Here is a 54882-nt window from a genome sequence, read left to right on the forward strand (position 1 = left end):
TCTCACCCAGGCGGTTGGAGAGATTGTTGAGAGCCATGGCGAGGTCGGGCAGGTGGGCGTCGGGGTTGGCCTCGGCCAGGGTGCGGTAGTGACCGGCGGACTCCTGGATGGCAGCCAGGCTCTCCTCGTGCCGCCCCATCTCACCCAGGCGGTTGGAGAGATTGTTGAGAGCCATGGCGAGGTCGGGCAGGTGGGCGTCGGGGTTGGCCTCGGCCAGGGTGCGGTAGTGACCGACGGACTCCTGGATGGCAGCCAGACCCTCCTCGTGCCGCCCCACCGCGCCCAGGTCGACGGAGAGATTGTTGAGTGTCATGGTGAGGGCGGGCAGGTGGGCGTCGGGGTTCGCCTCGGCCAGGGCGCGGCGGATTGTGACGGACTCTTGGACGGTAGCCAGGCCCTCCTCGCGTCGCCCCACCTCACCCAGGCGGATGGAGAGGGCGTTGAGGGCGCTGGCGAGATGGGGCAGGTGGGCGTCGGGGTTCGCCTCGGCCAGGGCGCGGTAGCGACGGCTGATGGCGGTGGCGAGGCGGGCGGCGGTGGTGGCGAGGCGGTGGCTGGTGCTGGGGAATCGGCTGTACAACGCGTCGAGGTCGTCGAGGGTGGTTGCCGGATCGGTGGTGATGGTGTCGAGGGCGGTGGTGAGGGGGGTGGGGTGGTCGGTGCGGGTGGCGATGGTGACGATGTGCGGGCTGAGTCGCCGGTGGTGACGGATGCAGAGGCCGGTGAGGTGGGTGTCGAGCCTGCCTCGGAAGGCGGGGTGGGCGGCGGCGCGGCTGTAGACGGTGAGGAGTTGTTCGGATTGGGATTCGTCGGCTCCGTCGAGGAGGTGGTCGGCGAGGTGCGGGTCGGCGTCGAGGGTGCGGCCGGTGTGGCGTTCTGCGAGGCGGTCGGGTTGCAGGGCGCCCCACGGTGGACCGTTCCGTGACGTGGTGACGGGGTAGAGGGTGGCGAGCCAGGCGGTGACCTGGTTGCGGCGGTCGCGGGGCTGGTCCGCGAGCGCGGGCAGACGCCGCCACAGGATGTCGGCGTGTTCACGGTCGGTGGCACCGGTGAGGTGGGCCGCTGCGAGCGCGGTCCGCAGCGTGTCCGTACCCAGGCCGGGGGTGAGGCCGCGGGCCGTGGCGCTGCCCTGCCAGTACCGGGCTTCGTGGCCGAGCAGCCGGTCCTCGACGTCCCGTACGTCCTCTTCTCCTCCGGTGCTGTCCGCAGGTTCGGCCCGTGCGGTGTCGAGGAGGTCGGCGAGGACGGTCATGTGGAGGGTGAGCGCGTTGCCGTAGGCGTCGTCTTCGCCGAGGTGCTGCGGCGGCCGCAGGGCTGTGGCGGCCGCGGTCCAGTCGTGGCCGGCGAGGCCCGGGACAGCCGGGAGTGCGGTGGCCATGGCGCGGGCGGCGGTGAGGTAGTGGCCGACGCGCCGGTCGGGCTCGTCCTCCAGGGGGGTGAGGAGGCTGGTGCGGGCGGTGGTGAGGTGGTCCTCGGCCTGGCGGGTGGCGGTGGCAGCCTGCTGCCACCAGTCGCCCGCGGTGCGGGCCAGGAGCAGGAGCTTGAACGCGCTGGTGCCGGGGTGTTCGGCGGCGGCTTCGACGAGGGCGGTGAGCTGGTCGGGCCGGGTCTCGGCGTAGTCGAGGACGACCAGCAGCGGCTTGGCCGCCCGCCGGACCTCCAGCAGCTGCTCGGGGCGGGCTCCGGCGCGCGGCCACAGCACCGTCCAGCCCTGGGCCGTGAGCAGGTGGGCGAGGTGGTGGGCGAGGCGGGTCTTGCCCTGCCCGCCCGGGCCGTGCAGCAGCCACGCCCCGAATCCGCTCTGGCCGCACCACGCCTCCAACTGGGCGAGGAGGTCCTTGCGGCCGTGGAAGGGGACCGTCTGGCGTCCGGCCTCCAGCAGGGCCGCCGGTGTCACCGGCGCCGGCCGAGCGGCGGGCCGGGTGCTGGGGTCGGCGAGGTCCTGGAACTCCACCGCCTCCAGCCCAGCCTGCCGGCCGCCGCCATGATCGGCCAGGGCCGTACGGAAGGCGGGATCGTGGTGGAGGACGTAGGAGGGGACGACGTTGAGCCGGCTGTGGTCGGAGTGCCGGCGGTCGGAGGCGACGACGCCGGTCAGGTAGCGGTCGCAGAACACCCCCGCCCCCGACAGCCCCGACCACGGCGAGGTTCCGTCGCCCGGCCACCCGGCACCGGGGGTGCGCAGGTCCATGACGTATTGGTTGCCGACGAAGCCGCTGCCGGGGTTCACCTCCCCGTGCAGGTGCCCGGTTTCGGCCGGCCGGCCTCGGCGCTGGGCCTCGTCCGGAACACCCCACGTCTCGCACGGCGCACCGGGACGGGCGGTGGCCGGGCGTCCCCACAGGATCGGCACTGCTGGCGGCCTCCAGTGCGGGGAGCCGTCGACGAGCACGAGCGCCGCATCGTCACGCCCGCCCGGCGTGCCAGCCCACACCACCGTTCCGCCCGCGGTGCCGCTGCCAGCCGGGTGGAACACCTGCACCCGAGTGCCGGTCGGGCCGGTGACGTGCGCGGAGGCCAGAACCAGCCGGCCCCCGACCGCGTACCCCGACCCCGAGCCGTTTGGCCCGCTCACTGCGGCAACCCTGAGCTGTTCCACTTCCGTCCCTCCCCGGTCCCTGCCGCCCTGGCTGGGTCCCGGGTACGGCCGCGCGAGAGGCCGGCCTCGGACTCCGCACGCACCCCGTTTCCAGAACCTGACTCGTGATCAGAGCGATGCGGAAACCGTAGACGCCGGGCCCGGCCTGTCGCAGCAGATCCAGGCGATCCCGGCGCCCGCTTCCAGAGCCGGTTGCGGGACCGATGGCGGGGGGGCTGGCCGACGACTCGTCGTCCTGGCCGGTGTCGGCGTCGGCGTCACCGGCATTGGCGAACGAGCCCGCCGGGAGGCCCGGGAGGACTGCGCCGGATACCTGTCTTCGCCGATGGCTGGTTCCGTCGTGTGGTCCGCGAGTGACCATGGCCGGCCGCGGGTAATCGAGGGGCCTGAGAACGTGCGGGGTCAAGGGCCGCGGTGGCGGCCGGACACCAGCGGAGGCCGGTGTGATCTTTGTCGTGTTGCTCGTCTTCATCGTCATCGCCGTGGCGATCCGCGCGGCCGCCGGCGTCGGAGGCTTCGCTGTTCGCAAGATCGGCGACGCGGCGTCGTCGTATCAGGCCCGGCCACGGCCACGGCCCCAGCCGCGTCCCGTCAGCAGGCCCGCCCCCGCCAGGCGTCCGCACACCCCGCCGAGCGGCGGGGGGCGTGGCTCGGCCGCCACCGGGTCCGGCGGGCAGCGGGCGGGCCGGTCGGCGCAGCCGTCGGGGCCGGACCCGGCACCGCCGCCGGTGGAGTTCACGCGTCCGAGGTCTGAGGACCCCTGGCCGCCCCCGTCGACCGACTATGCGGATGCGGGGAACGCGAATGGTGGCGGCCAGGGATACGACTGGTCGGGCGGTCACCACCACGGCCATCACCATCACCATCACCATCACCACGACAGTGGCAGCGGTTACGACGGCGGTGGCGGGGGCTACGACAGCGGCGGCAGTGGTAGTGGCAGCAGTAGTGGTTACGACAGCAGCGGCAGCGGTGGGCACCACCATCACCACGACAGTGGCAGCAGCGGCAACTCCGGAAGCAGCGGCTATGACTCCGGGAGCAGCGGTTACGACAGTGGCAGCAGCAATGACAGTTCCGGCTACTGACTGACGTCACGGAACCCCGTCGCCCGTCGGCGCGTCAGAGGATGGCCACCGGGGCCACCGGGGTGCCCGTGGCGCCCGTGAAGGGTTCCGGCATGGCCGAGAGCAGGAAGCTGTAGCGGCCTTCTTGTCCACAGGCTGTGGACAGAGTTTCGAGGTTCCAGTTCTGGCCCTGGAGCATGCCCATCTCGACCAGGTCCAGCGCGTGCACCGGCAGCCACAGGTTCTCGTGCTCCGGCGGGAAGATCTCGAACGTCAGGGTGTCGTTCGCGACGGCCGCCACGTCCCGCGCGTGGAACCACTCCGGCGTACGGACGGACAGGCCCGGTGACGGGAAGCCGTACCCGTGCTTGTCGCCCGCCAGGTAGACCTGGATCTGGCCCGTGCGGACCAGCACGATGTCGCCGGCCTGCACCGTCACCCGTCCGAACTCCTCCGCCTCCGCCAGGTCCTCCGGCGTCACCGCGTGGTCGCCCGGCAGCCGGTCCACGCCCTTGGCAGCCGCCACGTCCAGCAGCACCCCGCGCGAGACGACCGGACCGGTCTTGTCGATGCCGCTGAACTGGGCTCCCGTGTGCGCGGCGATCGACGTCGCCGGGCGGCCGTTGTAGATCCTGCCCGAGTGCGAGACGTGCGTCAGGGCGTCCCAGTGGGTCGCGCACTGCAGGCCCATGGTCACCGCGTCGTCGCTGCACGCCACCGTGCCCGGCCCGAAGATCTCCTGGTTGATCTGCACCATCGTGTGCAGCGGGTTGATCCGTCCCGGGATCAGCCCGGCCTGGACGCCGTCCTCCTTCAGTGGCAGGGCCAGCGCGACCCGCCGGCCGGTGCGGATCTCGGCCGCGGCCGCCCGTACCACCTCGTCGGTGATCAGGTTCAGGGTGCCGATCTCGTCGTCGGCCCCCCAGCGGCCCCAGTTGTTGACGCGCTTGGCTATGTCGTGGAACTCGGCGGGCAGGGACATGGGTCGCATCAGCTCCTCGCTGGGGCTTGTGCTCGCGTATCTGACTGCCCATAGAATCTAACGGTCCGTCAGAAAACGCGGGAAGGGGCCGGACGTGGGGAACTTCTTGGCAGGCAAGGTCGTCGCCGTCACCGGCGCGGGCCGCGGCATCGGCCGGGCCGTCGCGCTCGCCGCCGCCGCCGAGGGCGCCAGGGTCGTCGTCAACGACTACGGGGTCGGCATCGAGGGCGGCGAGCCCACCAGCGAGGTCGCCGAGGCCGTCGTGAAGGAGATCACCGCGGCCGGCGGGACGGCCGTCGCCGTCGCCGACGACATCTCGACCATGGCGGGCGGCCAGCGGATCGTCGACACCGCGCTCGCCGAGTACGGCCGGATCGACGGCGTCGTGTGCGTGGCGGGCATCCTGCGCGAACGGATGCTCTTCAACATGTCCGAGGAGGAGTGGGACCCCGTCGTCGCCACCCACCTCAAGGGGACCTTCACCGTCTTCCGCGCCGCCTCCGCCGTCATGCGCCGCCAGGGCTCCGGCACCCTCATCGGCTTCACCAGCGGCAACCACCAGGGCAGCGTCGCCCAGGCCAACTACTCCGCCGCCAAGGGCGGGATCATCTCGCTCGTCCGCAGCGCCGCGCTCGGCCTGCACAAGTACGGGGTGACCGCCAACGCCGTCGCGCCGGTCGCCCGTACCCGGATGTCGGCGAACGTACCCATGGAGCTCAAGGAGATCGGCGAGCCCGAGGACGTGGCGGCGCTGGTGACGTACCTGCTCAGCGACCGGGCCCGGGGCGAGGGCATCACCGGGCAGGTCTACACGATCGCCGGACCCAAGATCGCGGTGTGGGCGCAGCCGCGCGAACTGCGCGCCGGGTACGCCGAGGGCGCCTGGACCCCCGAGAAGATCGCCGACTTCCTGCCCGGCACGGTGGGGACCGATCCGATGCCCATGCTGGCCCAGCTGGAGGCCATGGCGAAGGCGGCGGCCGCCAAGGACCGCCCGAACGCGTAGGGGCGGCCGGCCGTGGACTTCGGTTTCGGGGCCGAGGACGAGGAGTTCCGGGCGCGGGCCCGGGAGTGGCTCACCGGCCACCTCGTCGGGCCGTACGCGCAGGCGGCGGGGCTCGGCGGGCCCGGCGGCGAGCACGAGGCGGTGGCCGAGCGCCGGGAGTGGGAGCGCGAGCTGGGGCGGGGCGGCTGGATCGGCCTCGGGTGGCCGGATCCCGCGAGCGCCGACCGGGGGGCGTACGGGCAGCGGCCGGCCACGCTCACGCAGCAGGTGGTGTGGGCCGAGGAGTACGCGCGCGTGCGCGCCCCCGGCCGGGTCGGGCACATCGGCGAGAACCTGCTGGCCCCGACCCTGATCGCGTACGGCAGCCAGGAGCAGCGCGACCGCTTCCTGCCCGGGATCGCGCGCGGCGAGGAGCTGTGGTGCCAGGGGTACAGCGAACCCGGCGCCGGTTCGGACCTGGCCGGGGTGCGGACGGCGGCCGTGCGGGAGGGGTCGGGCTACCGGGTGTCCGGGCAGAAGATCTGGACCTCGCTGGCCCAGGAGGCCGACTGGTGCTTCGTCCTGGCCCGGACGGAGGCCGGCTCGCGGCGGCACGCGGGCCTGTCGTTCCTGCTGGTGCCCATGGACCAGCCGGGCCGGATCGAGGTCCGGCCGATCCGCCAGATGTCGGGGACGAGCGAGTTCAACGAGGTGTTCCTCGACGGAGCCGTGGCCGAGGAGGTCGTCGGCGGGGAGGGCAACGGCTGGCAGGTGGCCATGGGGCTGCTCGCGCTGGAGCGGGGGGTGTCGACCCTGGTCCAGCAGATCGGCTTCGCGGCGGAACTGGAGCGCGTACTGGAGACGTACGTGGCGGGCGCGGGCGGGGGCTCCGGCGATCCCGTGCTGCGGGACCGGCTCGTGCGGCAGTGGGCGGAGCTGCGGACCATGCGGTGGAACGCGCTGCGCACGCTGGGGAGTCCGGCGGACGGCCCCGGTGGCGATCCGGGCGCTCCCAGCGTGGCCAAGCTGCTGTGGGGCGGCTGGCACCGGCGGCTGGGGGAGCTGGCGGTGGCGGTACGCGGGGCCGCGGCCTCGGCGGGGCCGGAGCCGTGGCGCGCCGGGGCGCCGTACGTCCTGGACGAGGCGCAGCGGCTGTTCCTGTTCACCCGGGCCGACACCATCTACGGCGGCTCGGACGAGATCCAGCGGAACATCATCGCCGAGCGGGTGCTCGGCCTACCCAGAGAGCCAAGGTGAGCGGTGATGAGGGGCGTCGTCTTCGACGGCAAGCGGGCCCAGGTGGTCGACGACCTGGAGATCCGCGACCCGGGGCCGGGTGAGGTGCTGGTGGCGGTCGCGGCGGCCGGGCTGTGCCACAGCGACCTGTCGGTGATCGACGGGACGATCCCGTTCCCGCCGCCTGTGGTGCTGGGGCACGAGGGCGCCGGGGTCGTGGAGGCCATCGGGTCGGGAGTGACCCATGTGGCGCCCGGAGATCACGTGGCGCTGTCGACGCTGGCGAACTGCGGGGCGTGCGCCGACTGCGACCGGGGGCGGCCGACGATGTGCCGCAAGGCGATCGGGATGCCGGGGCAGCCGTTCTCGCGGGGCGGGAAGCCGCTGTTCCAGTTCGCGTCCAACTCCGCCTTCGCGGAACGGACCATCGTCAAGGCCGTGCAGGCGGTGCGGATACCGGCGGACATCCCGCTGACCTCGGCCGCGCTGATCGGGTGCGGGGTGCTGACCGGCGTGGGCGCGGTCCTCAACCGGGCCAGGGTCGACCGCGGCGAGTCGGTCGTGGTCATCGGCACCGGCGGGATCGGGCTGAACGTGCTCCAGGGGGCGCGGATCGCGGGCGCGACGACCATCGTCGCGGTGGACGCGAACCCGGCGAAGGAGGCGGTGGCCCGGCAGTTCGGGGCGACGCACTTCGTGGACGCCTCGGCGGTCGCGGACGCGCCGGCGGCGGTGAAGGAGATCCTGCCGACGGGCGCGGACCACGCCTTCGAGTGCGTGGGCAACGTCGGGCTGATCCGGCAGGCGATCGACCTGCTCGACCGGCACGGGCAGGCGGTGCTGCTGGGCGTGCCCGGGTTCACCGAGGAGGCGTCCTTCCTCGTCTCGTCGATGTACCTGGACAAGTCGATCATGGGCTGCCGGTACGGCTCCTCGCGCCCGCAGCGTGACATCGCCCTGTACGCCGAGCTGTACCGGCAGGGACGGCTGCTCCTGGACGAGCTGGTGACGGAGGTCTACCCGGTCGAGGACTTCGCGAAGGCGGCCGACGACGCCCACCACGGGAGGGTGGCGCGGGGCGTGCTGACCTTCTGAGGTGCTGGCGTGCTGACGCTGCTGATGTGCTGAGGCTCCGGGTGCGCGCGCAAGGGCCCCGGGTGGCGGCGGTGCGGCCACCCGGGGCCCTTGCCGTCCTCCGCCTCCGCCTCCGCCGCCTCCTCCGCCGTACGGGCTCAGTCGGCGAAGCGGCCGAACCTGCCCTTGTGGAAGAGCAGCGGCTCGCCCTCGCCGGCCGCGCCCATCGCCTCGACGCGGCCGACCACGATCAGGTGGTCGCCGCCGGTGTGGACGGCGTGGATCCGGCAGTCGATCCAGGCCGGTACGGCGTCCAGCCGCGGCGAGCCGGTCACGGGCGCCGGCGTGTGGTCCACCCCCGCGAACTTGTCGGCGCCGCTGACCGCGAACGAGCGGCACAGCTCGCCCTGCGCGGCGCCCAGGATGTTGACGCAGAACACCCCGGCGCGCGCGATGCGCGGCCAGGTGGTGGACGTACGGGCGACCATGAACGTCACCAGGGGCGGGTCGAGGGAGAGCGAGGCGAAGGACTGGCAGGCGAAGCCGGCCGGTCCTCCCTCGCCGTCGGCGGCGGGCGCGGTGACGACCGTGACCCCGCTGGCGAAGTTGCCGAGCACGGCCCGGAACTCGGCCGGGCTGACGGGCGCGCGCTCGTCCTCGCCGACGGCCCGCAGGTCGGGGCGCGGGAGGGTTTCGACGGGCTCCGCCGCGGTGGGGGAGCCGACTGACCGGAGATATCGGACGACGGTGGCCGCCATCCCTGCGTGTCCCATCACGAGACCGATTGAAGCTGACGGTGCGTCAGATGGGAAGGGGTGCGGCTTCCCCGCCCGGCCGCGGTTGCCCGCGCCGCGGTTGCCCGCGCTCCGGCTGTCCGGGTGAATCCCGGCTTCCCTGCGGGCGCGGGGCGGTGGCGGTACGGTCACGGGGCCGGACGGGTGGGCATCGTGGCCCCGGACTCCGTAGAGCCGCACCGCAGCCGTACCGCATCCGCAGGAGGAACGCATGCTCGGCACAGACTTCCGCACCGGTTCGCCCAACTGGATCGACCTCGGCAGCCCGGACACGGACGCGTCCGCTGCCTTCTACGGCGCCGTCTTCGGGTGGGACTTCGTCTCCGCCGGGCCCGAGGCCGGCGGCTACGGGTTCTTCCGGAAGGGCGGCAGGACGGTGGGGGCGCTCGGTCCGCTGATGGAGGAGGGGGCGCAGTCGGCCTGGACGACGTACTTCGCGTCGGACGACATCCAGGAGACCGCCCGCAAGGTGGCCGCGGGCGGCGGCTCCGTACGCGTCGAGCCCATGGACGTGATGGGCGAGGGCTGGATGGGGCAGTTCACCGACCCGCAGGGCGCCCAGTTCGCCGTGTGGCAGCCGGGGAAGACCAAGGGGCTGGAGACGGCGTCCGAGGACGACACACTGGTGTGGGTGGAACTGCACGTCGAGGACCCGGTGAAGGCGATCGGCTTCTACGGCGGGGTGTTCGGCTGGCGCTCGCAGGAGATGGAGGCGCCCGGCATGACCTACAGGGTGCTCAGCATCGCGGAGGGCGATCTGGAGGACGGCTCCTTCGGCGGGGTGGCGCCGCTGCAGGAGGGGCACCGGGACGCCCGCTGGGTGCCGTACTTCGCGGTCGCCGACACCGACGTGGTGGAGGCGTCCGTGACGAACGGCGGCGGCAGCGTGCTCATGCCGTCGGCGGACGTGCCGGACGTCGGGCGGATCGCCTGGCTGGCGGACCCGGCGGGCGCGGTGTTCGCCGTACTCAAGCCGAGCCCCCCGCAGGGGTGAAGGCGGGGGACCCGCGGCCTCGGCCGCGGGTCCCGCTACGCCCCTCGTCCGGCCGGGGCCGAGGAGTCGGTGGTCGAACCCCTCTTGACCTCAATCGCACTTGAGGGAACACCGTGGTTCACATGAACACGGAATCCACGGCCCACGCGGCCGATCTCGAAGCGATCCACCAGGTCGTAGCCACCGTCGAGCACTCCCAGCAGCACAAGGACCCCGACGAGTTCCTCGCTCTCTTCCACCCCGACGCGGTCTGGACGACGGGCGGCGGCAAGGTCCTCATCGGCCTCGACGCGATCTCCGAGTTCACCCGCAAGGTCCTTCCCGCGGACGACTGGGACGGCAAGGTCACCTACGAGGTGATCCACGTGTTCTTCATGCGCCCCGACGTCGCGGCGGTCAAGGTCCGCCAGCTCTACCTGAGCCCGGGCGCCGGGAGCGAGGGCGCCCCGCTGTACGTGATGACCAAGCAGGATGACGGCCGCTGGTTGCTGACCGCCTGCCAGAACACCGGGGTCGTTGCCGACTGACCGATTCCAAGGGTTCGGCTGCGCGCATGGGACGAGGGCGTCCAACGTCAGTGTGTGAAGACAGAGTTGGACACCGTCGCGATCGCACTCTATGCAACAAGCGGCCGCGCAAGAACGACCACACTGGACAGCCCGTTCTACGATTACTCACCGCCTACGATCACTGACCCGCGCGGCTGATCGTCTGCTCGGCGGCGGGCGCCGACGCACGGCGAGGGCGGGCGACGAGTTCACCGCCGCAGTTGGGGCATGTGTCCCGCATGGCGTCGCTGCAGGACACGCAGAACGTGCACTCGTACGAGCATATGCGGGCTGACGAGACCTGCGGCAGCACCGTTTCGCATCGTTCGCAGCGGTCGCGCATCTCCAGTGCCATGACTCTCCTGTCAGGTTCAAGTATCCGTTGCCCCGGTGTCAGCACCGGACGAAGTCAAGTGCCCATTCTCGGAACAAGGATCTTGACCTGACAGTGTCGACAGGGACAGCCTTGCGTAAGATCCGGCCGCTGCCGGAGCGCCCGAGCAAGCTGCAGACGACACCTCTTCGCAACCCCTTGGAATCGGTCATCTAGAAGCCGCGGTACTTGGGCGTGCGCCGCTCCACGAAGCTGGCCACGCCCTCGTTCGCGTCCGCCGTCGTCATGTTGATCTCCTGGGCGGCGGCCTCGGCCGCCAGCGCGGACGCGCGGTCGCTGTCCAGGGAGGCGTTGACCAGTTGCTTGGTCAGCGCCAGGGCGCGGGTGGGGCCCTGGGCGAGGCGTTCGGCCCACTCCTTGGCCGTGGCGTGCAGCTCGCCGGCCGGGACGACCTTGTTGACCAGGCCGATCCGGGCGGCCTCGGCGGCCGGCAGCGCGTCGCCGAAGAACATCAGCTCCTTCGCCTTCTGCGGGCCGATCAGCCGGGGCAGCAGATAGGCGCCGGCGCCGTCCGGGACCAGGCCGCGGCGCGCGAAGACCTCGATGAACTTCGCGCTGTCGGCGGCCAGGACCAGGTCGCAGGCGAAGGCCAGGTGCGCGCCGATACCGGCCGCCGTGCCGTTGACGGCGGCGATGACCGGCTTTTCGCAGTCCATGACGGACGTGATGAAGCGCTGGGCTCCGAGGCGGATCATGCGGGCCACGTCGCCGGCGATCCGTTCGGAGGGGGCTGAGGGGGCTGCGGGGGCGGCGTGCGCGGACGGGGATCCGCGCAGGTTGGCGCCCGCGCAGAAGCCCTTGCCGGTGGCGGTGAGGACGACCGCGCGCACGGCGGGGTCGGCGGAGGCGGCGGCCAGCAGCGAAATGACGCGCTCACGCTGGTCCCAGGTGAGGGCGTTCATGGCCTCGGGGCGGTTGAGGGTGATCCACGAGACCCCGTTGTCAGTGGTGTGCCGTATCAAGGATGCGAGGGAATCATCCGGTGTGCCGGTCCTGTCCGGTGTACCGGTCGTGTCCGCTGTGCCCGTCGTGTGTGTTGTGTGCGTCGTATCCGTGGTGTCCGTCTTGGGGGAGTCGGTCATGGAAGAGCTCCAGTCAAAGGTGTCCCGGGCCGCGTCAGCGGCAGATCGCCAGCGCGTCCAGTGCCACCGCGCCCTGGCCGCGCGGGAGGACCATCAGCGGGTTGATGTCGAGCTCCGCGAGTTCGTCGCCGAGTTCCAGCGCCATGCGCTGGATCCGCAGCACGACCTCGACCAGCGCGTCGACGTCCGCCGGGGGCGCCCCCCGGACCCCCTCCAGGAGGGCGTGGCCGCGCAGTTCGGTGAGCATCGCGCGGGCCTGGTCCTCGCCGAAGGGCGGGACGCGGACGGCGGCGTCGCGCAGGACCTCCACCAGGACACCGCCGAGGCCGACGGTGACGGTCGGGCCGAAGAGGTCGTCGTGGGTGACGCCGACGACCATCTCGACGCCCCGCTCGACCATCTGGCAGACCAGGATGCCGTCCAGCGGGATGTTCTCGTAGCGGGCGATGTCGGTCAGCTCGCGGTAGGCGTCGCGGATCTGGCTGGCCGAGGTCAGGCCGATCTTCACCAGGCCCAGTTCGGTCTTGTGGCCCAGCTGCGGGCCGGAGGCCTTCATCACCACGGGGTAGCCGACCAGGCCGGCCGCGCGGACGGCCGCCGCCGCGCTCGTCACCAGCTGCTCGCGCGGCACCCGGATGCCGTAGGCGCGCAGCAGCTGCTTCGCCGCGTGCTCGCTGAGCTGCTGGCCCGGGCGCATGAGCGCCTGCGCCTTGCGGTACGAGGGGGACGGCGTGCGGGGCGCGTCGTCGAAGGGGGACCGGTAGCCGGCGGTGAAGCGGTGGTGGCCGAGGTAGGCGCGTACGGCGGTGATGCAGTTGCCGAAGGTGCGGAAGGTCGCGACGCGGGAGGAGCCGAGGAGGGTGGAGCGGTAGGCGTCCTCGGTGCCGACGGGGGAGCCCCAGATCACGCAGATCAGCTTGTCCGTCCGCTCCGCCGCGTCCACCAGGTCCTGCGCGAGCTTGTCGCTCATGGGCGGGAAGGGCCCGGTGATCGGGCAGATCAGCACGCCCACGGCGGGGTCGGCGAGGATCGCGTCGATGATCTTGCGGCCGCGCCAGTCGCCGACCGGGTGGCCGCCGTTGTCGACGGGGTTGGAGACGCCCAGGTAGTCGGGGATCCACTGGTGGAGCTCGTCCTGCTTGGCCTGGGAGAGGGTGGGCAGGTGCAGGCCCGCCTCGGTGGCCAGGTCGGAGAAGTGGGCGCCGGTGCCGCCCGAGATGGAATAGACGACGACGCCGTCGGCCTGCGGGGTGCGGGCACGGGCCAGCAGGGCCGCGGTGTCCTGGAGCTCGTCGAGGCCGTCCACGCGTATGACGCCGAACTGGCGCATGGCCGCGTCCACGACGGTGTCGGCGCCGGTCAGCTTGCCGGTGTGGGAGGCGGCCATCCGGGCGCCGGTCTCGGTGCGGCCGACCTTGACGGCCACGACCGGGACGCCGTTGCGGGCGGCGCGGTCGGCGGCCAGCAGGAAGGACCGGCCGTCCTTGAGGCCCTCCACGTAGGCCGCGATGGCCCCGACCTCGGGGCGCCCGGCGAAGTAGGAGATGAAGTCGGCGGTCTCCAGGTCGGCCTCGTTGCCGGTGGGTGCCCAGTGCGAGAGCCGGATGCCCAGTTCCTGGAGGGCGTAGACGGGGCGGCCCTGGTGGCCGGACTGGGTGATCAGGGCGATGGCCGGGCCGTCGAGGTCCTCGCGGAACTCCTCGAAGGCGTTGAGGTTGGTGTTCGGGCCCAGCAGGCGCAGGCCCGAGCGTTTGACGGCGGCGGCCAGGCGGGCCTGGGCGGCCGCCCCCGCCTCTCCGGTCTCGGCGAAGCCCGACGCGAAGGCGACGGCGAACCTCACCTTGGCCTCGGCCAGTTCCTCGACGACCGGCAGCGGGTCGCCGACCAGCAGGACGGCCAGGTCCACCTGCTCGGGCAGGTCGGCCACGGAGGGCACGCAGGGCCGGCCGAAGACCGTGGTGCGGGTCGGGTGCACGGGATGGAGCCGCGCGCCGACACGTTCGGCCCAGGCGATGAGCTGGCGCGTGATGCCGGTGTTCGGTCTGCCCTCGGCGTCGGAGGCGCCGACGACGGCCACGGACTCGGGCCGGAAGAACCGGTCCAGGTCGGGCACGTCGGCGTGCAGGGGCCGTCCGCTGACGTCCAGGTCGCCCGCGCCCGTGGGGGTGGCGGCCGCCGTGGAATGGACCGCCGTCCTGGGGGTCTCCCCGCAGGCCTCGACCCGTGCGCGGAAGTCGGTGGTGAGGGTGCCGTGAGTAGATCCAAGCATCGTTCCGCCCGCTCCTGCTCGATGACTCGCGTACAGACGCGCGTACAGCTGACGCGTAGTCAGATTACTGAACTGACGCGCCGTCAGGAACAGGGCTGCGCAGGAAAAGGTGACGGGCCGCCCCGCCGGGCGGTGCGGGGCGCTCGCTGGGCGGGGCGTGGTGCTTGCGCGGCGGTGCGGGGCGCTTACTGGGCGGGACGGGTCGCGCGGCGGGAGGCCCGGGTGGGGCGGGGCTCCCGGGTGGAGCGGGGGCCCCGGGTCCGGGTCCGCCCGGCCTCCTCCTTGGAGAGTGCCCGCGAAAGCCCCCGCGCTATCTTCTCGGCGTCCCGCGCCAGTTCGCGGAGCATCCCGCTGATGGGACTGCTGAAGCCGGTGAAGTGCAGACCCGGCGCCTGCGCGCAGGCGCGGGCGCCGTGCGCGAGGGGGCGGCCCTGCTCGTCCAGTACGCCGAGATGGCCGACCAGGCCCTCCAGCGCGCGGTGGTAGCCGGTGGCCGCGACCACCGCGTCCGGGGTGATCCGGGAACCGTCGGCGAGCACCACCTCGGCGCCGTCGAAGCCCTCGACGGCGGCGACCGGCTCGACCCGGCCGGCCCGGACGGCAGCGATCAGGCCGACGTCCTGCACGGGGATCGCACCCTGCCCGACCCGGGTGTAGAGGCCCGTGTCGGGACGCGGGAGGCCGTGCGCCGACAGGTCGGGGACGGAGATCCGGGCGACGACCCGCGCGAGCCGGTCCACCAGGCGCACGGGCAGCCGCCGTACCAGGATCCCGGTGCGCTGGGCGGGCCAGCCGGCCGTCGAGCGGCGCAGGATGTGCGGGACGGTGCGCACCGCCAGGCGTACCCGCGCGGCGCCGCCCTCGACGAGGTCGACGGCGATCTCGGCGCCGGTGTTGCCGACGCCGACGACCAGGACGTCCTGGCCGGCGTACGGCCGGGCGTTGCGGTAGTCGCTCGCGTGCGTGAGCGTGCCCGTGTAGGTGTCACGGCCGGTCCAGTCGGGCAGCCGCGGGGTGTGGTTGAAGCCGGTGGCGACCACGACGGCGCGGGCGTCGAGCTCACGCCCGCCGGTGGCGAACAGGGTCCAGCCCGCCCCGTCCGGGGCCCGCTCGATCCGGGTGACCTCGACGCCGGTGACCAGCTCCAGCTCGTGGTGCTCGGCGTACTGCTCCAGGTAGCGCACCACGTTGTCGCGCGCGACCCACCGGCCGAAGCGGCGCGGGATGGCCAGCCCGGGCAGACCGGACAGGCGGCGGGTGGTGTGCAGGTGCAGCCGGTCGTAGTGGCGGCGCCAGGAGGCGCCGACGGAGTCGGACTTCTCCACGACCACCGCTCGCACCCCCCGGGCGCGCAGGGCGGCGGCCGCGGCGAGCCCCCCGGGCCCGCCGCCGATCACGTACACGGGACGCGGCTGCGTGACGCGGAGGTCGTCGGTCTGTGTGCGGGGTCCGGGCATGAGCAGTGAGCGTATCGCCACGCAGCGTTGTTGGGTCTCGGGAGGGCGGGGATCCGGTTGCGGATCGATCACGGCGGATCGATCACGGCGGGGCGGGCCGGGCCGGGGTGGGCCGGAGGGGGTCGGAGTGGTTCGGCCGGGCTCTTGCGGGATCGGCGGCGATCCGCTGAACTGACGTACCGTCAGATCATGCGCAGGGTGGAGGGTGGCCGATGCAGACCGTCTGGCTCAGTGGGGCCGAATGGCTCGCCGTGCTCCGCATAGGTCTCGGCCTGTGGTGGCTGGAGAGCTGGCGGCACAAGGACAAGAAGGGCTGGTTCGAGCGCGGGACCGGCATCGCGTGGGCGGCCGACGTCGCGAACAAGCACCGCTGGGCGTTCGTGAAGGGCGGCTTCCAGAAGGTCGTCCAGCCCCGGCCGCGCCTGATGGCATACGTCGTCGTCTACGCCGAGCTGGCCCTGGGCCTCGGCCTGATCAGCGGCTTCCTGACCCCGATCGCCCTGGTCGGCGGCCTGCTGCTGAACCTGCTCTACCTCGTGCTGATGATCCACGACTGGGCCGAGCAGGGACAGAACGCCATGATGGCGCTGATCTCCCTGGTCGCGCTGTTCGCCATGAGCTGGCAGGTCTGGTCACTGGACGCGGCGATCGGGCTGTTCCTGTGAGCGGGGGCGGGGGCGGGAGCGGGGGCGGTGGCGCGAGCAGCGGCGGGGGGCCGGTAGGTGCGGGGCCGCGTTTCGATCTGCCGGAGGCGGACGAGTTCACACGCCCCTACTGGGACGCCGCCGCCGAGGGCGCGCTGCTGCTGCGCCACTGCGCGGCCTGCGGGCGCGCGCACCACTACCCGCGCGAGTTCTGCCCGTACTGCTGGGCGGAGCCGGACCAGGTCGGCTGGCGCCCGGCGACCGGCCGCGCCACGCTCTACACCTGGTCCGTCGTCCACCGCAACGACCTGCCGCCCTTCGGCACCCGCGTCCCGTACGTCGCCGCCGTCGTCGACCTCGCCGAGGGGCCCCGGATGATGACCGAGGTCGTCGACTGTCCCGAGGCCCGGCTGGCCGTCGGCATGCCGCTCCAGGTCACGTTCCGCGAGGTGGCCGAGGGCATCACGGTCCCGGTGTTCCGCCCGGCGGCGGCCGCCTGAGCGCGTCGGGCCGGGGGTCCTACGGCCAGAGGAGTTCGCGGGTCCAGCCGCCCTCGGGGGTGCGCCGGTAGCGCAGCCGTACGTGGCGGCGCATCGCGTCGCCCTGGAAGAATTCGACCTCGTCGGCGTCCAGGACGTACGCCGTCCAGGTCGGTGCGGGCGCGTCCGGTTCCGCCCCGGCCCGCTCCCACGCGGCCGCCGACGCCTCGGCCAGTTCCTCGACCGAGCCGAGCACCTCGCTCTGGTGCCCGGTCAGCGCGGCGGCCAGCGCTCCGCGCGAGCGTACGGCCAGATCCGCCCGGCTCTCCTCGGGGCTGCCGGTGGTGACCCGTCCCCGGACGCGGACCTGGCGTGCCACGGCCGGCCAGTAGAACCCGAGCGCCGCCCGCGGGTGGGCGGCCAGCTGCCGGCCCTTGGCGCTGGTGGCGTGCGTGGCGAAGTGCCAGCCGCGCCCGTCGGCGTCGTGCAGCATCAGCGTCCGTACGTCGGGCCGCCCCCCGTCGTCGACGGTCGCCAGCGACATGGTGTGCGGCTCGGCCTGGCCGGCCGCGGCGGCGTGCACGAACCACTCCCGGAACAGCGCCACCGGATCGGCGGGCGCGGCGCCCGCGTCGAAGCCGGGCAGCTCGGTGTCCCACACCCGCAGGGACCGCAGGACGGCGTGGAACTCGTCGGCGTCGGGGGTCTCGTCACGGCTCATGGTGGTCATCGAACACCATGGTGGGGTGACCTTGTCCGCTGTCCGTTGGGCGTTGTGGGGGTTCCGGGGTCATCCCGTCAGTCCTCACTGTCCTTCCGTGCCGGGCCGGCCTGTCAAGAGCGCTCCTTCGTCGCGTCGCTGCGCGATTCCGCTTCGCTCCACTCCTGACAGGCCGTCCCGTCCCGGAAAGACAAGGACTGTCGGGACGCCCCCGAAAGAACGGGAGGTCGGCACTCCACCAAGGCGAGGGGTTCCAAGGGCCCGCCCAGGGGCCCGGCCAGTCCATTCCCCCGCACGCCAGGTGCGGGAGCCACCGAAGGCAAGGGGCGCGCCGGATCGCTACGCGCTTCGGCCGGCATAGCGGCCCCGGCCCGCCTGTGGCAGGACATAGGCCGCCTCGGATTGCCGCTGGCTGCTCTCTCAGGCGTCTGATCCCCGTCTGGTGATATGCGGCGGGCAGTCAGCGGGAGTGCGGGCCGGGGGGGGGCTCCTGGACGGCTCGGGGACTCGCGCAATGGCCCTCCCGGCCCCAAGCCGGGCCGCAGGCGCGTGATCGCAGGAGCGCGTAGCGATCGATGGCGGCCTATGTTCGGCCACGGCCGGGCCGGGGCCGCTGTGCCGGCAGGAGCGCGTAGCGATCTGGTGCGCCTGCTCGCCAGGGGCCGGCTTGCGCACCTGGCGTGCGGGGAAACGGACTGGCCGGGCCACTGGGCGGGCCCTTGGAACCCCCAGGCATGGAAAGGCTGCGACCTTCCGTTCTTTCGGGGGTGTCCCGACAGTCCTTGTCTTTCCGGGACGGGGCGGGCTGTCAGGGGTGGAGCGAAGCGGAATCGCGTAGCGACGCGACGAAGGAGCGCTCTTGACAGGCCGGCCCGGCACGGAAGGACAGTTAAGGACTGACGGGATGACCCCGGAACCCTTACGAAGCCCAACGGACAGCGGACGAACACCCGAAGCCGAACGTCCTCACCCCCGCCCCCGCCCCGCCTCAGGCCGGGTGCGCCGCCCTCGTGTGGCGCGGCTCGTACAGAGCGATCTCGCCGCCTCCCGGGAGGCGGAACCGCGTCAGGCGGCCCCAGCCCGCGTCGGTGATGCCCGTCGTGAACTCGACGCCGGCCGCCATGAGTTCGGCCACGGTGGTCTCGACGTCGTCGCACATGAGGTAGAGCTCGTGCCCGCCCGGGCCCGGGCTCGGGTCCACCGGCTCCGCCGGGTGGACCGCGACCTCCGCCGGGGGCAGCGCGAAGATCAGCCAGCCTCCGCCCGCGTCGACGTGGCGGAACCCGAGGACGTCGCGGAGGAAGGCCCGGTCGGCCTCGGCGTCGCGGCTGTAGATGATGACGTGGGCGCCATTGATCATGCGGCCGACAGTACGGGCACCGGCCCTACTCCCGGCCCAGGATCACCGTGCCCGAGGAGCAGAACCACCCGCCCGTACCCGAGGCGACCGCCACCTCGGGCAGCCGGCCGCCGCGCTTGCGCACCTGCCCCTCGCCCGCCTCGCCCCGCAGCTGCCGCACCGCCTCGACCAGCAGGAACAGCCCCCGCATCCCTGGGTGGCAGGCCGACAGGCCGCCGCCGTCGGTGTTGACGGGGAGCTCGCCGTCGCGCAGCAGCCGGCCCTTCTCCACGAAGGCCCCGCCCTCGCCCTTGGCGCAGAACCCCAGGTCCTCCAGGGTCACCAGCGTCATGTACGTGAACGCGTCGTAGAGCTCGGCGACGTCGACGTCCGAGGGCCGCAGCCCGGCCCGCTCGAAGGCGATCCGCCCCGAGACCGCCGCCGGGGAGACCGTGAAGTCCTCCCACTCCGACATCGTGGTGTGGGAGACGGACGTGCCCGTGCCCAGGACCCACACCGGGGCCTTGGCCGTGTCCGCGACGTACTCCTCGGCGGCCAGCAGCACCGCGCACCCGCCGTCCGAGCGGATGCAGCAGTGCAGCTTGGTGAACGGGTCCGCGATCATGTCCGAGGACAGGACCTCGTCGATGGTCAGGGGCTCGCGGAACATCGCGTCCGGGTTCGTCGCCGCGTTCGCGCGGGCCTGGACCGCCACCGAGGCGAGCTGTTCCAGGGTCGTGCCGTACGCGTGCATGTGCCGGCGGGCGGCCATCGCGTACTTCGCGATCAGGGTGTGGCCGTAGGGGACCTCGAACTGCAGCGGTCCCCGCGCGCCGAAGGACAGGTTCGACGTACGCCGCCGCGCCTTGATGTCGGCGCGCGCCGTCGAGCCGTAGACGAGCAGGACGGCGTTGGCGGCACCGGAGGCGATCGCGTCCGCCGCGTGCGCCGCCATGACCTCCCAGGTGGAGCCGCCGACCGAGGTCGAGTCCACCCACGTGGGCCGCAGGCCCAGGTACTCGGCGACCTCGACGGGGGCGAGGGTGCCGAGACCGGCCGAGGCGAGCCCGTCGACGACCGAGCGGTCCAGCCCGGAGTCGGCCAGGGCGCGCCGGGCGGCCTGGGCGTGCAGGGCGTACGGGGTGGGGCCGTCGACCTTGCCGCAGTCCGAGAGGGCGACGCCGACGACCGCGACCCGGCGGCGGCCGTGCGGGGAGGGCGGGGCGGCGGGGCGTCCAGGGCGTCCAGGGAGTCCAGGCATGCGTGAACGGTATATCTGACGGATCGTCAGGCGCTAGTGCGGGCGCGGGGGCGCCTTCTCGGGCGGGCCGCTTCCGCCCTCTGTGCATCTGGCCGCCCCCGCCCTAACATGACGCCCCGTCAGATATCTCCCCCGGGAGGAGCCCGACGATGGACGCCGCCTTCACCGCGGAGCAGGACGAGATGCGCCGCACCCTGCGCGAGATCCTGGGCAAACGCTGCGGTCCGGACGAGGTCAAGGCCGCCGTCCGGACCGACGCCGGATACGACCACGAGCTGTGGCAGCAGCTCGCCCAGCAGCTCGGGCTGCCCGGGATCGCCGTCGCCGAGGAGTACGGCGGCGTCGGCTGCACCCCCACCGAGCTCGCGCTGGCCTGCGAGGAGACCGGGCGCGCCCTGCTCCCCTCGCCCCTGCTGGCCACCGCGGCGCTGGCGGTGCCGCTGATCACCGCCCTCGGGACGGGCGCGCAGCGCTCCGCACTGCTGCCGCCGCTGGCCGCCGGGAACCTGACCGCCACGCTCGCCGTGCCCGGCACCGCGCTGTCCACCGCGCTGGCGCTGACCGGCGAGAACACCGGCGGGGCATGGGCGGGCGGCGGCCGGGCCGGCGGGGTGCAGGCCCGCCGGGACGAGGGCGGCTGGCGGCTGTACGGGGAGGCGGCGCAGGTCCTCGACGGCCACAGCGCCGGCCTGCTGCTGGTCGCCGCGCACGCCGGGGGCTTCGCGCGCAGCCGCACGCTGCTGTTCCTCGTACGGGCGGACGCGGCCGGCCTGGTGCGGACCCGGCAGACCGTCCTGGACGAGACCCGGCCGCAGGCGCGGGTGCAGTTCCGCGACACCGCCGCCGAACTGCTGGGTCAGGGCCAGGAGCCGGGCCACGGCGACGGGCCGGGCCACGGCGAAGGGCCGGGCCGCGAGGACGTCGCGGGCGGGGGGCCCGGCGTGCTCGCGGCCCTCGCCGACGCCGGGCGGGCCGCCGCCGCCGTGCTGGCCGCCGAGGCCGTCGGCGCGGCCGGCCAGGCGCTCGCCCGCACGGTCGAGTACGTCGGTCAGCGCGAGCAGTTCGGGCGGCCGATCGGGTCCTTCCAGGCCGTCAAGCACCGCCTCGCCGACGTGTACGTACAGGTGCAGGCGGCGCGCTCGGCGGCGTACTACGCCGCCTGGGACCCCGAGCAGGGGCCGCTCGCCCTCGCCCAGGCCCTGGAGGCGCTGCGCCTCGCGGCGGGCGAGGCGATCCAGCTGCACGGCGGGATCGGCTTCACCTGGGAGCACGACGCGCACCTGTACTTCAAGCGGGCGGCCGCCGACGAGTTGCTGTTCGGGCCGGTCCACCGGCTGCGCGCGCACGCCGCGCACCGCGCGGGCCTGTTCACCCCCACACAGGAGAAGGTGGCCGTCTGATGGCTCCCGGCGTCAAGCTCATGCAGAAGGTGTCCTCGACCCTGCTGTTCGCGAAGATCGCACCGCACTTCATCCCCGCGATGGACAAGGCGGTGCACCGGCTGACCCGCGGCCGCGTCATCCTCAGCGCCCAGATGCTGCCCGGGGTGATCCTGACCGCCCGGGGCGCGAAGACGGGCGAGCCGCGCACCACACCGCTCGCCTGCATGCCGGAGGAGGGCGGGGCGAGCTGGATCCTGATCGGGTCCAACTTCGGCCGGCCCGGGCATCCGGCGTGGACCGGGAACCTGCTCAAGCACCCGGACGCGGACGTGAGTTGGAAGGGCCGGGACATCGCCGTACGGGCCCGGCTGCTCCAGGGCGAGGAGCGGGCGGCCGCGTGGCAGGCGGTGCTGAAGTTCTGGCCGCCGTACGCGACGTACCAGGCACGCATCGAGCGCGAGATCCGGCTGTTCCGGCTGGAGCGGCGCTGACCGCGACCGGAGGCCCGGCGGCCGCCCGGACCCGGACGCCGTGACGCCGGACGATGTGACACCGGACACCGTGACGCCGCGATGCCGGACGACGTGGCGCCGGACGACGTGACGCCGGGGCGGCGGACCCTCTCCGGGCCCGCCGTTACTTGGTCGGCTTCTTGCCCGTGATGCCGAGGTGGACGAGCAGCGCCAGGTTCGGCTTGAGCTCGGCCTGCTTGACCCCCCAGGTCTGGAAGCCCTTCTGGTGGGAGGCGACCGCGGCCAGCATCGCGACCAGGGAGCCGGCGACGGCGGCGGGGCTGACGTCCTTGTCGACCTTGCCCTTGGCCTGGAGCTCCTTCATCGACTCCGTCAGGGAGTTGGTGACGGAGTTCAGGATCTTCATCCGGATCTTGTAGAAGCGCTTGTCGCCCTCGGCCGCGCCGAGGTCGACGACCCGCAGGATCGCGTCGTTGCGCCGCCAGAAGTCCAGGAATCCCTCGACGAGTTCCTCGGCCGCCTGCCAGCCGGACTTGCCGACCCAGCTACGGCCCTCGACCAGCGCCGTCAACTGCGCGCCCTCGGCGGCCATGTGCTCGGCGATCTCCAGGACGGCGCCCTCGACGTCCGGGAAGTACTGGTAGAAGGTCGCGGGGGAGGTGCCGGCCTTGCGGGCGACATCGATCACCTTCACGTCGCGGTACGGCGAGGAGCTGAGCATCTCGCCGAGGCAGTCGAGCAGCTTCTGCCGCGTCGCCTGACCGCGCCGGCCGGCAACGCGGCCGTCGACGGTGCGTACTTGTCCTGTCATGCCGTCAGCTTACCGAGGGGTGATCCGCGCGCGATTCGGCCGCCTGCAAATGGGGTGACGCGGGGTCCGGCCAGGCGGCGGGCCCTTTCGGCGGCGATTTCCGGCCGGAAGCGCGGCGGGCTGCGCGGCCGGCGTGCAGGCGAGGTGCAGCCGGGGTGCGGCCGATGCGAATCCGTCGGCGGGCCCCGGCGCGTCCCCCTTCCCTCGGAGGATCCCCCGAATAGTCTTATCAACAGGCTGTGGACAAGGTGGCGGCAGATCATGTGCTGGGGGCGCATACCGCAGGAGAAGGCAGTACATGGCACCACACCCCCGCACAACGGAAGGAACCGGGCCCATGGCCGCATTCACAGAAGGCACGCCCTGCTGGGTGGATGCCTCGCTTCCGGACGTCGAGGCGGGCAAGCGTTTCTATGGTGAGCTCTTCGGCTGGACCTTCGGGGAGAGTGCCGGTGGCTACGGCGGCTACACGCAGGCGTACAGCCGGGGCCGCAACGTCGCCGCCCTCGCCCCCAAGCCCGACGGGCGCATGCCCACCGTGTGGGGCGTCTACCTGTACACCTCCGACGCGTACGCCTGCGCCCAGCGCATCCGCGCCGCCGGCGGGCAGATGGTGATGGAGCCCATGCCCGTCGGCCCGTACGGCACCGCGGCGATGGCCGCCGACCCCGGCGGCGCGGTCTTCGGGCTGTGGCAGCCCGGCACGCACCACGGCTTCGAGGCCAGCATGGAGCCGAACACGTACTGCTGGACCGAGCTCTACACCCGCGCTCGAGACGCGGTGGACGCCTTCTACGCCAAGGTGTTCGGCTACGTACCCGAGGACCAGACCGACGCGGGCACCGACTACCGCACGTGGTCCCCGCCCGGCAGCGCGCCCGGCACGGACACGGCCGTGATGGGCCGCACGCTCATCACGGACGCGTTCCCCGAGATGATGCCCTCGCACTATCTGGCGTACTTCGCGGTCGCCGACTGCGACACGGCGGTGGCCACCGTGCGCAGGCTCGGCGGACGCGTGACGGCGGACCCGTTCGACACGCCGTACGGGCGGATCGCGGTCGTCACCGACAATCAGGGGGCGGCCTTCGCGCTGCTCTCGGAACCCGACGACGAGAAGGCCTGACAGAATCGGGGTTGCGCGACCCCGGGCGGCGCCCGGGAGTGAGACGCTGCACGGGCTGGTGGTGGGCGGGCCCGGCATGGGCCCGTACGGGGAGGTGTGAGGCGAGTGGTGGAGCAGCTGACGCAGCACGACCCGAGACGGATCGGCCCCTTCGAGGTGCTGGGACGGCTCGGGGCCGGCGGCATGGGGCTGGTCTATCTCGCACGGTCGGCGTCCGGCCGGCGGGTCGCGATCAAGACGGTACGGACCGAGCTCGCCGAGGACCAGCTGTTCCGCGTGCGCTTCACCCGCGAGGTGGAGGCGGCGCGCGCCGTCTCCGGCTTCTACACCGCCGCGGTGGTGGACGCCGACCCGCGGGCCGCCGTGCCGTGGCTGGCCACCGCGTACGTGCCGGCGCCCTCCCTGGAGGAGATCGTCAACGAGTGCGGGCCGATGCCCGCGCAGGCCGTGCGCTGGCTCGCCGCCGGTATCGCGGAGGCGCTGCAGTCGATCCACGGCGCGGGACTGGTGCACCGGGACCTGAAGCCGTCCAACGTGCTCGTGGTCGAGGACGGCCCGCGCGTGATCGACTTCGGTATCGCCAGCGGTGTCTCCAACACCCGGCTGACCATGACGAACGTGGCCGTCGGCACGCCCGCGTACATGTCGCCCGAGCAGGCGAAGGACTCGCGCAGCGTCAAGGGCGCCAGCGACGTCTTCTCGCTCGGCTCGACGCTGGTCTTCGCGGCGACCGGCCACCCGCCGTACCACGGGGCCAACCCGGTGGAGACGGTCTTCATGCTGCTGCGCGAGGGCCCGAACCTGGAGGGCCTGCCGGAGGAGCTGCGGCCCCTGATCGAGTCGTGCATGCAGATGGACGCCGCGGCCCGGCCGACCCCGGCCGACCTCCAGGCGCAGCTGGCCCCGCACCTCTTCGCGGCCGGGGACGACAGCGGGACGGCGTCCGCGTGGCTGCCGGCGCGCGCGGTCGCGATGATCGAGGCGCGGCGGGCGGGCCAGCGGACGAGCGCGATCGGCACGCCGGGTGCGGGCGCGGGCGGTGGCCCGGGGGCGGGCGGCGGCCCGGCTCCGCGGGCCGCGGCCGGGGCGGCCGAGGCCCGTACGCACCGGCAGCCGCCGCGGCCCTCGAACCCGCCGCGCGGCGCCGACCCGTGGGTCGACCCGCGCACCGGCCAGCAGGCCCCGCCCCGCCCGCACCACCCGCCCGCCCCGTCCGGTGAGCCGGTGCGCCTGGGCGGCTCACCGGTGCCGATCGGGCCGGGCCCGCGGGTCGCGCCCGCGGCCGCGGTGGCGCCGGCCGCGGAGGCGGCCACCGGCTGGGTGCGCCCGCCCGGCGGGGTCGCGGCCCCGGCGGCGCCGGCGGTGGCCACCGTGCCGCGGCCCGGCCCCTCGCCGGACAGCGGCCGCTGGCGGCCGTGGCGGTTCCGGATGTCCAACGAGGTCTGGGGCACCCCGACCGTCGCCGGCGACCTGCTGTACGTCACCTCCTTCGAGGTGCACGCCCTGGACGTGGGCAGCGGCCGCCGCCAGTTCAAGACGCGGGACGTCGCCTGGTCGATGGCCGTCGCCGACGGCCGTATCCACGCCTCGGACGGCCCGTCGCTGTACGCCCTGGACGCCTCCGACGGCTCCGAGCGGTGGCGGCTGGCCACGGACGCGTGGGTGTACGCGCTGCGCGCCGACCGGGGCACGGTGGTCACCGCCACGCGCGGCGGCGGCGTACAGGCCTGGGAGGCGGCCGGCGGGCAGAAGCTGTGGGAGCTGTCCGGGGCCCAGACGGACTTCGAGACGGCCGAGGCGGCGCCGGTCCTGGCGGACGGCACCGTGTACGTCTGGCAGGACGCCCGGCTGCGGGCGCTGGACGCGCGCAGCGGGCGCGAGGCGTGGTCGTACCCGGTGGGCGACGCGGCGTCCTGCGGCAACGTGCCGGTACGGGTGACGCCGGCCGCCGACGGCAACGTGTACGTGGCCGCGGGCACCCGGGTGCTGTCGATCGAGCGGGCGTCGGGCCGGGTGCGGTGGCACTTCGAGGCGCCGGCGGTGTTCATGGCCCCGCCGACCTTCGCGCCGGGGCCGGCGGTGACCGGCGGCGGCGTGTACCTGGCCGACTACCTGGGCACGGTGTACGCGCTGGACGCGTCGACCGGCGCGGACCGGTGGCGGATCGCGACGGAACCGCGGCCTTCGGCCGAACCGGTGATCGTCGCGAACGGCAGCGTCCACCTGGGGGCGGGCAGCGCGCTGTACACCCTGGACGCGGTCACGGGCACCCCGAAGTGGCGCTTCGCGGCGGGCGGCGAGATCACGGGCTCCCCGGCGGTCGCCGACGGCCGGGTGCACTTCGGCTCGGCCGACTCCTGCCTGTACACGCTGGACGCGGCGGGCGGGCAGCTGCGGTGGAAGCTGGCCACGGGCGGCGAGATCACCGGGTCGCCGGTGGCGGAGGCGGGCGTGGTGTACGCGTGCAGCAAGGACCGCTGCGTGTACGCGCTGGACGCGGCGAAGGGCACGGGGACGAGGACGACGTCCTGACCCCGGGGCCCCGCCCCCTGCCCCCCGGCGCCTCGGGCGCCGGCGGGGCCGGGGATGGCCAGGGTTGCCGGGTCGTGGGAGGGGCGCGGCGAGAAAAGTGTCAGGATGGGCGGCATGAGTAACGACAACGTCTACTTCGACATCACCATCGGCGGCGAGGCCGCCGGCCGTATCGTCTTCAAGCTCTTCGACGACGTCGTCCCGAAGACCGCCCAGAACTTCCGCGAGCTCGCCACCGGCGAGCACGGCTACGGCTACGCCGGGTCGCCCTTCCACCGCGTCATCCCCGCCTTCATGCTCCAGGGCGGCGACTTCACCCGCCGCAACGGTACGGGCGGCAAGAGCATCTGGGGCGGCGAGTTCGACGACGAGAACTTCGACCTGAAGCACGACCGTCCGTTCCTGCTGTCGATGGCGAACGCCGGCCGCAACACCAACGGCTCGCAGTTCTTCGTCACCACCGTCGTCACCCCCTGGCTCGACGGCAAGCACGTCGTCTTCGGCGAGGTCGTCGAGGGCTCGGAGCTCGTCAAGAAGATCGAGGCCCTGGGCTCGCAGTCCGGCGCCACCCGTGCCGACATCGAGGTCTCGGCCTCCGGCGTCGTCGGCGAGTGACGCACCGCGTTCCGTAGGACCGCGCAGGACCCCGGCGACCCCGCCGGGGTCCTGCGCGTCTTACGCGTAGTACGCGTCGATCTCGTCCTGGTCGCCCCGCATCAGGCTCGACAGGGCCTGCGCCTCGTCGCCGCCCAGGAAGTACGGGCCGGTGTGGTGCAGGTAGAAGAACCGGCCGCGGTCGTCCAGCAGCACCAGACCGGCCTCGACGGTCTCGTAGCCCACGGGGAAGAGCCGCCGGTCCAGGTCCGCCGCCAGCGCGGCGATGTCCTCCGCGTCGCCCTCGTACCCGAGGGCCGGATGCGGCAGGAAGACCCGCTCGGGCGCCAGGGGCATCGGGAAGCGCAGGCCGGCGTACCGGCCGACGAAGTCCGTGACGGCCTCCCACGGCTCCAGCGGGAAGCCCTGCCGTACGGAGTCCCGCACCCGTACCGCGATCAGGCGCTCGGCCTCGGCCCGGTCGGCGTGCCCCGGGTGCCAGTCGTGCCTACGCAGCCAGGCCTCGACCTCCGCCCGGGGCGCGGGTGGCCTCACGAGCGGGCCGCCCAGGCGCCGAGGTCCCGCTCGTAGGCGCCGATCAGCTCGGCCGCCCGGCCGATGGACGCGGCCATTCCGGCCGACAGGGTGACGGTGGGCCGGCCGGCGGGGCCGCCCACGCTCACCGTGCACTCCAGGGTCGCCAGTGCCCCGGTCGTGCCGGGCGGGGCGGGGACGGACAGCGCGAGCTCGCAGCCCTGCGGGCGCAGGCCGAGTGCGGTCAGCACGGCCTCCATGGCGTCGGTCAGCGGCCCGGCGCCCGCCTCCAGCGGGCCGGGCGGCAGCGGGAAGTCCTGGTCCAGGGCCAGGACGCCCACCCCGCGCAGGGTGGTCGCGCGCAGCCGCAGCGAGCGGGCGCTGAAGACGCCGGTGTGGTGCAGCAGGTAGACGGCGACCAGGACGGCCCGGACGGCGGCGGCGAGGTCGCCCGGGTGCGCGGCCAGCGGCCAGTACCGCTCGCGCGCCCGCAGCCGCACGGGCATCCGGCCCTCGGCCAGCGTGGTCAGCCCCTCGGCGACGTTCGCACCCAGCAGCCAGGCGCCGCCGACGCCGAGCGTGAAGAGGCGGCCCTCCTCGTCGACGGCCATGGGGGCGTCGGCGTCCGTGCGGCCGAAGGGGAAGAGCCGGGTGCCGAGGGTGCGGCCCAGCTGGTACAGCGGCGGACCGGCGTACCGGGCTTCCTGGGGGTCCACGAGGCAGCCGGTCGCGGCGACCTCCAGACCGCCGTCGGCGCTCGGCGCTATCCGCAGGCCGTGGAATTCGCGCAGGGCCTGCTCGGCGGCGGGGAAGGGCTCCCACATACCGACGGCCACGGTCTTGAGGATGGCGAACATGGCGTTGTCGGCTGCGTCCCGCCCGGGCCGCCACCCGGCGGCGACGAGCACGTCCCGGTGCGCCGCCGGGTCCACCTGAGTCAGAACGTCACTGGTCATGGATGACGTCGATGCCCAGCCGTTCGAGGAGCGCCGCGCAGGAGCGGCAGACCTCGGCCTCGGTCCCGTGCTCCGGGTCGCCGTGGGGGCGGATCTTGCGGGCGACGACGGCCGCGCCGCTGAAGTACGGCAGGGCCTCCTCGAGTGACGTCGTGCGCCCGTCGGCGCGCTCGCCGTCGAGGGCGTAGAGACGGTCGGAGACCAGAGCGGACTCGGCGCAGTACCCCATGAACGGTTCGCGCTGGGCGGGCGGGAGCGCGTCGAAGAACTCCTGGACGGCAGCGTGGAGACGGGGCTCGCCATCGCCGCTCAGGTTCGTCAGGCTCGTGATGGTTCCTCCGACGAGGAGGGAGGCGGCCGTGCCTGTGGTGCCGTCAGACAAAGTACTCGCTCGCTTCCTGCTGAGGGCCGCGCAAAAGGCAGCTGATGGCCTCGTACGCATTCATTCCGATGAAATATGAGCCGGTGTGGTGCATGAGGAAGAAGCGGCCGGTCTCGTCGATGAGGATCATGGCCCCGTCGAATTCTTCGTAGCCCACGGGGAAAAGGTGCTTGCCCAAGTTGGTGGCGAGCTCCGCGACGTCTTCGCCGCTCTCCTCGTAGATCCAGTGCGGTGTGAAACCAGCAGCATCCGGCGGTGTCCCGGGAATCACCAGACGCAAGCCGCCGAATTCCCGTACGAAATTCTGGGCTGCCTGGAACGGCTCGACGGGATGCCCCTCGTCGGCGAAGCGCTCCGTGACTACCTGTAGCAGGTTCGGCAGCTCCGCTCCGATATCGCGCCCGGGGGACCACCCTGCCTCGGTCAGGGCGGCCTCGACCTGTTCCGGTGTCATTCTTGCCATAGCGTGTTTCCCTCTCAGCGATGCGCGATGACGCCGGCGAGCGGCAGCATTCTCTCACAGGACCGGCATGGAGGCTTGTAGTCCCCATGAAACAACTGGCCTTCGCCGGGCCGCAGGTCGCCCACCTGGACGGAATACACCTGTGATCCCTTCATTGCTTTCTGGACGTCCTCAGCAGTCACGATTTTCGTGCCGGTCGGATCGAGCTGGTGCAGTCGGTCGGATATCAGCGCTACTTCCGCGCATTTCCCGTGGCCGTTTCCTGTGTTCAGGTTGGCGGCCTTCATGTCGTTCTCCACCGTTTTCAGGATGCTTCCGAGAGCCGGGTGGGTGTTCATCTTGGACTCGCCGATGCTGCTGTTGCTGGTGTGAGAGGTGAGGATGCCGTCGTGCAGGAGGCTGCCCGAGCACGCGGTCTTGAGGCGGCTCTTGCCCTCCGGGTACGGGTTGCTGACGGGCTGGTTCTTGGCGTCGTTGGCCAGCTTCCGGGCTTCCTCCTCCATCAGCTTGCGCTGCTCCCCGTCGTTGAGGTGCTTGACGTCCACGGCGTCCCGACGGTGGTACTTCATCCCCTTGGCCGACTGGCCGTGCCAGCCCGGCTGCGGACTGATCGGCCGACCCTGGGGGCCGCTGCCCGTGTTTCCGCCGCCGCTCCCGCCGGTGGGGGGCTTGCCGCCGCCCGTACTGCCGCTGGTGGGGGGTTTGGCGCCCGCGCCGCCGGCCGGGGGCTGCCCACCGCCCCCGCCGCCGTTGCCGCCGCCGCCCTTGCCGCCCTGGGCCGCCTTGGCCTTGGCCTTCGCCAGGCGGGCGGCGAGGGCGTCGTCGTTGTTCTTGTGGTCGGTGGAGATCTGCTTGACGGCCTTGGGCAGGGTCTTGCCGACGTGGTCGCCGACCTGCTTCGTGGCCTTCATCAGCGCGGCCATCGCCTTGTCGGCGACCGGGTCGATGGCCGAGGCGATGCCGTCACGGCCCCGGGTACGGCCGTGGGCGGTCTTGGCCTTGGTCAGCTTGGACGTGGTCTTGCCGTGGATGTTCGTGCTGACCCCGGACAGCTTGCCGTGCGCACGGTCGTGCTCGTCGTGGTCGATGAACAGGTCGGCCAGGCCCGTGCCGCCGCGGGCGCCGCCGGAACCGCCGCCCGCCGAGGCGAGGTTCAGGGACTCCTTGCCGGACTGGACTCCCTCCTTGAAGCCGTCCTTGCCGGCCTCCTTGGTCTGGTCGAGGTCGACGCCGTCCTGGAGGCCCAGCGCCATCGAGCCGAGCTGCACGACGAGGTCGGCGGTCATGCCTTCCAGGGCGGCGACGGCGGGCTCGGTCATCGCCGCGACGATGTAGCCGACCGCCTCCTCCACGCACTCCTTGATCAGCCGCTTGACGACCTCCTGCGTGGCCCGCATCGCGCCGGCGCCGATGAGGGCCGAGAGGCCACCGGTGATCGGGATCGCGGCGATGGCGATGCCCGCCTCGGCGGCGAGGTAGCCGAGCTGGACGATCGCGGCGAGCTTCATCGCCTCGACCGCTCCGGCGGCCTTGTCCATCGCACCCGCGATCGTGCGCGCGGCGCTGATGATGTCCTTGAGGTGCTTGCCCTTGACCTTGTTCCAGTGCTCGTCGAGCGCCTTGATCGACTCGCCCTCGCCCGAGGACAGCAACCGCTCGAAGTGGTTGTTCGCCAGCTGCCCGTCGTCCGCCAGGTCGTCGGCGAACTCCCGCAGCGCGTCCGCCATCTCGCGGTAGGCGTCCTCATCGACGTTCGGCCAGGCCACGCCGATCAGGTCCAGCAGCGTGTCGGCCCAGTCGGGCAGCGTGACCGCCATGCCCCCACTTCCCCCCGGTGTGAAGATTTGTTCGCTGAATGCTTGTGCGAACTCAGCTTGCCATGCGTGCGGTCCGGAGGACGGCATCGTACGTATGGGTGATTTTCGCGTCGTCCGGGCGGGCGGCCGCGGTCGTACGCCGTGCCGATCCGGCCGGGGACCGTGGCGCGGGAGGCTCGGGGGTGAGCCCGGGCGGCCCGCACCGGTCCGGGCGCCACCCGCCGCGTCGAGAGGAACCCGTCATGCCGTCCACCGAGTTCGCCCCGGAACGCCGCCGCATGCTCTCCGTGCTGGGCACCGTCGGCGCCGCCGCCGGAATCGGCACCCTGGCCGCGGCCACGCCCGCCGCCGCCGCGCCGGAGGAGCTGACCGCCGCGCGCTGGGGCGTGAACGGCCCGGTGGACGACGAGGTCGCCATCCAGCGCCTGATCGACGGCTACCTCTTCGCCGTCGACACCAAGGACAAGACCTTCTTCCGCACGCTGTGGACCGAGGACGCCACCCTGACGGTCATGGCCCACCCCGACGGCACCGCCGGCATCGTCAAGAGCGGGATCGAGGCCATCGTCGCCAACCTCGACGGCGCCCAGGCCTGGGGTCAGTCCACCCACGTCAAGGCCAACGTCAGCATCCGCGTCAGCGGCCGGACCGCGACCGCCGACAGCTTCGCCACGGCCCAGCTGGTCTACCCGGCCACCGCCACCGCGCCCGAGACCGTCGTCGTGCGCGGCCTGCGCTACCGCGACGAGGCGGTGAAGACCGTCGCCGGCTGGAAGCTGCGCAAGCGCGTCATGTCGCCGCTGTGGCAGTTCAACGGCGCCAGCGTGCCGATCGTCTACCCCAACTGAGCCGGCAGCGCCGCTTGCGGTGCGTCCAGCTGGATCAGGCCGCGGTCGACGGCGGCGCGCACGGCCGCCGTACGGTTCTCCACCCCGAGTTTGTCGTAGACGTGCGCGAGATGGGTCTTGACCGTCGTCCCGCTGATGAACAGCGCCGAGCCGATCTGCCGGTTGGAGCGGCCCGTCGCGATCAGCTCCAGGATCTCGATCTCGCGCGCCGTGAGCGCCGTCCGCGGCGCCCGGCAGCGGTTCATCAGCCGCGAGGCCACCGCCGGCGAGAGCGCCGACTCGCCCGCCGCGACCGTACGCAGCGACTGCAGGAGCAGGTCGGGCGGGGACTCCTTCAGGAGGTACCCCGCCGCGCCCGCCTCCACGGCCCGCACGATGTACGCGTCGGACGCGTAGCCGGTCAGGACCACCACCCGGGGCGGGGCGGGCAGCCGTACGACGTGGCGGGTGGCCTCGACCCCGCACATGCCCGTACCCATGCGGAGGTCCATCAGGACCAGGTCCGGGGCCAGTTCGCGGGCCAGCCGCACGGCGGTGGCGCCGTCGGGGGCCTCGCCGCACACGTCGAAGTCCGGGCAGCCGCCGAGCAGGGCGCGCAGGCCCGCGCGGACGACGGGGTGGTCGTCGACGAGCAGGACGCGGACGGCCCCGGTCACCGGGGCACCGCCGGGGAGGTCCGCGTCGGCAGGGTCACCGACACCACCGTGCCGCCGCCGGGTGTGCTCTCCACCGTGGCCGTGCCACCGAGGTCCGCGATCCGGCGGCGCAGCAGCCGCAGTCCGTGGCCGCCGTGCTCGTCCGGGCTGCGGACGGCCGCCGGGTCGAAGCCGACGCCGTCGTCCCACACGTCGAGGCCGAGCGCGTACGGCAGGTAGGTGAGCGTGACCACGGCCGACCGCGCGTGCGCGTGCCGTGCGACGTTGGCCAGCGCGCCCTGGGCGGCGTGCAGGGCCGCCGCCTCCACCGCCGCCGCCAGCGGCCGCGGATCACCCTCCAAACGGAACCGGACGCTTTCCGTCCGCAAGCCAGCGGTCCGCGAGCCTTCCGCCCGTACGCACAGGGCGTGGACCGCGTCCGCCAGCGTGCCGTGTTCCAGCGCGGGCGGCGCGAGGTCGTGGATGAGCCGGCGCGCCTCGGCGAGGTGCTCGCGCGCCGCCAGCGCGGCCTGCCGGACCAGCAGCCGGGCCTGCCCCGGCGCCTGCGTCCACTGCCGGTCCGCCGCGTCCAGCAGCAGGTGCAGGCCGGTCAGGCCCTGCGCCACGGTGTCGTGGAGTTCGGCGGCCAGCCGGGTGCGCTCCTGGAGCACCCCGGCCGCCACCGCTCGCGTCTGTCCCCCCGGTCGCGCCATCCGCCGCCTCCCCCTGCTCCTTGCTCCCAGCTCCCTGCCCCCTGCACGGGCCCGGGGGCCGTGGGCCCGCCGGACGGGGCCGAGCTTAGGGCGGTGCCTCAGCGCACGCGACAGCCGTCGCCGGGCCGCCGGCCCTCGAAGAGCTCCGCCTGCCGCCCCGGATCGAGGTTGCCGAGGGAGATCAGGTGGGGCGCGTGCGCCAGCGCCTGCGTGCGCGCGGCCTCCTTCGCCGCCCACAGCGCGCGGACGGTGCCCTGGACGGCGGCCGTCGGCTGGCTCGCGAGGATCTCCGCGCAGGCCACCGCCGCGGGGAGCGTTTGCGCAGGTGGCGCCAGTTCCGAGACCAGCCCGATCTGGTGGGCGCGGTGGGCGGAGAGCCGCTCGGCGGTGCCCATCAGGGACATCCGCGCGACCTCGCCGAAGGGCATGCGCATCGCCATGTGGATCGCCTCGTACGCGCTCACCATGCCGTAGGTGGTGTGCGGGTCGAAGAAAGTGGCGGTCTCGGAGGCGATCAGGAACTCTGATTCGGCGAGCAGGTAGAACGCGCCCCCGCACGCCATCCCGTTCACGGCGGCGACCACCGGCTTCCACAGGTCGTTCGCCTTGGGCCCGATCGCGATCAGCGGATCGTCGACGGAGTAGGGGGAGGCCGGCTGCGGCACCTGCGCGGCGCGGTCGATGCCGGTGCAGAACGCCCGCTCGCCCGCCCCCGTGATCACCACCGCCCGTACGCCGTCGTCGAAGCGGAACTCCCGCCAGGCGGCGGTGAGGGCGGCCGCCATCTCCAGGGTGATCGCGTTGTGCCTGGCCGCCCGGTCCAGGGTCACCACGGCCACCCCGGTCGCCTTGTCGCGGTCGACCCGGACGCCGTCCCCTTCCGGCATGCCGGTCATGCCTTCTCCAGCAGCCAGCGCGGCACGGTGACCCCGCCCACCGCGGTGAAGGCCACCTGCACGCGCGCCCCGATCCGCAGGCGCGCCGGGTCCACCGAGTCCAGGGGCGCGCCGGGGGCCGCCACCAGGTTGCCCGCCAGCCGGATGTGGGGGGCGTCGGCGAGCTCGACGAGGATCGCGTTGTACGGGGCCATGGCCGCGTACGCCGGCAGCAGCGGCGGGTGGGGCACGACGTACGACCAGATCCGGCCGCGGCCGCTCATCGGCCGCCAGGCGGAGGCGAAGGAGTGGCAGTGCGGGCAGCAGGGGCGCGGCGGGAAGCGCAGCCGGCCGCAATCCGCGCAGGCCTGGATGCGCAGTTCGCCGCGGGCGGCGTACTCCCAGAAGGGGGCGCCGTCCTCGTCGGGGACGGGGAGCAGGAGGCCGTCGTCGGTGGCAGCTGTGGACATGTGGGTCGACTCCTCAGGCTCGCAGCAGGATCGCGGACGTGGGGACCCCCTCGCCCGCCGTCACCAGGCAGGTCGCGGCGTCCGGCACCTGGGCGGTGGAGATCCCGCGCAGCTGCTTGACGCCCTCGTTGATCAGGTTGAAGCCGTGCACGTACGCCTCGGAGAGGCCGCCGCCCCCGGTGTTGAGCGGCAGCCGGCCGCCGATCTCCAGCGCGCCGCCCTCGGTGAAGGCCGCGCCCTCGCCGCGCCCGCAGAAGCCGTAGCCCTCCAGGGAGAGCGGGATCAGCGGGGTGAAGGCGTCGTAGATCTGGGCCACGTCCACGTCGGCGGGGCCGAAGTCGGCCTGCTTCCACAGGTGCCGGGCGGCCGTCCAGGCGGGACCGGAGAGCGGGTCGTCGTTCCAGTAGTTGACCATGCCGTGGTGCTGGGCGGGCAGGCCCTGGGCGACGGAGTGGACGTAGACGGGCTTGTGGCGGCAGTCGCGGGCCCGCTCGGCGCTGACGATCACGCAGGCCAGCGCGCCGTCGGTCTCCAGGCAGTTGTCGAACAGGCAGAGCGGCTCGCTGATCCACCGGGCGGTCATGTACATCTCGCGGGTCAGCGGGCGCTCGTACATCATCGCGGCCGGGTTCTGGTTGGCGCGGTTGCGGCAGGCCAGGGCCACGTTGAAGAGGTGGTCGCGGGTGGCGCCGTACTCGTGCATGTAGCGGCGGGCGAGCATGCCGATCTCGTCGGCGGGGCGGAGCAGGCCGAAGGGGCGGGTCCACTGGCCGGGGGTGGGCAGCTGCACGGCGGTGTTCTTCCAGGGCCGGGGCCCGCTGCCGCGCTTGCGCGAGCGCCAGGCGACGCCGACGGAGGCCTGACCGGTGGCGATGGCGGCGGCGAGGTGGCCGACGGTGGCGCAGGAACCGCCGCCGCCGTAGCCGACCTTGGAGAAGAACGTGACGTCACCGGCCCCGATGGCCTTGGCGACCTCGACCTCGTCGGTCTCCTCCATGGTGTACGAGGCGAACGCGTCGACCTCGGAGGGCTCGATTCCGGCGTCCGCGAGGGCATCGAGGATGGCCCGGCAGGCCAATTCCTTTTCGCTTTGGGGCAGTTGTCTTGCGAAGGGGGTCTGGCCGATTCCCGCTATCGCTGTAGCGTCCTTGAGCGTCGCCGCCATCGCCACCTCCGAGGTGCGTGCACCAGTGCTGACAGCCGCGAAGGCTACAGCTAATCTGACGGATAGTCAGCTAGTCGGCTGGTCGGCTCGTGGTGGTGTCGGGCTCGCGGAGAGGGGCGTGCGATGGTCGAGGGCGGTCGCGTGGACGGCGATGCGGTGACGGGCGCGGGGGAGGAGGACGTCCGGGGGGACCTGCGCTGGGGCAGCGTCCCCGGCCTGGTCCGCGCAGCGGCCGACCGGTACGCCACCCGCGAGGCGGTCGTCGACGGCCGCGTCCGCATCACGTACGCACAGCTCGGGAGGCGCGTCGAGCGGGCCGCCGCCGCCTGCATCGCGGCCGGTGTCGAGGCGGGCGACCGGGTCGCCGTCTGGGCGCCCAACACGCTGGACTGGATCGTCTCCGCCCTCGGCGCGGTCTCGGCCGGGGCCGTGCTGGTCCCGCTCAACACCCGTTTCAAGGGCGCGGAGGCGGCGTACGTGCTGGGCCGCAGCCGGGCGCGGCTGCTGTTCGTCACCGGTACCTTCCTGGGCACCTCGTACGTCGCCTCGCTGCGCCGCGCGGCCGCCGAGGGCACCGGGGCGGGCCCGCTGCCCGGCCTGCCGCACCTGCGCGAGGTCGTGGTCCTCGCCGAGGACGCGCCGGAGTCCTTCCGTACGTGGAAGGACTTCCTGGCGGGCGGCGACCACGTCACGGCGGCGGCCGTGCGCGAGCGCGCCGACGCCGTACGCCCCGACCAGCCCTCGGACATCATCTTCACCTCGGGCACCACCGGCAGCCCCAAGGGGGCCGTCATCACGCACGCGCAGACGCTGCGCTGCTACGACGTGTGGAGCGAGCTCGCCGGGCTGCGCGAGGGCGACCGCTACCTGATCGTGAACCCCTTCTTCCACACCTTCGGCTACAAGGCGGGCGTCATCGCCTGCCTGATGCGCGGCGCGACGATGGTGCCGCAGCCGGTCTTCAACGTCGACACGGTCCTCGCCAACATCGCCGCCGAGCGGATCTCGGTCCTGCCCGGGCCGCCCACCCTGCACCAGTCGCTCCTGGACCACCCGGCCCGCGACCAGCACGACCTGTCCGCGCTGCGGCTGGTCGTCACCGGCGCGGCCGTGGTCCCGCTGCGGCTGGTGGAGCGGCTGCGCGAGGAACTGCGGATCACGACCGTGCTGACGGCGTACGGGCTGTCGGAGGCCAGCGGCATCGTCACCATGTGCCGCCGCGGCGACCCGGCCGAGATCGTCTCGGCCACCTCGGGCCGTGCCATCCCGGGCACGGAGGTCCAGGTCACGGCCCCGGACGGCAGCGTGCTGCCCCCCGGCGAGGCGGGCGAGATCCTGGTCCGCGGCCACCATGTGATGCGCGGCTACTACGAGGACCCGGAGGAGACGGCGCGCGCGATCACGCCGGAGGGCTGGCTGCGTACGGGCGACATCGGCGTCCTGGACGAGGCGGGCAACCTGCGGATCACGGACCGGATCAAGGACATGTTCATCGTCGGCGGCTTCAACGCCTACCCGGCCGAGATCGAACGTCTGCTGGGCCTGCACCCGGACATCGCGGACGTCGCGGTGGTCGGCGTCCCCGACCCGCGCCTGGGCGAGGTCGGCAAGGCCTACGCGGTCCGCCGCCCCGGCTCCACCCTGACGGCGGACGACCTGATCGCCTGGTCGCGCCGCGAGATGGCCAACTACAAGGTCCCGCGCGAGGTCGAATTCGTCCCGGACCTCCCCCGCAACGCGAGCGGCAAGGTCCTGAAGACGCAACTGCGTGCCCGGGGCCCGGTCGGCTGACCGGCGCGGGGGCGGCTGCCGGGGCATCGCCGGTTCAGGCCGGTACCACTGCCCCCTGTCCTCCTCGGACGCCCCGGACGAGCAGGGTGCCCGTGCGCCGGCTTCCCGGGGGCGGGGCGAGCACGGAGGCCGACACGTCCACGTAGCCGTGTTCCTTGAGGATCAGCGCCCACACATCCGGTTCGTGGTCCCACCGCTTGACGACGGCGGGGTCCTCGTCGGGCCCGCGCGGAATGTACGACGCCTGGCAGCCGTAGCACCCTTCGACCGGGGGTCGCTGAGAGAAGGCGAACACCCCGCCTGGCTTGAGGTTCGCGTGGACGACCGGCAGCAGCAGGCCGGGGTCGGTGAACCATGCGGCACCGAACACGCTGTAGATCGCGTCGAAAGCCGTGATCGTGTTTCCGAGGTAGGCGAGGGCATCGGTCCGGTGGAGTGCCATGCCGTTCACGCCAGGCCACCGCTCACGCGCCTTGTCGAGCTGCCGGGCGGAGAGATCGACCCCTACGGCATTCATGCCGAGCGTCGCGAGGTGAGCCGCGTTCCCTCCGGACCCGCACCCCAGGTCGAGTGCACGGTTTCCCGGTCTGAGGTCGAGGACGTCGGCCCCCGGGCCGTGGTCCGGGTACTGGGTCCAGTTGAACCACGTGGTCTCGCCCTTGGCGTTGGTCCTTCGCCGCTGGGGCTTGCTCTGCGCGTAGTCGTCCCATGCGGTGCTGCGAGTGTCGGTCACTACTCGTCCCGTTCTCGTTCACGGCGACAGCCGCCCGGCACGATACCGGGCGGCTGAAGCACTGGTGGGCCAGTCGCTCCGCTTGTGACGTGGCGGGCGTCGGCAGCCGGACGCCACCCCATTGCCACCCCTGACGGACGGACGGGGAAGGTGACGAAGTCCCGAGGCAGCGTCAAGCCCTTGGCCGGCGGCGGACGGCGCGGTGGGGGGAGGCGCGGTGGTCGCCGGGGTGGCAGTCCGGGTGGGCGTGGGCGTCCGGGCGGGCGGCGGAGGCCGAGTGGATCGTGATCCGGGTTGCCGCTACGGCGGGCACGGGCTGGTCGCAGTAGAGGCAGTACGCGACGGCGCTCATCCGCCGGGGCTCCTGTCCGCCCGGAAGCCCACGGTTCCGGTCAGGACGCGGTCGGGCCGGGACGGGGGGAGGGCCGGGTCGAGGCAGACGCCGATGTGGGCGGCGCGGTCCGTCTGCGCGCGGAGGGCCCAGGCGCGCGGCGGTTCGGGGAGCCTGAGCAGCGTGTCGGGGTGGCCGTAGTCGAGGGCCCACGTCCCCCAGGCGTGGTGGAGGAGGTGGCGGGTACGCGGGTACGCCTCGCCCTCGTGCAGCCCGAGTCCGGCGGCGATGCCGCGCAGGCGGCGCTCGACGCTGGTGGCGCGCCGGGCGTGTGCCTCGGGGTGGCCCAGCATCGCGTACGCGCAGCCGTCGGTCCCGATGGCGTACGACACGGCCACCTCGCCGAGGAACGCGGGCCCGGGCGTGACGGCGCGGGGCAGGAGGATCGTCACGCCGTCACCCCCACCCGGGCCTCGTGGAGGGTGCGCAGGACGCGGGCGAGGGAACGGGCGTGGTTCCACCGCGCCAGCGGCTCGGGGCCGGGGCCGAGGGTGGTCAGCGCGTCCCAGTCGGCGAGGGCGTGCGCCACCCGGGGGGTCGCGGCCTCCGCCCGGCGGGCGGTGGCCACGTACCGCTGCCCGTGCGCGACGAGGCCCTCGGTGAGGGCTTCGATCACGTCGTCGTCGGGTTTCAGGTTGTAGGACACCAGGGTCCGGCCGATCAGCCTCGTGATCTCGTCCGTCGCGTCGTCCGTCGGCCGCATGCCGATGCTCCCTACCGTCGTCAGCGGGTGGAGTACTCAGCATGGTGGCCTCCGAGGGCCGGAACACTCACAGATTTGTGAGTGCTACATACCGATCCAACGGGCCATGCTGGCCAGGCCGTCCGGCGCTCGCCGCGACATGTGCACGAGACCACGGATCGTCGCTCGGGTACCCGGCAGGTGGCGGGTCTGCTCCGGTGCCGCCCGCCGCGCTCGTATCAGATACTTCAGAGACGTCTCCGGACTACCGGCCTCCATCTCCACCAGCGCCCTGTCCACCATGTACCGGGCCCGCCGGGAGGTCACCGTCGAGTCCGGCATCTTCAGCGCGCGGGCCTGGACGAGTGCCTCGTCGTAGCTGCGTAGGGTGACGGCCGCACCCAGCTCGTGAAGTGCCACATTCACCATGCCGAACGACAGCCAGTGAACGTCTCCGGCTTCTCCGTTGACACGGGCCGCCAGCTCGCGAGCTGCGGCGATGTGCGTTTCGACGCCCGCACTATCGTTGCGACGCGCGGCCACGGTAGCGGCGCCAAGGTGAAGCTGCCCGGCCACGGCGAGTCCCTCCCGAGTTGCGTCGCCGGCCAGCAGGCTGTGACCGGACTCGATCAGTCGCAGGCTCGTCGCGCTGCGCAGCAGGATGGCCCGCTTGTACCGCTGAACCGCGCTAAGGCCCGGGTCGGAGGCGCCGCGCGCCGCCCACTCCATCCGGTCCAGTGCGACGCGCGACAGGTCGGGATGCCCTAGCTTCAGCGCCACGTCGTGCGCGGTCCGGTACGCCGAAGCGAGGGCCTGCCACACTGCGGTTGTCGGGGCCGTGGAAGCGATCTGCGTCAGTTCGACGATCAGATCGGGAAGGGCCTCGGCGGCCGCCCGCAAGTGCGTGGCCCGCACCTGTCGGCACACCGTGTCGGCCGCCGAGACCAGCGCAGGTGCGGGGCGACACGCAACGAGATCGGGATTTGTACCAAGGTCGTAGACGTCGAGGGCCTCCCGGATCGGGACGACCAGCGCACTCAGCCGGTCGGGGGGAAGGGCGTTCAGGGACGTCGGTCCCGTCAGCTTGGACGTGTCCACCCGCAGCACGCGCGCTGCCGCCGCCACCAGGCCCGCACTCGCGGGGCGGGCCCCGCACTCGACCTGGCTCAGCAGGCTGAGGCTATACCCGGTCTGCTCGGCCAGCGCCCGCTGCGAAAGGTGGGCGAGGCGCCGCTGTTCGCGGATCCGGGCACCCGTGTGATCATCGTCAGGTCGCGGCACGCTGTCCTCCGTCTCCGACTCCTCGATCTGGACGGTACCCGAGGGCGGCGGTTCCGGGCCCCAACCGCCCATGACTTCACACGGATCAGGGGCCGTTGCATAGGCTCGGATGCCATGACGACGAGGACGCTCTACCTGCTCTGCTCGGCCGCCCCGCCCGTGTTCGACGTGGCGCGCGTGATCGAGGACGCACAGGCCCGCGGCTGGGACGTCTGCCTGGGGCTCACGCCGACGGCGGCCGAGTGGCTGGAGGAGAGCCTGCCGGGACTGGCCGCGCTGACCGGTCACCCGGTTCGGTCACGGTACAAGCGGCCGGGACAGCCGGACGTCTGGCCGGCGGCGGACGCCGTTCTCGTCGCCCCGGCGACGACGAACACGATCAACCGGTGGGCGCTGGGGATCACCGACACCTTCGTCGTCGGGTTCGTGGCCGAGGCGCTCGGCAAGGCCATTCCGCTGACGGTGATGCCATGCGTGAACGCGGCCTACGCCCAGCACCCGCAGCTTCCGCTGTCGCTGGAAACGCTGCGCGGTGCCGGGGTACGTGTCCTGTACGGCGAGGGCGGCTTCGTACCGAACCCTCCCGGCGAGAAACGGCCCTACCCCTGGGCGCTGGCGCTCGACGCGGTGGACGGGCTCGCTCCGTAAGCGAAGGGCTGACCCTTACCGCCGGTGGGCCAGGAGGAGGCGCCAGTGGGGGGTGCCGTCGTGGCGGTGGCCGAAGGTGGGGAGGGGGAGCGTTTCGACTTCGAAGCCCGCGGCCGTCAGGTCCGCGCGGACGCCGGGGAGCGGGAACGTGCGGTAGTACATGACGAACGGGGGGCGCCACACCGCGTTGCGGACGCGCATTGCCGTGTCGAAGCCCGCCGTCAGCCACCAGGCCGCCGAGGTCAGCGGCAGCGGGGCGCCGATCGGGAAGGCGAAGATCCCGCCGGGGCGCAGGGCGCGGTGGACCGCCGCGAAGAGCGCCGGGCGTTCGGCGGGGAGGAAGTGGCCGAACGCGCCGAAGCTCACCGTCAGGTCGTAGGAGGAGGAGAGGGCGGGCGGGAGGGTGCGGGCGTCCGCCTGGATGAAGTCCACCGGGGGAGTCCGCGAGCGGTGCGCGGCCTCCGCCCTCGCCAGCATGCCCGCGCTGAGGTCGACGCCCGTCACCCGGTCCCGGCAGAGCCTGGTCAGGAGGGGGATCGCGGCGCCCGTGCCGCAGCACAGGTCCAGGCCGGCGCCCACCGGGCCGGGGAGGTACTGGGCCAGGGCCTCCTCGACCGCGTCCAGCATCCGGTCCGGGGTGCGGAACGGCGTGTGGTCGAACTTCGGCGCCAGCAGGTCGTAGCCGCGCTCGACGGACGACAGGGCCTGGACGGCCAGCTCGCGGACGGTGGGTCCCTCGGAGGTGAACACGACGCCCAGCGTAGTGACCCGTGGGCAGGGGCGGCGAAGAAATGGGACGGGACATGACAAAAGGACGGCCGCGGTGGCACCCCCTCCGGGCCACCGCGACCGTCTTCCCCCTTGCCCCTCGGGTCCCCCCGGACCCTCGTGGCGTTCCCCCGTGGTACTTCCCCCGGATCCCCCCGTAACCGGGCTCCCCCGTGCTTCCCCCCGTACGTCCCGCGTGGTCTCACGTCCCCCGTGGCCCCGCGGGTCCCCCGTGCTTCCCCCGTGCTTCCCCCGTACGTCCCGCGTGGTCGTCACGTCCCCCGTGCCCCCGCGGGTCCCCCGTACGTCCCCCCGTGCGTCCCGCGCCGCCTTCACGTCCCCCGTGGACGGCTCGGGTCCCCCGTACGTTCTCCGGTCCTCGGGTCCTTACGGACGCGGGCCCGTGGCGTGGTTGTCCATCGCCTTGATCTCATCGCCAGGAGCGACCGGGGCGACCGGGGCGACCGGAGCCACCGGGGCGGTCGGCTTGGCCGGGTTGGCCGGGGCCGTGCCCGTGCCCGACGCGTCCGGACCGTTCATCGGCTCGCCCGTCGCGTGGTTGTCCATCGACCTGATGTCGACGCCCGTGGCGTGGTTGTCGAACGGCTTGATGTCACCGTCGTCGGACGGGATCTGGGCAGCGCTGTCGGTCGTCATCGTCACTCCTGAAGGTGGCCGGGCCCGTTCGGCGATTCCCCCGCGGACCGCCGAACGGGTCGATGGGTCCATGGTTGCGCGGGACGATAAACGAACGATGAACGTCCCGTTCAGCAGCCGAGGTCCACGGAACGCCGCAGCTCAGGCGGCGATCTCGGATGCTAGCAAGCCCCGCGCCTCGGCGAGTTCGTGGGATCCCAGCTGCGCGAAGACCGCCTCCGCGTCCCGCCAGCACGCCCGCGCCCGGTCGGTCTGCCCCAGCCGGTGCAGCGCCCGCCCCAGCACCATCACCACGCACGCCCGCCGCCACTCGCCGCCCATCACCCGCAGGGCGATGGCCTGTTCGGCGTGCGAGGCCGCCAGCGCCGCCCGCCCGGCGGCCAGCTGCGACTCCGCCAGCCGGTAGTGGGTGATGCCCTCCCACAGCGGCTGCCGGTTGTCGCGGAACAGCGACAGCGCCTCCGTCAGCTGCTCCTGCGCCTCCCGCAGCCGGCCCGCCTGGGCCAGTACGGTGCCCAGCGCGTACCGCCCGTTGGCCAGCCGCAGCGAGAGCCCCATCCGGTCGTAGATGGCGATGCCCTGCTCCGCCAGCTCGATCGCGGACGGCAGCCGGCCCAACTGCGCCTGGATCCGGGAGAGGTTGCAGAGCGCGCTGGCCTCGCCGACGTTGTTGCCGTCCGCGCGGAAGCTGTCGATGGCCTCCATCAGGTAGCGCTCGCCGTCGGTGTAGCGGCTCTCGTAGAGGGCGATGATGCCCCGGTCGTTGGGCGCCCAGCACAGCGGCAGCGGGTCCCCGGCCGCCCGCGCCAGCGCGGTGGCCTGCCGGGCCTCGTCGTCGGCCTGCGCGAACCGGCCCGCGACCAGGTGCACGTTGGTCAGCGTGGTGCGCGCCCGGCCCTCGGCGTGCGGGTCGCCCGACGCCTGGGCCGCGTCCCGCAGCGCGACGGCCGCGGACTCGTACTGCTTGGAGTTGGCGCCGGACTCCAGCAGGTCCTTCGCCGCCCACAGCAGGTCCACGGCCCGCCGCAGGACGCCGACCGCCACGTCCGCGCGGGCCGACGCCTGCCGTACGCACGCCAGCAGCGGGTCCGCCTCGGCGTAGATCCAGTCCAGCGCGGCGTGCCGGTCGGCGAAGACCAGCCCGGGGTAGCTGGTGGCCGCCAGGTGCGCGGGCAGCCGGTCGCCGGGGCGCTCCAGCGAGTACACCCGGGCCGCGGTGGCCAGGTAGAAGTCCAGCAGCCGCGACATCGCGTGGTCGCGCTCGCTCGGCGGCAGCTCGTCGCGCTCGGCGCAGGCACGCGCGTAGAGCCGTACGAGGTCGTGGAAGCGGTAGCGGCCGGGCGCCGCCGATTCCAGCAGCGAGCAGTCGACGAGCGCCTCCAGGAGGTCCTCGGTGTCGTGCTCCGCGAGGTCGAGGACGGCGGCCGCGGCGGCCAGCGAGATGTCCGGGCCGTCGGCGAGGCCGAGGAGGCGGAAGGCGCGCTGCTGGGCGGGCTCCAGCTGGCCGTAGCCGAGCTCGAAGGTGGCCTTGACGGCGAGGTCGCCGGCCTGGAGCTCGTCCAGCCGGCGCCGCTCGTCGGCGAGCTTGGCGGCCAGGACGGACACGGTCCAGGTCCGCCGGGCGGCCAGGCGGGACGCGGCGATACGGATGGCCAGCGGCAGGAAGCCGCAGGCGCCGACCACGTCGAGGGCGGCCTGCCGTTCGGCGCCCACCCGTTCCTCGCCGACGATCCGGGTGAACAGCTGAAGGGCCTCTTCGGGGCTCATCACGTCGAGATCGACCAGATGGGCCCCGGCGAGGCCCGCCATGCGGACCCGGCTGGTGACCAGGGCCGCGCAGCCTGCCGTACCGGGCAGCAGCGGGCGGACCTGGGCGGCGTCGCGGGCGTTGTCCAGGAGGACCAGGACGCGCCGCCCGTCGAGGGTGGAACGGTAGAGCGCGGCCCGCTCGGCGGGGGAGTCGGGGATGGCCGTGTCGGGGGTGCCCAGGGCGCGCAGGAACGAGCCGAGGACGGCCTCGGGCTCGGCGGGCCGGGCCTCGGTGCCCTGGAGGTCGACGTACAGCTGGCCGTCGGGGAAGTGCGGGCGGGCGGCGTGCGCGACGTGCACGGCGAGCGTGGTCTTGCCGACGCCGCCGATGCCGGCGAGCGCGGAGACGGCCATCACCTGGCCCTCGGCGCCCGCGAGCACCTCGCCGAGCTCGGTGACGAAGCCCGCCCGGCCGGTGAAGTCCGGGACGGTCGCCGGGAGCTGGGCGGGGCGCACCTGGATGGCGGCGGCGGCCGGGGCCGGCGCCTCGGACAGCGCGAGCTCGGCGTCCGCGCGCAGGATCCGCTGCTGGAGGGCGGCGAGTTCGGGCCGCGGGTCGACGCCGAGTTCGTCGGCGAGCAGGCGGCGGGTGTCGGCGTACACGGCGAGGGCCTCGGCCTGCCGGCCGCTGCGGTAGAGGGCGAGCATGAGCAGCTCGCGCAGCCGTTCGCGCAGCGGGTGGGCGGCGGTCAGCGCGGTGAGCTCGGAGACCGCCTCGGCATGGTGGCCGATCTCCAGGTCGAGGTCGAGGCGGGTCTCCACCAGCTGCAGGCGCCATTCGGCGAGCCGGGTGCGCTCGGTCTCGGCGTACGGTCCGGGGACGCCGGCCAGCGGCTCGCCGTCCCACAGGTCCAGGGCGCGGCCCAGCAGCGTACGGGCGAGGGCGCGGTCGCCGGACTCGCGGGCCTGCTCGGCGTCGGCGGCCAGGGTGCGGGCGATGCCGAGGTCGAGGTGGGTGGGGCGGGTGCGGATGGCGTACCCGCCGGCGTCGCTGACCAGCAGCCCCGGGTCGAGGATCTTGCGCAGCCGGGAGGCGTACGTGCGGATGGTGGCGAGGGCCTGCTGGGGCGGGTCCTCGCCCCAGATCGCGTCGATCAGCTCGGGCGCGGTGGCGGTACGGCCGTCGCGCAGCAGCAGCGCGGCGAGCAGGGCGCGCTGCTGGGGGCTGCCGGAGGCGAGCGGCTCACTGCCGCGCCAGGCGCGGATGGGCCCGAGTACGGCGAACCGCGCGCCGCCGGGCGCCGCCGTGTCCGGGGTCTCGGCGCGGGGTCCGGCCGGGGCCGGGAGGTCGGCGCCGTCCGTCCGTCCGGCTTTGGAGCCGGATGCTCCGGATGGTGCCGCCCCGGGGTGGTTCCGCTGGTGCGGGATGGCCGGTATGCCGTCCATCTGTCGTCCCCCCTGCCTTCGGTCGGTGTAGTGGTCAGTCTGCCCTGTCTTGCGCGGAGACGTCAGCCCGCGGCCGCGCGTGGCTGGTTGATCACGCCCCAACTAGCTGACGGTTCGTCAGATCAGCGCTACCGTGGAGGGCATGGAGACCTTCCCGAAGATCATCTCGGTGGACGACCACACGGTGGAGCCTCCCCATGTCTGGCGGGACCGGCTCCCGTCCAGGTACCGGGACTCCGGCCCCCGCATCGTCCGGGCCCCCCTGAAGGAAATGACCTTCATGGGAGGCAAGTTCGCGCCCGTCATGGGCGCCCCCGGCACCGACGGCCCGATCGGGGACTGGTGGGTCTACGAGGACCTGCACCGCCCCCTCACCCGCCTCGACACCGCCGTCGGCTACGACCGCGACGAGATCCGCCTGGAAGTCATCACGTACGAGCAGATGCGCCCCGGTTCCTTCTCGGTTCCGGAGCGACTGGCCGACATGGACGTCAACCACGTCCAGTCCGCCCTGTGCTTCCCCACGTTCCCGCGCTTCTGCGGCCAGACCTTCACCGAGGCCAAGGACCGCGAACTCGGGCTGCTGGGCGTACGGGCGTACAACGACTGGATGGTGGAGGAGTGGTGCGGCCCCGAGGCCCACGGCCGCCTCATCCCGCTCACGCTCATCCCGCTGTGGGACGCGGAGCTGGCCGCCGCCGAGGTCCGGCGCAACGCCGCCCGGGGCGTGCGCGCGGTCGCCTTCTCCGAGATCCCGCCGCACCTCGGGCTGCCCTCGATCCACACGGACGCATGGGACCCGTTCCTGAGGGCGTGCGACGAGACCGGCACGGTCATCGCCATGCACATCGGGTCCTCCTCGCGGATGCCCTCCACCTCGGCGGACGCCCCGCCGGCGGTCGGCTCCACGATCACCTTCGCCAACTGCTGCTTCTCGATGGTCGACTGGCTGATGAGCGGCAAGTTCGAGCGGTTCCCGAACCTGCGGATCATGTACGCCGAGGGCCAGATCGGCTGGATCCCGTACATCCTGGAGCGCGCGGACGTCGTCTGGGAGGAGAACCGCGCCTGGGGCGGGGTCGCCGACAAGGTCACCCGGCCGCCGTCGGAGCTGTTCGCCGGGCACGTCTACGGCTGCTTCTTCGACGACGCCTTCGGACTGAAGAACCTGGACGCGATCGGCGTCGGCAACGTCCTGTACGAGACGGACTACCCGCACTCGGACTCGACCTGGCCCAAGTCCCGGGAGGTGGGCGAGGCCCAGATGGGCCACCTGGCGCCGGACGTGGTGGACCGCATCGTCCGCCGCAACGCGATCGACCTGCTGGGCCTGACCCCCGACGGCCTGTGGGCGGGCGCCTGACGGCCACCCCTCCGGCGCCGGGCGGTCCGGCCCGCGGGCGACAATGCCGGCATGGAGCGATACGCGGGCGAGGCGCACGAGGCGCGTGAGGCGGACGAGGCGGACGCGGCGGCCGTCGCCGCGGCGGTCGAGGGCGAGCTGCGGCTGATGGACCCGGGGGTGCGGGTCTCCCGAGAGCTGGCGAGGGAGTTGCTCGATCCCGCGTTCGTGGAGGTCGGCGCCTCCGGGCGGCGCTGGACGTACGAGGAGATGCTGTCCGCGCTGCCCGCGCTGGCGGGCGGGGCCGCCGACGGGCCCCGGTACGAGCCGTCGGGGATGACCGGCGTCCGGCTGGCCGCCGACCTCGTGCACCTCACCTACGACACGGTCATCGGCGGGGTGCGCGCCCGGCGCAGCTCGCTGTGGCGGCGCGGGCCGGACGGGGCCCGGTGGCGGATGTACTACCACCAGGCGACCCCGGTCCCGCGGGACCTCCCGTAGCCGCCGGACCCTACCGGCGGGCGGGCGCGTGGTCGTACGCCGGGAGATCGATGTTCTCGGCCTTGGCGAACTGCGCGGCCAGGAGGTTCTTCATCGGCCAGCGGTTCATGGAGCGCATCGACAGGTCCCGCATCCTGATGCCGAACGCGCTGGAGGGCGCGAAGCCCTTGGCGCCGCCCGGCGGGAGTTCCTGGGCCTGGTCGACGTACGGGCGCATCACCTCGGCGTACCGGCGGAAGGCGGTGCGGTGGTCGCCCCGCGCGGCGGCGAGTTCGCCGGCCAGCACGTAGGCGCCGACCAGGGCCAGGCTGGTGCCCAGGCCGGTCAGCGGCGAGGCGCAGTAGCCCGCGTCCCCGAGGAGGGCCACCCGGCCGCGGTGCCACTGGTCGAGGTGGACCTGGCTCATGGAGTCGAGGAAGAAGTCCGGCGCCGTGCGCATCGCCCGCAGCAGCCGCGGGACCTGCCAGCCGGCCCCGGCGAACCGCTCGGCCAGCAGCGCCCGCTGGCCCGCGGTGTCGCGGCGGTCGTACGCGACCGGCTCCGCCGTACGGAAGCTCAGCCCGGCCTTGACCTCGCCGGGCAGCCGCCCGGGCCGGGCGGAGGCGACGAGCCCGCCGGGCGCGTTGTACATCTGGAACCAGCCGTCGAGGTCGAACGGCTCGGTCGTGGTGAACCAGGCGGTGTACACGCCCAGCGGCCGGACGAACCGCTCCTCCGGCCCGAAGGCCAGCGCGCGCACCACGGAGTGCAGCCCGTCCGCCCCGATGACCAGCCCGAAGCGGCGGGGCGCGGCCTTCTCGAAGGTGACGGTGACCCCGTCCGCGTCCTGGTCGAGCCCGGTGATGCTGTCGTCGAAGAGGTAGGTGGTGAAGGGCTCGGTCGCCTCGTGGAGGAGCCCGGCCAGGTCCCCGCGCAGGATCTCGATCTCGGAGATGATCCCCTCGCCGCCGAAGGCGTCCGCCGGCATCCGGGCGGTGCAGCGTCCGGCGGCGTCGACGCAGGCGATGCCGGCCTGGTCGACGCTGAGGGCTCTGGCCCGTTCCATCAGGCCCATCCGGCTGATCACGGTACGGCCGGCCCCGCGCAGGTCGACGGTCTGGCCGCCGGGGCGCGGGGCCGGGGCGCGCTCGACGACGGTGACGTCGAAGCCGGCCGCGTTCAGCCAGTACGCGAGGGCGGGACCGCCGATGCCGGCGCCGGAGACGAGGATGGCGGTGGAGTGCGCGGTGGGGTGCGTCGTGTTCGTCATACCGCAGAATGTACGCCGTACGCATGGCCTGCGCAACCGGTAAAGTCCCTGCTGTGCAAGGGGGATGGGCGTCAGGTGCACTAGTGCTCTGGGTGGTTCACGGTGCCTGCCGCGCGTGCCGGGGCGGCCCCGGCGGCCCGTTCCGGGGCCGTGTCCAGGCCGGGGACCTAGGGTGGTGCACCAGGAGGTGCACTAGTGCGGAGGAGTGTCATGGAAGAGCACCGGGGAGCCTCGCGCTCCGGACGGATCGCCGCCGAGCTGCGCCGGCGCATCGCGACGGGCGAGCTGGCCCCGGGCGACCGGGTGCCCTCGACCCGCGAGATCACCCGCGAGTGGGGCGTCGCCATGGCGACCGCGACCAAGGTGCTGACCGAGCTCCGGCAGCAGGGCCTGGTCCGCGCCGTCCCGGGCATCGGCACCGTCGTGGAGGAGCCGCACCCCGCCCCCGCCGCACGCCGGGCCGCGCCTCCGGCCGAGCGCGAGCCCGAGTCCGAGTCCGGGTCCGAGCCCGCGTCCCCGCCCGCGTCCGCCTCCTCGCGGCAGCGGATGCCGGCGGCCGGGTCCGACGCCCCGAGCCCCCGCCCCCACCCCCACCCCCGCCCCCGCGCTGCCGACCAGGCGCTCACCCTCGACCGGATCGTGGCCTCGGCCGTCGCGACGGCCGACGCGGAGGGGCTGGCGGCGGTCTCCATGCGCCGGATCGCCGGTGAGCTCGGGGTCGCCACGATGTCGCTGTACCGGCACGTCGCCGACAAGGACGCCCTGCTGACGCACATGCTGGACGCGGCCTTCGCCGGGGTCGGCCTGCCCGCCGACGCGCCCGGGGACTGGCGCGAACGGCTCGCGCTCGCCGGCCGGACGATGTGGCAGGTCTTCCGCCGCCACCCCTGGCTGACCACCGCCATGTCGGTGGCCCGGCCCCGGGCCGTGGCCGACGCGATGCCCATCACCGAGTGGGTGCTCGCCGCACTCGTCGGCCGCGGACTCGACCCGTCGGCGGCCCTGACCGCCCACCTGGCCCTCTTCAACTACGTGCGCGGTACCGCCGTCGACGTCGAGATGGAGGCGGAGGCAGCGGCCCTCAGCGGCCAGGACGACGAGGAATGGCGCGACGAGCAGGAACCGGTGCTCCAGGTCCTGCTGGACACCGGCCGTTTCCCGACGCTGGCCCGGCTCGCCGAGACCGGCTACGACTTCGACCTCGACGCGGTGTTCGAGTTCGGCCTGCAGCGCCTCCTCGACGGACTCGCCGTCCACCTGGGAGAAGCGCCGGCCCTCAGCCCGAGGTGAAGCGCGTCGCCGCGAACGCCGACAGGTCGAGGTCCGTACGGCCGTCCAGCGCGAGCTGGGCCAGGCACTCGCCGATGGCCGGGGCGAACTTGAACCCGTGGCCCGAGCAGGCGGCCGCGTAGGCGACGCGGGGCGTGGTGCGCAGCCGGTCGACGATGAAGCTGCCGTCCGGGGTCATCGTGTAGAGGCAGGTCCGCGCCCGGACCGGCTCCGGCGACAGGCCCGTCAGGAACCGCGCGGCCGCTCCGGCCAGCTCCGCCGCGTCCGCGTCGGAGACCGCGCCCGCCGCCGGGGCGGCCGGATCCGCCGCGGCCCGCTGCCGGTTGTGGAAGCCGACCTTCACCTCCCGGCCGCCGCGCCCCCACTCGGGGCAGCCGTAGACGATGTCGCCGCCCGCCGACTCGTGGACGAACGAGGGCCACCCCTCGTTCCCCTCGGGCGCCAGCGTCCGGAACCAGTACACCGCGACCCGCTGCGGCCGCAGCACCCCCGGCAGTTCGTCCCCCACGAAGTCGTTCAGCCAGGGCCCCGCCGTCACCACGACCGCGCCGCACGCCACCGTCTCCCCGGAGGCCAGGCGTACGACGGCGCCCGCGTCCCCGCCGGTGACGTCCAGCGCCCGTTCGCCGTACCGCAGCACCGCACCGTCGCGCACGGCCGCGTCGGCGAGCGCGAACCGGGCCCGGTCGGCGAGCAGGGTGTACGCACCGGGCTCGTACAGGACCACCATGTCCTTGGCCGGCGCCAGCCACGGATAGCGCTCGCCCGCCCGCTCCGCGTCCCACACCTCGTGCGGGATCCCGCCCGCCGCCGCCGTCCGCCGGCACCCCTCGACCAGCCCGTCCCGCTCGCTGCCGATGAACAGGGCGCCGGTGCGCCGCGCGAGCACATCGCCGTGGCCGTCCTCCAGCTCGCTCCACAGGGCGTCCGCCCGCTCCAGGAGCGGCAGATACGCCGCGCCCTCCCAGTAGGCGCGCCGGAAGATCCGGCTCTCGCCGTGCGAGGACCCGTAGCGGTGCGTCGGCCCGTGCGCGTCGACGGCCAGGACGCGTACGCCGCGGGCCGCCAACGCGCGGGCTGCGGCGCAGCCGTGCACGCCCAGGCCGATGACGACGACGTCGTAGCGGTTCACCACCGCTCACCTCCTCCCTGTCCGTCCGTCAGTCCGTCAGTCCCTCAGTCGGCGCGGCGCACTGTGACCGGCTCTCCCTCCAGGGTGGGCGCCCGCCGGTGGCCCGGCAATCACGCGCGCCGGTGTCGTCCGGATTCCGTTGCTGCCGCCCCGTGCGCCGGCCGCGACCTTGCGGCCGCCCCCGTGCGCAAGGCATGCTTCGCCGCAGCAAAGTGAGAGGGGTGGGGCCTGTGGTGGACCGGCAGCAGGTGGTGACGGGAGTGCTGTGCGCCGTGGCGGCCGTCGCCGCGTCCGCCGTCGTGGCCACGCTCGTGCCGCCGCCCGAAGCGCAGGCCGGTGACCGGCCCGCGGCCGCTCACGCCTCCGCCACGCCGAAGTCCTCGGCCCCGACGGCCGGTTCGTCTTCGCGGCCGCAACTCAACGGCGGGGTCGCGCAGCAGAGCCCCGGACAGCTCCCGGGTCAGGCAGGCCAGAGCCCGAGTCAGTCGCCCGGCCGCCCGGCCGGCTCGCCTGCCCCCGGCGCCGGACCGGCCCCCGCGCCCGTCGCGGGTGTGCTGTTCCAGGGTGCCGACCCCGGCAGCCACTTCTGCACGGCCACCGTGGTGCACAGCGCCGGGCGGAACCTGATCGTCACCGCCGGGCACTGCCTGGCCGACAACCTGTCCGGGGCGGACGGTGCGTACTTCGCACCCGCATACGCCCATGGCGTCGCGCCGTACGGGGCGTGGCGGCTCGAGCAGGTCTTCGAGGACAACCGCTGGGCCGACGACGGCGACGACGACTACGACCTGGCCTTCGCCCGCCTCGCGCCCAACGCGGCCGGTCTGAACGTCGAGTCCGCGGTCGGCGGCGCCCCGCTCGACACCACCGGCCGTTCCGACGAGGACGTCACCATCACCGGCTTCCCCTCGGGCCGCGAGCAGCCCCGCGTGTGCACCTCGCGCGCCGTCCGCGAGAGCCCCACCCTGCAGCGCTTCGACTGCGCCGACTTCCCCGGCGGGACCAGCGGCAGCGCCTGGATCGGCAAGGACGGCAAGATAATCGGCGTCCTGACGGGCGGCGACACCGACGACGTCTCCACCAGCACCGTGCTGGACACGTACGCCGCCGAGCTCTACCGCAAGGCGTCGGGCCTGGTCCGCTGATACGCGGGCCGGCGGTCCGCCGGCCCGCGAGTCCCGCGGGCCCTCAGGTCACCAGACCGAGGTCCACCGGTCCGGCCTGCGGACCGCCCGCCAGCAGGTCGTGGAGCCGCGGCGGCCACACCGGCTCGCCCAGCCGCCCCAGGTCCACGGGTGACAGCCAGCGCCAGTGCGCGTCCGCGGACTCCGGGACCGGATCGCGCTCCGGGCCGCGGGTGACGTAGATGTGCTCGTGCTGGCGGACCGGCACGCCCTGGTGTGTGAAGTCGTGCTCCCACGTGCACAGCAGGCGCTGCGGCGCGAGGTCCGTCCAGCCGGTCTCCTCGCGCAGCTCGCGCCGCACGCACTCCTCGGGCGTCTCGCCGGGGTCGATCCCGCCGCCGGGCGGCAGCCAGTGGACGCCCACCTCCACGTTGTTCTCGCGGAACAGGAACACCGATCCGGCGGGGGACACGATCACGACGCGTGCCGCCCGTCGCGGGGTACGGGCGGCACCTGTCCGGCTGCTTCGTCTGAGTCCACGGATGCGCATCCGGCCAGGTTACGACGCCCAACTCGGCGCGTGCTCGGGAGTTTTGCGCGGTGCGGCGACCGGTGATCAGAGCGGCAGGGTCCGCCAGCCCTGGGTGATCTCGTCGTGAACGGCACCCGCGGCGGGGTGGGCGGTCAGCAGTTCCAGCAGGGCCGCGCCGTCAGCCGGGCGGCCTGCCGGGTCGATGGTGAGTGCACGTGCCACGACGGCGGCCAGTGCGGGGTCCAGGGCCCGGACGTCCGCGAGCGCGGTGGGCTCCGGGCCGGTGTCGACGATCCTCCGGATCACCGCGCCGGTGCTGGTCGCCGCGAACGGGCTGGCACCGTGCGCGGCGCAGACCACGCAGCAGGCCCAGGCCCAGACGTCGGCGGCCGTACCGACCCGCTCCTCGCCGAACTGCTCCGGCGCCATGTAGGTGAGGGTGCCCGGTCCGCCACCGGCCATGGTGAGCCTGGTGCCGTCCACCAGCGCGGCGATGCCGAAGTCGAGCAGGCGCGGCCCGGCGGTGGTCAGCATGATGTTGGCGGGCTTGAGGTCCCGGTGGATCAGGCCGAGCCGGTGCACCCCGGACAGGGCCACCGCCAGCGCGAGCGCCAGGGCCCGCAGCGCCTCGGCGGAACGGATCGGGCCCTGCTCCCGCAGATGGACGTCCAGGGGCCGGCCGTCCAGCAGCTCCATCACCAGGTACGGCCGCTGGCCGTCCACCCCGCCGTCGAGCACCCGGGCGGTGTAGGCGCCGGGGACCGTGCCCAGCACTTCCGCTTCACGCTCGAAGCGGCGCAGGAGTTCGGCGTTGCCGAGCAGTTCGAGGTTGATGGTCTTCAGCGCCACCTGTGTGGCCGCGCCCTCTCTCCGCGCCAGGTACACCGTGCCCATCCCGCCGGAGCCGATCCGGCCGAGCAGGTGGTACCCGCCGATCGTCCGCGGCTCGCCCTGGTGCATCGGCTGGTGGGCGGCCGTATGGGCCGGCGCGGCCTGGGCGGCCGGCATGGCCGGCGCGGCGTCCGTACCAGGGTGGGGCTGCGTTGGGACGTACGTCGGGGACTGCGTGTCGGCCACGGGTGGGTGGACGGGCGGCGCCGCGACGGTGGCCTCGCGGCGCCAGCGCCGTCGCCTGCTTGCTATGTAGACCCCCCGGAGCGCCACGATGAGGATCAGGCCGACCACGGCCAGCAGAACGAACGACAGCTCCATGTGGACCACCCTAGGGTGCTTCTAGCAACTCCTGCCAGGCGCACGCCAGTTCCCCGGCGGTGCGGCGGGAGGGACCCGGCGCACCGCCGGACGGGCGGGCCGCCCTCAGTGGGCCGCGCGGCAGGCCCCGCCCGAGATGTCGGCGGAGAGGCCGACCGCCTCCAGGCTCGCGACGCAGCTGGTCTGGTTGCCGATCGAACCCTGGTAGCAGGCCTGCGTGACGCCCTCCGTGACCTGCTTGCCGTGCTGCACGATGTACTGCTGGCAGTCCTGGATGCTGGCGGGCGCGGCGGCGGTGGCGGCCGGGGCGGCGATGAGGGTGCTGCCGGCGGCGAGGACCAGGCCGGCCAGGATGCTGGGGATACGGGCCGACGGACGCATGCGGATGCACCTGCTCTCTCGGTCGGTCACGCGATCCGCGGGTGCGCCGGACCGCGGGCGCGGGGCGGCGCACTCTCGCGGGCGACCTGCTCGCGCGGTGCCCACCCCCGCCCTTCCGACGCTAGAGCACCCCACCGCCGCCCGCACGCCCGACCGCCCGGCCCACCACCCCTGGGGGACCACCCCGCGCCCGCCCCGAACCCGTGCCCACCCCTACCCCGTGCGCGGCCCGGCGCCCCGGCGCCCCGGCACCGGACGGGCCGTCACCCTCC

At 73.5% G+C, this 54882-nt stretch carries 53 protein-coding genes and 1 pseudogene; 20 read left to right on the top strand and 34 right to left on the bottom strand.

The annotated features are described in order from the left end of the window. Positions 1-2230 (bottom strand): P-loop NTPase (locus ACZ6KO_RS24225; RefSeq protein ID WP_469306092.1); only part of this gene is annotated, 2230 nt, incomplete at its 3' end. 812 nt (positions 2231-3042) lie between these two features. Between ACZ6KO_RS24225 and ACZ6KO_RS24230 the strand changes: the two genes are divergently transcribed. After that, positions 3043-3687, top strand: coding sequence for a hypothetical protein (locus ACZ6KO_RS24230; protein ID WP_469306093.1), 645 nt, complete (start codon positions 3043-3045; stop codon positions 3685-3687). A 34-nt stretch (positions 3688-3721) separates the two neighbouring features. On the opposite strand, the gene ACZ6KO_RS24235 is transcribed toward ACZ6KO_RS24230, so the two are convergent. Beyond that, entirely contained in the window at positions 3722-4648 is a 927-nt protein-coding gene (locus ACZ6KO_RS24235; RefSeq protein ID WP_469306341.1) for a cyclase family protein, read from the bottom strand. Positions 4649-4742: 94 nt separating this feature from the next. Here ACZ6KO_RS24235 and ACZ6KO_RS24240 point away from each other — a divergent pair, with 94 nt between their 5' ends. The 3 genes from ACZ6KO_RS24240 to ACZ6KO_RS24250 are packed head-to-tail and all read left to right on the top strand — an operon-like array spanning position 4743 to position 7964. After that, entirely contained in the window at positions 4743-5654 is a 912-nt protein-coding gene (locus ACZ6KO_RS24240; RefSeq protein ID WP_469306094.1) for an SDR family NAD(P)-dependent oxidoreductase, read from the top strand. Positions 5655-5666: 12 nt separating this feature from the next. Next, complete coding sequence (locus ACZ6KO_RS24245; RefSeq protein WP_469306095.1) at positions 5667-6890, top strand: acyl-CoA dehydrogenase family protein; 1224 nt, start codon at positions 5667-5669, stop codon at positions 6888-6890. Positions 6891-6896: 6 nt separating this feature from the next. Further along, a complete protein-coding gene (locus ACZ6KO_RS24250; protein WP_469306096.1) occupies positions 6897-7964 on the top strand; it encodes a Zn-dependent alcohol dehydrogenase in 1068 nt (355 codons plus the stop codon). 137 nt (positions 7965-8101) lie between these two features. Here the strand turns inward: ACZ6KO_RS24250 and ACZ6KO_RS24255 are convergent, their stop codons facing one another. Further along, complete coding sequence (locus tag ACZ6KO_RS24255) at positions 8102-8716, bottom strand: flavin reductase family protein (RefSeq protein ID WP_469306342.1); 615 nt, start codon at positions 8714-8716, stop codon at positions 8102-8104. Positions 8717-8948: 232 nt separating this feature from the next. On the opposite strand from ACZ6KO_RS24255, the gene ACZ6KO_RS24260 reads away from it, so the two are divergent. After that, a complete protein-coding gene (locus ACZ6KO_RS24260; RefSeq protein WP_469306097.1) occupies positions 8949-9731 on the top strand; it encodes a VOC family protein in 783 nt (260 codons plus the stop codon). Positions 9732-9853: 122 nt separating this feature from the next. Beyond that, a complete protein-coding gene (locus ACZ6KO_RS24265; RefSeq protein ID WP_469306098.1) occupies positions 9854-10258 on the top strand; it encodes an SgcJ/EcaC family oxidoreductase in 405 nt (134 codons plus the stop codon). A 160-nt stretch (positions 10259-10418) separates the two neighbouring features. On the opposite strand, the gene ACZ6KO_RS24270 is transcribed toward ACZ6KO_RS24265, so the two are convergent. The 4 genes from ACZ6KO_RS24270 to ACZ6KO_RS24285 form a co-directional block, all read right to left on the bottom strand. After that, the gene (locus ACZ6KO_RS24270) at positions 10419-10634 is read right to left on the bottom strand and encodes a DUF1272 domain-containing protein (RefSeq protein ID WP_469306099.1); all 216 of its coding nucleotides are present in this window, start codon (positions 10632-10634) and stop codon (positions 10419-10421) included. Between the two features lie 191 nt (positions 10635-10825). Next, positions 10826-11755, bottom strand: a complete 930-nt coding sequence (locus ACZ6KO_RS24275) for an enoyl-CoA hydratase/isomerase family protein (protein WP_469306100.1) — start codon at positions 11753-11755, stop codon at positions 10826-10828. Between the two features lie 34 nt (positions 11756-11789). After that, positions 11790-14024, bottom strand: a complete 2235-nt coding sequence (locus tag ACZ6KO_RS24280) for an acetate--CoA ligase family protein (RefSeq protein WP_469306101.1) — start codon at positions 14022-14024, stop codon at positions 11790-11792. Between the two features lie 185 nt (positions 14025-14209). Next, the gene (locus ACZ6KO_RS24285) at positions 14210-15481 is read right to left on the bottom strand and encodes a flavin-containing monooxygenase (RefSeq protein WP_469306102.1); all 1272 of its coding nucleotides are present in this window, start codon (positions 15479-15481) and stop codon (positions 14210-14212) included. Between the two features lie 212 nt (positions 15482-15693). On the opposite strand from ACZ6KO_RS24285, the gene ACZ6KO_RS24290 reads away from it, so the two are divergent. After that, positions 15694-16146, top strand: a complete 453-nt coding sequence (locus tag ACZ6KO_RS24290; protein ID WP_469306103.1) for a DoxX family membrane protein — start codon at positions 15694-15696, stop codon at positions 16144-16146. Positions 16147-16223: 77 nt separating this feature from the next. Then, positions 16224-16625: a Zn-ribbon domain-containing OB-fold protein gene (locus tag ACZ6KO_RS24295; protein WP_469306343.1), complete on the top strand. Its 402-nt coding sequence runs from the start codon at positions 16224-16226 to the stop codon at positions 16623-16625. Between the two features lie 19 nt (positions 16626-16644). Here ACZ6KO_RS24295 and ACZ6KO_RS24300 read toward each other — a convergent pair whose 3' ends face one another. From ACZ6KO_RS24300 to ACZ6KO_RS24310, 3 genes are all read right to left on the bottom strand, one after another. Next, positions 16645-17325 (bottom strand): pyridoxine/pyridoxamine 5'-phosphate oxidase, encoded by a 681-nt coding sequence (locus tag ACZ6KO_RS24300; RefSeq protein WP_469306344.1) that lies wholly within the window; start codon positions 17323-17325, stop codon positions 16645-16647. Positions 17326-18313: 988 nt separating this feature from the next. Beyond that, positions 18314-18685 (bottom strand): VOC family protein, encoded by a 372-nt coding sequence (locus ACZ6KO_RS24305; protein ID WP_469306104.1) that lies wholly within the window; start codon positions 18683-18685, stop codon positions 18314-18316. Between the two features lie 25 nt (positions 18686-18710). Next, positions 18711-19925: an acetyl-CoA acetyltransferase gene (locus ACZ6KO_RS24310; RefSeq protein ID WP_469306105.1), complete on the bottom strand. Its 1215-nt coding sequence runs from the start codon at positions 19923-19925 to the stop codon at positions 18711-18713. A 149-nt stretch (positions 19926-20074) separates the two neighbouring features. Here ACZ6KO_RS24310 and ACZ6KO_RS24315 point away from each other — a divergent pair, with 149 nt between their 5' ends. Beyond that, complete coding sequence (locus ACZ6KO_RS24315) at positions 20075-21325, top strand: acyl-CoA dehydrogenase family protein (protein WP_469306106.1); 1251 nt, start codon at positions 20075-20077, stop codon at positions 21323-21325. Further along, positions 21325-21798 (top strand): nitroreductase family deazaflavin-dependent oxidoreductase, encoded by a 474-nt coding sequence (locus ACZ6KO_RS24320; protein WP_469306107.1) that lies wholly within the window; start codon positions 21325-21327, stop codon positions 21796-21798. The genes ACZ6KO_RS24315 and ACZ6KO_RS24320 overlap by 1 nt, the downstream gene beginning before the upstream one ends. 145 nt (positions 21799-21943) lie before the next feature. On the opposite strand, the gene ACZ6KO_RS24325 is transcribed toward ACZ6KO_RS24320, so the two are convergent. Further along, a complete protein-coding gene (locus ACZ6KO_RS24325) occupies positions 21944-22591 on the bottom strand; it encodes a TetR family transcriptional regulator (RefSeq protein ID WP_469306108.1) in 648 nt (215 codons plus the stop codon). Positions 22592-22928: 337 nt separating this feature from the next. Here ACZ6KO_RS24325 and kbpA point away from each other — a divergent pair, with 337 nt between their 5' ends. The 3 genes from kbpA to ACZ6KO_RS24340 all read left to right on the top strand — a co-directional run bounded on the left by kbpA (position 22929) and on the right by ACZ6KO_RS24340 (position 26864). After that, a complete protein-coding gene (gene kbpA / locus ACZ6KO_RS24330; protein ID WP_469306109.1) occupies positions 22929-23717 on the top strand; it encodes an AfsK-binding protein KbpA in 789 nt (262 codons plus the stop codon). Positions 23718-23822: 105 nt separating this feature from the next. Then, entirely contained in the window at positions 23823-26249 is a 2427-nt protein-coding gene (gene afsK / locus ACZ6KO_RS24335; RefSeq protein ID WP_469306110.1) for a protein serine/threonine kinase AfsK, read from the top strand. A gap of 114 nt (positions 26250-26363) precedes the next feature. Continuing rightward, positions 26364-26864, top strand: a complete 501-nt coding sequence (locus ACZ6KO_RS24340; RefSeq protein ID WP_469306111.1) for a peptidylprolyl isomerase — start codon at positions 26364-26366, stop codon at positions 26862-26864. 60 nt (positions 26865-26924) lie between these two features. Here ACZ6KO_RS24340 and ACZ6KO_RS24345 read toward each other — a convergent pair whose 3' ends face one another. From ACZ6KO_RS24345 to ACZ6KO_RS24365, 5 genes and pseudogenes are all read right to left on the bottom strand, one after another. Continuing rightward, on the bottom strand, positions 26925-27398 hold the full coding sequence (locus ACZ6KO_RS24345) for an SUKH-3 domain-containing protein (protein WP_469306112.1): 474 nt from the start codon (positions 27396-27398) through the stop codon (positions 26925-26927). Next, positions 27395-28333 carry an SUKH-3 domain-containing protein gene (locus ACZ6KO_RS24350; RefSeq protein ID WP_469306113.1) on the bottom strand — a complete coding sequence of 313 codons (939 nt, stop codon included), beginning with the start codon at positions 28331-28333 and terminating at the stop codon, positions 27395-27397. The genes ACZ6KO_RS24345 and ACZ6KO_RS24350 overlap by 4 nt, the downstream gene beginning before the upstream one ends. Next, entirely contained in the window at positions 28323-28715 is a 393-nt protein-coding gene (locus ACZ6KO_RS24355) for a YwqJ-related putative deaminase (protein ID WP_469306114.1), read from the bottom strand. Before ACZ6KO_RS24355 ends, ACZ6KO_RS24350 begins: the two co-directional genes overlap by 11 nt. Continuing rightward, complete coding sequence (locus ACZ6KO_RS24360) at positions 28708-29178, bottom strand: SUKH-3 domain-containing protein (protein WP_469306115.1); 471 nt, start codon at positions 29176-29178, stop codon at positions 28708-28710. The genes ACZ6KO_RS24355 and ACZ6KO_RS24360 overlap by 8 nt, the downstream gene beginning before the upstream one ends. A gap of 53 nt (positions 29179-29231) precedes the next feature. Then, a pseudogene (locus tag ACZ6KO_RS24365) lies at positions 29232-30995 on the bottom strand (YwqJ-related putative deaminase); the annotation flags it as partial. Between the two features lie 242 nt (positions 30996-31237). Between ACZ6KO_RS24365 and ACZ6KO_RS24370 the strand changes: the two are divergent. Continuing rightward, entirely contained in the window at positions 31238-31843 is a 606-nt protein-coding gene (locus ACZ6KO_RS24370) for a nuclear transport factor 2 family protein (RefSeq protein ID WP_469306116.1), read from the top strand. Here ACZ6KO_RS24370 and ACZ6KO_RS24375 read toward each other — a convergent pair. From ACZ6KO_RS24375 to ACZ6KO_RS24395, 5 genes are all read right to left on the bottom strand, one after another. Next, positions 31831-32499, bottom strand: coding sequence for a response regulator (locus tag ACZ6KO_RS24375; RefSeq protein WP_469306117.1), 669 nt, complete (start codon positions 32497-32499; stop codon positions 31831-31833). The two genes, ACZ6KO_RS24370 and ACZ6KO_RS24375, sit on opposite strands and share 13 nt — an antisense overlap. Next, the gene (locus tag ACZ6KO_RS24380; RefSeq protein ID WP_469306118.1) at positions 32496-33191 is read right to left on the bottom strand and encodes a sensor histidine kinase; all 696 of its coding nucleotides are present in this window, start codon (positions 33189-33191) and stop codon (positions 32496-32498) included. Before ACZ6KO_RS24380 ends, ACZ6KO_RS24375 begins: the two co-directional genes overlap by 4 nt. Before the next feature lie 98 nt (positions 33192-33289). Continuing rightward, entirely contained in the window at positions 33290-34087 is a 798-nt protein-coding gene (locus tag ACZ6KO_RS24385; protein ID WP_469306119.1) for an enoyl-CoA hydratase/isomerase family protein, read from the bottom strand. Beyond that, complete coding sequence (locus ACZ6KO_RS24390) at positions 34084-34536, bottom strand: Zn-ribbon domain-containing OB-fold protein (RefSeq protein ID WP_469306120.1); 453 nt, start codon at positions 34534-34536, stop codon at positions 34084-34086. Before ACZ6KO_RS24390 ends, ACZ6KO_RS24385 begins: the two co-directional genes overlap by 4 nt. 13 nt (positions 34537-34549) lie before the next feature. Continuing rightward, on the bottom strand, positions 34550-35701 hold the full coding sequence (locus tag ACZ6KO_RS24395; protein ID WP_469306121.1) for a lipid-transfer protein: 1152 nt from the start codon (positions 35699-35701) through the stop codon (positions 34550-34552). Between the two features lie 123 nt (positions 35702-35824). On the opposite strand from ACZ6KO_RS24395, the gene ACZ6KO_RS24400 reads away from it, so the two are divergent. Beyond that, a complete protein-coding gene (locus ACZ6KO_RS24400) occupies positions 35825-37492 on the top strand; it encodes a FadD3 family acyl-CoA ligase (RefSeq protein ID WP_469306122.1) in 1668 nt (555 codons plus the stop codon). A 34-nt stretch (positions 37493-37526) separates the two neighbouring features. Here the strand turns inward: ACZ6KO_RS24400 and ACZ6KO_RS24405 are convergent, their stop codons facing one another. From ACZ6KO_RS24405 to ACZ6KO_RS24425, 5 genes are all read right to left on the bottom strand, one after another. Then, positions 37527-38225: a class I SAM-dependent methyltransferase gene (locus ACZ6KO_RS24405; RefSeq protein WP_469306123.1), complete on the bottom strand. Its 699-nt coding sequence runs from the start codon at positions 38223-38225 to the stop codon at positions 37527-37529. A 172-nt stretch (positions 38226-38397) separates the two neighbouring features. After that, complete coding sequence (locus tag ACZ6KO_RS24410; RefSeq protein ID WP_469306124.1) at positions 38398-38577, bottom strand: hypothetical protein; 180 nt, start codon at positions 38575-38577, stop codon at positions 38398-38400. After that, a complete protein-coding gene (locus ACZ6KO_RS24415; protein ID WP_469306125.1) occupies positions 38574-39008 on the bottom strand; it encodes a hypothetical protein in 435 nt (144 codons plus the stop codon). Before ACZ6KO_RS24415 ends, ACZ6KO_RS24410 begins: the two co-directional genes overlap by 4 nt. After that, entirely contained in the window at positions 39005-39319 is a 315-nt protein-coding gene (locus tag ACZ6KO_RS24420; protein ID WP_469306126.1) for a DUF6415 family natural product biosynthesis protein, read from the bottom strand. The genes ACZ6KO_RS24415 and ACZ6KO_RS24420 overlap by 4 nt, the downstream gene beginning before the upstream one ends. An 84-nt stretch (positions 39320-39403) precedes the next feature. Further along, positions 39404-40579 carry a helix-turn-helix domain-containing protein gene (locus ACZ6KO_RS24425; RefSeq protein WP_469306127.1) on the bottom strand — a complete coding sequence of 392 codons (1176 nt, stop codon included), beginning with the start codon at positions 40577-40579 and terminating at the stop codon, positions 39404-39406. 114 nt (positions 40580-40693) lie between these two features. On the opposite strand from ACZ6KO_RS24425, the gene ACZ6KO_RS24430 reads away from it, so the two are divergent. Continuing rightward, the gene (locus tag ACZ6KO_RS24430) at positions 40694-41227 is read left to right on the top strand and encodes a flavoprotein (protein ID WP_401453252.1); all 534 of its coding nucleotides are present in this window, start codon (positions 40694-40696) and stop codon (positions 41225-41227) included. Between the two features lie 15 nt (positions 41228-41242). Here the strand turns inward: ACZ6KO_RS24430 and ACZ6KO_RS24435 are convergent, their stop codons facing one another. The 3 genes from ACZ6KO_RS24435 to afsR form a co-directional block, all read right to left on the bottom strand. Beyond that, complete coding sequence (locus ACZ6KO_RS24435) at positions 41243-41977, bottom strand: class I SAM-dependent methyltransferase (protein WP_469306128.1); 735 nt, start codon at positions 41975-41977, stop codon at positions 41243-41245. Between the two features lie 405 nt (positions 41978-42382). Then, positions 42383-42652 (bottom strand): hypothetical protein, encoded by a 270-nt coding sequence (locus tag ACZ6KO_RS24440; protein WP_469306129.1) that lies wholly within the window; start codon positions 42650-42652, stop codon positions 42383-42385. A 141-nt stretch (positions 42653-42793) separates the two neighbouring features. After that, entirely contained in the window at positions 42794-45847 is a 3054-nt protein-coding gene (gene afsR / locus ACZ6KO_RS24445; protein ID WP_469306130.1) for an SARP-family global regulator AfsR, read from the bottom strand. A gap of 142 nt (positions 45848-45989) precedes the next feature. Between afsR and ACZ6KO_RS24450 the strand changes: the two genes are divergently transcribed. Beyond that, positions 45990-47210 carry an amidohydrolase family protein gene (locus ACZ6KO_RS24450; protein ID WP_401453245.1) on the top strand — a complete coding sequence of 407 codons (1221 nt, stop codon included), beginning with the start codon at positions 45990-45992 and terminating at the stop codon, positions 47208-47210. 147 nt (positions 47211-47357) lie between these two features. Then, positions 47358-47690, top strand: a complete 333-nt coding sequence (locus ACZ6KO_RS24455; protein ID WP_469306345.1) for a nuclear transport factor 2 family protein — start codon at positions 47358-47360, stop codon at positions 47688-47690. A 10-nt stretch (positions 47691-47700) separates the two neighbouring features. On the opposite strand, the gene ACZ6KO_RS24460 is transcribed toward ACZ6KO_RS24455, so the two are convergent. Further along, the gene (locus ACZ6KO_RS24460) at positions 47701-48939 is read right to left on the bottom strand and encodes an FAD-dependent monooxygenase (RefSeq protein WP_469306131.1); all 1239 of its coding nucleotides are present in this window, start codon (positions 48937-48939) and stop codon (positions 47701-47703) included. A gap of 210 nt (positions 48940-49149) precedes the next feature. On the opposite strand from ACZ6KO_RS24460, the gene ACZ6KO_RS24465 reads away from it, so the two are divergent. Continuing rightward, on the top strand, positions 49150-50229 hold the full coding sequence (locus ACZ6KO_RS24465; protein ID WP_469306132.1) for a TetR/AcrR family transcriptional regulator C-terminal domain-containing protein: 1080 nt from the start codon (positions 49150-49152) through the stop codon (positions 50227-50229). Here ACZ6KO_RS24465 and solA read toward each other — a convergent pair. Next, positions 50216-51361 carry an N-methyl-L-tryptophan oxidase gene (solA, locus tag ACZ6KO_RS24470; protein WP_469306133.1) on the bottom strand — a complete coding sequence of 382 codons (1146 nt, stop codon included), beginning with the start codon at positions 51359-51361 and terminating at the stop codon, positions 50216-50218. The genes ACZ6KO_RS24465 and solA overlap by 14 nt on opposite strands. Positions 51362-51582: 221 nt before the next feature. Between solA and ACZ6KO_RS24475 the strand changes: the two genes are divergently transcribed. Further along, positions 51583-52506 carry a trypsin-like serine peptidase gene (locus tag ACZ6KO_RS24475; protein ID WP_469306134.1) on the top strand — a complete coding sequence of 308 codons (924 nt, stop codon included), beginning with the start codon at positions 51583-51585 and terminating at the stop codon, positions 52504-52506. 43 nt (positions 52507-52549) lie between these two features. On the opposite strand, the gene ACZ6KO_RS24480 is transcribed toward ACZ6KO_RS24475, so the two are convergent. The 3 genes from ACZ6KO_RS24480 to ACZ6KO_RS24490 all read right to left on the bottom strand — a co-directional run bounded on the left by ACZ6KO_RS24480 (position 52550) and on the right by ACZ6KO_RS24490 (position 54610). Further along, complete coding sequence (locus ACZ6KO_RS24480; RefSeq protein ID WP_469306135.1) at positions 52550-53035, bottom strand: NUDIX hydrolase; 486 nt, start codon at positions 53033-53035, stop codon at positions 52550-52552. A 66-nt stretch (positions 53036-53101) separates the two neighbouring features. Beyond that, positions 53102-54229, bottom strand: a complete 1128-nt coding sequence (locus ACZ6KO_RS24485; RefSeq protein ID WP_469306136.1) for a serine/threonine-protein kinase — start codon at positions 54227-54229, stop codon at positions 53102-53104. A gap of 105 nt (positions 54230-54334) precedes the next feature. Then, positions 54335-54610 carry a hypothetical protein gene (locus tag ACZ6KO_RS24490; protein ID WP_469306137.1) on the bottom strand — a complete coding sequence of 92 codons (276 nt, stop codon included), beginning with the start codon at positions 54608-54610 and terminating at the stop codon, positions 54335-54337. Positions 54611-54882: the final 272 nt, after the last annotated feature.

Source organism: Streptomyces sp. NPDC042102 (assembly GCF_055582305.1).

Coding starts and splice junctions, on each gene's coding strand:
- ACZ6KO_RS24235 (WP_469306341.1), bottom strand. CDS start 4,648: ATGTCCCTGCCCGCCGAGTTCCACGACATAGCCAAGCGCGTCAACAAC.
- ACZ6KO_RS24250 (WP_469306096.1), top strand. CDS start 6,897: ATGAGGGGCGTCGTCTTCGACGGCAAGCGGGCCCAGGTGGTCGACGAC.
- ACZ6KO_RS24255 (WP_469306342.1), bottom strand. CDS start 8,716: ATGGGACACGCAGGGATGGCGGCCACCGTCGTCCGATATCTCCGGTCA.
- ACZ6KO_RS24260 (WP_469306097.1), top strand. CDS start 8,949: ATGCTCGGCACAGACTTCCGCACCGGTTCGCCCAACTGGATCGACCTC.
- ACZ6KO_RS24265 (WP_469306098.1), top strand. CDS start 9,854: ATGAACACGGAATCCACGGCCCACGCGGCCGATCTCGAAGCGATCCAC.
- ACZ6KO_RS24270 (WP_469306099.1), bottom strand. CDS start 10,634: ATGGCACTGGAGATGCGCGACCGCTGCGAACGATGCGAAACGGTGCTG.
- ACZ6KO_RS24275 (WP_469306100.1), bottom strand. CDS start 11,755: ATGACCGACTCCCCCAAGACGGACACCACGGATACGACGCACACAACA.
- ACZ6KO_RS24280 (WP_469306101.1), bottom strand. CDS start 14,024: ATGCTTGGATCTACTCACGGCACCCTCACCACCGACTTCCGCGCACGG.
- ACZ6KO_RS24285 (WP_469306102.1), bottom strand. CDS start 15,481: ATGCCCGGACCCCGCACACAGACCGACGACCTCCGCGTCACGCAGCCG.
- ACZ6KO_RS24290 (WP_469306103.1), top strand. CDS start 15,694: ATGCAGACCGTCTGGCTCAGTGGGGCCGAATGGCTCGCCGTGCTCCGC.
- ACZ6KO_RS24300 (WP_469306344.1), bottom strand. CDS start 17,325: ATGAGCCGTGACGAGACCCCCGACGCCGACGAGTTCCACGCCGTCCTG.
- ACZ6KO_RS24305 (WP_469306104.1), bottom strand. CDS start 18,685: ATGATCAATGGCGCCCACGTCATCATCTACAGCCGCGACGCCGAGGCC.
- ACZ6KO_RS24310 (WP_469306105.1), bottom strand. CDS start 19,925: ATGCCTGGACTCCCTGGACGCCCTGGACGCCCCGCCGCCCCGCCCTCC.
- ACZ6KO_RS24315 (WP_469306106.1), top strand. CDS start 20,075: ATGGACGCCGCCTTCACCGCGGAGCAGGACGAGATGCGCCGCACCCTG.
- ACZ6KO_RS24320 (WP_469306107.1), top strand. CDS start 21,325: ATGGCTCCCGGCGTCAAGCTCATGCAGAAGGTGTCCTCGACCCTGCTG.
- ACZ6KO_RS24325 (WP_469306108.1), bottom strand. CDS start 22,591: ATGACAGGACAAGTACGCACCGTCGACGGCCGCGTTGCCGGCCGGCGC.
- kbpA (WP_469306109.1), top strand. CDS start 22,929: ATGGCCGCATTCACAGAAGGCACGCCCTGCTGGGTGGATGCCTCGCTT.
- ACZ6KO_RS24340 (WP_469306111.1), top strand. CDS start 26,364: ATGAGTAACGACAACGTCTACTTCGACATCACCATCGGCGGCGAGGCC.
- ACZ6KO_RS24350 (WP_469306113.1), bottom strand. CDS start 28,333: ATGACCAGTGACGTTCTGACTCAGGTGGACCCGGCGGCGCACCGGGAC.
- ACZ6KO_RS24360 (WP_469306115.1), bottom strand. CDS start 29,178: ATGGCAAGAATGACACCGGAACAGGTCGAGGCCGCCCTGACCGAGGCA.
- ACZ6KO_RS24370 (WP_469306116.1), top strand. CDS start 31,238: ATGCCGTCCACCGAGTTCGCCCCGGAACGCCGCCGCATGCTCTCCGTG.
- ACZ6KO_RS24380 (WP_469306118.1), bottom strand. CDS start 33,191: ATGGCGCGACCGGGGGGACAGACGCGAGCGGTGGCGGCCGGGGTGCTC.
- ACZ6KO_RS24385 (WP_469306119.1), bottom strand. CDS start 34,087: ATGACCGGCATGCCGGAAGGGGACGGCGTCCGGGTCGACCGCGACAAG.
- ACZ6KO_RS24390 (WP_469306120.1), bottom strand. CDS start 34,536: ATGTCCACAGCTGCCACCGACGACGGCCTCCTGCTCCCCGTCCCCGAC.
- ACZ6KO_RS24395 (WP_469306121.1), bottom strand. CDS start 35,701: ATGGCGGCGACGCTCAAGGACGCTACAGCGATAGCGGGAATCGGCCAG.
- ACZ6KO_RS24400 (WP_469306122.1), top strand. CDS start 35,825: ATGGTCGAGGGCGGTCGCGTGGACGGCGATGCGGTGACGGGCGCGGGG.
- ACZ6KO_RS24410 (WP_469306124.1), bottom strand. CDS start 38,577: ATGAGCGCCGTCGCGTACTGCCTCTACTGCGACCAGCCCGTGCCCGCC.
- ACZ6KO_RS24420 (WP_469306126.1), bottom strand. CDS start 39,319: ATGCGGCCGACGGACGACGCGACGGACGAGATCACGAGGCTGATCGGC.
- ACZ6KO_RS24430 (WP_401453252.1), top strand. CDS start 40,694: ATGACGACGAGGACGCTCTACCTGCTCTGCTCGGCCGCCCCGCCCGTG.
- ACZ6KO_RS24440 (WP_469306129.1), bottom strand. CDS start 42,652: ATGACGACCGACAGCGCTGCCCAGATCCCGTCCGACGACGGTGACATC.
- afsR (WP_469306130.1), bottom strand. CDS start 45,847: ATGGACGGCATACCGGCCATCCCGCACCAGCGGAACCACCCCGGGGCG.
- ACZ6KO_RS24450 (WP_401453245.1), top strand. CDS start 45,990: ATGGAGACCTTCCCGAAGATCATCTCGGTGGACGACCACACGGTGGAG.
- ACZ6KO_RS24455 (WP_469306345.1), top strand. CDS start 47,358: ATGGACCCGGGGGTGCGGGTCTCCCGAGAGCTGGCGAGGGAGTTGCTC.
- ACZ6KO_RS24460 (WP_469306131.1), bottom strand. CDS start 48,939: ATGACGAACACGACGCACCCCACCGCGCACTCCACCGCCATCCTCGTC.
- ACZ6KO_RS24465 (WP_469306132.1), top strand. CDS start 49,150: ATGGAAGAGCACCGGGGAGCCTCGCGCTCCGGACGGATCGCCGCCGAG.
- ACZ6KO_RS24480 (WP_469306135.1), bottom strand. CDS start 53,035: ATGCGCATCCGTGGACTCAGACGAAGCAGCCGGACAGGTGCCGCCCGT.
- ACZ6KO_RS24485 (WP_469306136.1), bottom strand. CDS start 54,229: ATGGAGCTGTCGTTCGTTCTGCTGGCCGTGGTCGGCCTGATCCTCATC.
- ACZ6KO_RS24490 (WP_469306137.1), bottom strand. CDS start 54,610: ATGCGTCCGTCGGCCCGTATCCCCAGCATCCTGGCCGGCCTGGTCCTC.